This window comes from Microcoleus sp. B9-D4 (genome assembly GCF_036705105.1).
Lineage (GTDB): Bacteria > Cyanobacteriota > Cyanobacteriia > Cyanobacteriales > Microcoleaceae > Microcoleus.
The window spans coordinates 1-57,671 of the sequence record NZ_JAUBTS010000032.1; the positions used below are offsets into that span (position 1 = coordinate 1).

The window sequence follows — 57,671 nt, forward strand, 5'->3', positions numbered from 1 at the left end:
CTTGTTCAACACTCACAACAATAGAATACCATTATTGTTTATAATTGCTTATAAACTCAATGAAGTTTTACAATACCGTGAAGCGAAAGCGATCGGCGATACCGAAAAAATGGAAGAGATAAGGAAATTTATTGAGAGTACCGATGGGCTTCACTTGAGGGGGTTCTTCAAGCAAACTCTTAGCGGGAAATCCCCCACGTCTCAGGCCGTGACAAATCGTCCCCGCATTTTTGAAGTTGGCGACCGGGTAGTGGTTAATAATGTCGGTAGTCTATATCACGGGGCAAGGGGGGTTATCACAGAAATTCGTTCGTGCTCCTATCGCACGGGTCTACTGGTGAAATTTGACAAGGAGGTTTCCTTCTGCCAGCAGATCGAGTTCATTGCCGGGAATTTGATGTATCTCCCCGAAAACTGGTAGTCCCTGGTGTCGACTCCCTACAGCCTGACTTTTTACGGCTTTTCACTTGTGTCACGTGACTAAATACTTTACAGAACTAAAGCAGTCGTGTCAATCTGTTAATAGTAAATCACCTGACACAAGTGAAATGACTAGAAATATTAATGACGCTAGCTTAGCCAACCTCAAGCACTATGAGGGTAAATGGAAACACGGGCAAACCCGCACCATCCGAGTACCGATCGCCCTAGCAGATCGGGTGCTGACTCTAGCTCGACAACTAGATAACGGAGAATCGACTGACACAAGTGAATTACCTGATGCTGCTACCTTGCTCAACCAATTGAAAGCTAAGCGCAAAAAGTCCAAGTGCGACCTAGCGGATGTAGAAGCGATTTTGGATATGTTGGGTGGCTTGTTACCTTGACTCAGGGCGATCGCCCCGGCACGGGAGTTCGATCGTTTCACTCACACTATGCACAGGTTGTGATTCTAACTTTTCGGGTTCTGACCGAAAAGGTATCGGGTTAAGCATTCTAAAGTGTAGCCGCCTATTACGGGCGGCTATTCCTAAAAAAGCAAGGTAGTGCAAACACGGTGTGGTGTCGCTAGAAGATTGATAGAAGAGTTCGCTTGTAAGTGACTATCGGATAAGGGACACTGGGGCAAGTGAACAGGCAGTGACACGGGCTCAAAAACCCCTTAAAATGGCTGCTTTGCTAGAGTGCTGATAGAAATAAGGTAGTTAAAGGCTGAAAGTATTGAAAACAGTAAGGTTGCACAAATCGAATATGGTTTTATGCTAATTTATCAATCAAAGTGATCCGACTTCCCAAAAAAGAATGCAAAAGCAAGCTCTAAACCGATACAGCGTCAGTCATTGCCAATCTAAAATCTAAAATCTAAAATCTAAAATGGTATGATTTACTGCATCAATCCTCAATGCGAACAACGCGAAAATCCTGCTGCTGCTCAAAATTGTCAGGCTTGTGGCACGGATTTGTTAATTGGCGATCGCTATCGTATCCTTAAACCAGTGCGATCGCCCAATCCCGCACGCCCCACAAACATCTTTGAAGTTGAAGATTTGGGAACCGGGGAAAACGAATGGGGCACTGTCAAAATTTTAAAAGTCTTGAAACACGCCCACAACCCCGATTTAGTTCGCTTGTTCAAGCAAGAAGCGCGAGTTTTGATTTGGCTGGCCGGAAAGGGCTCAGTTCCCCAAGTCGAACCAGACGGTTATTTCCAAATTAAACTCCCTCATAACTTCCAGAAATTGTCATGTTTGGTGATGGAAAAAATTAGCGGAGAAAACTTGGCAGAATTATTAACTAAAAAACAGTACGTTTCTCAAAAACTAGCTCTTGATTGGCTGCAACAAATGACCAATATTTTGCAGGAAATCCACAAATATCATGTAGTGCATCGGGATATTAAGCCATCCAACCTGATGGTTGAAGCCAATGGAAAATTGAGATTAATTGACTTCGGCGCCGCCACAGAAGCAGAGATAGAGACCGCACCCATAGGTTCTGCTGGATACGCTGCACCGGAACAAATTCTCGGTAAAGCAGGCGTGCGATCGGACTTTTTTGCCCTAGGGCGTACTTTTGTACATTTATTAACAGGCCTAGAGCCGATCGACTTTCCCGTTAATGAAAAAACTGGTAAAATTAATTGGAGGAACCAGGCTGTAGATATTGACCCGTTACTCCTAGACTCGATAGACGAATTGATGGAACCCCTACCGGAAAACCGACCTGAAAATACCCAAGTTATTTTAGAAAAATTAAAAATTCACGACGCAGACCCCCTGCAAAAGGGGGACGCAACATCGCTTCAATAAATCTGTTCCAACCTGCGAAAATCCCGCTCAACTTCCGCCCACAAAGCCCGATTGTGAGGGTCAGTTTTCACAGCCTTTTTCAAATAAATTCTCGCCTTATCAACCTGCTTTTCTCCGATTAAATGCCGTCCCCAGCGCTGATAGGCGATCGCCTGCCACTGACGCACCTCCAAATCTTCGGGAACCCGTTGGGCCAAACCCTCAATCAAGGCGATCGCCCGCGGGAACCTCTGATATTTCAGCAACTGCTGCAACTCAAAATAAGCATCTTGCTTTAACTTTTGTTCTACCGCCGACAGATCCGCATGAGATTGAACCGCAGCCTCTTTTCGAGTCACCTTAACTGCCTGCGGTTGAGCTTTCACCCCCCGATCCGGCGGTGTCGAACTAGGCGCCACAGTGGTATTGGCAACTTTCGACTCCGCAACATCGGGGGGGGCAATTTTCAGCAGGAACTTATAAGCCTCAGTAATAGCAATAAACTTATTTTTAGCCTGTTCGTTTCCCGGATTCACATCGGGGTGATACTGTCTCGCTAACTGCCGATAAGAGGTCTTAACTTGCGATAAACTCGCACCAGACCTCAGTCCTAACTGTCGGTAATAATCTGCAATATCCATCTAGCATGAATGAGCGTTGATAGTACCATTAAATATGGCAGAATCCTTAAATGTAAAGATTCTGCCAAAATTTACTGCGAACTAGGTTGTAGTGCGAGGGTTGCCCACACTACGGTCGCGCAAAAATAACTTACGGACGATCTTCGATCACTCTGTCAATCAAGCCGTATTCTCTGGCTTCCTCAGCGGACATGAAATAGTCGCGATCCATGTCCTTCTCGATTTTCTCGATCGGCTTGCCAGTATTCTTAGCATAGATATTATTGAGTTCGTGGCGCAGCCGCAGAATCTCTTTCGCCTCAATCTGAATATCCGTTGCTTGTCCCCGCGTGCCCCCAGAAGGCTGGTGAATCATGATGCGCGAGTGAGGCAAAGCTAAGCGTTTCCCCTTCGCACCGGCAGCTAACAGGAAAGAACCCATCGAAGCAGCCAAGCCCACACAAATCGTCACCACGTCCGATTTAATGTGCTGCATGGTATCAAAAATAGCCATGCCTGCCGACACCATTCCGCCTGGGGAATTGATGTACAAAATAATATCCTTACCTGAATCTTCCGAATCAAGATAGAGCATCACAGCGATGATTTGATTGGCAATTTCATCGTCAATGTCCCTGCCCAAGAAAATAATTCGTTCCCGGTACAGGCGATCGTAGATATTAATCCACTGAGTATCATAACCACCCGGCATTTTGTAGGGAACTTTTGGCACACCTATAGGCATAATTCGGAACTCCGTTTAGTTGGTAATTGGTGGGCAATTGGTTATGGTTTATTAGTTATTTGTTACTTGTTATTTCCGGTTTTTTAGTTTGTGGTTATAATGACCAATAAACCATAACCAATAACTAATAACTAATAACTAATACCCCCTAACCGAATTAGATGACTCCTGCAGGCAGCGGTTTCGGCAATTCTTCCGAACTTTCAAGAACGCGATCGATCAAACCGTATTCTTTAGCTTCATGGGGCGTCATGTACAGCAACCGATCCATATCTTTAGTAATCTTTTCGATCGGTTGGCCAGTACAGCTTGCAAAAATCTCAAGCATCGTCGCTTTATTTGCCAGCACTTCCTTAGCCCGAATTTGAATGTCGCTGGCTTGACCCCGCGTGTAAGCCTTGGGTTGGTGCAACACAATCGAAGCGTGGGGCAAACTCGCCCGAAAGCCTTTTGTACCAGCCGCTAACAGCATCGCAGACATCCCCATTGCCGAACCGAGGCAAATAGTGTGCACAGGCGGCTTAATGTACCTGATCGTATCGCAGATAGCGAAGGCTTCTGTTTCAAAGCCGACGGGTTCGCCACTGTAACCAGAAGTGCCGGTCGAGTTGATGTAGATTTTGATCGGCTTATCCGGGTCTTCGTACTGCAAGAACAACAGTTCAGCGATAATCAGTTCTGTTACCGCAGGCACCAGAGGCATCCCCAGATAAACGATCCGCTCCTTCAGCAACAGGGATGGCAAATCGGGAGGTGGCGTCCGAGAGTTCCCTTCCCCGTAGTATGGCGATTGCACAGCTTTAATTGGTGTGTTCATATAACCGAAATGTTGCCTGAACTGATGGAGCTATTCTTAAAGAAATAGTAACGCAATCTTTAGGTATCCCGCATGAAAGTTAGTTTGCTCCCGGTTTTAAACGACCCGAACCTTGACGCTGCAGCGCCCTCGACGCAGCGCCAGCTAGCTATTTCAGTGTCTGCGATGGCAAGCTCGATCGACTCCAGCGTACCCTTAAACCTGTGCCTGATTCTCGACCACAGCGGTTCGATGGGCGGACGCCCCTTGGAAACCGTCAAACAAGCCGCCGGACGGTTGCTAGACAGGTTGAAGCCCGGGGATCGCTTTTGCGCGGTGGCTTTCGACCACAAAGCCAAAGTCCTCGTCCCCAATCAAATTGTGGGAGACCCCAGTAGCATTAAACGGCAAATTGAGCAATTGCGATCGGCCGGTGGCACAGCAATTGATGAGGGCATTAAGTTAGGTATTGAAGAGTTGGGCAAAGGCAAAAAAGAAGCGATATCTCAGGCGTTTCTGCTGACTGACGGCGAAAACGAACACGGCGACGACAGCCGCTGTTTGAAGTTGGCTAAATTGGCTGCCGACTACAACATGACTTTAAATTCTCTGGGATTTGGCGATAACTGGAACCAGGATATTTTGGAAAAGATTGCTGATGCTGGCGGCGGTGCTCTGGCTCACATTCAGCGTCCTGAAGATGCGGTTGACGAGTTTGGTAAACTATTTAGTCGCGTCCAAGGTGTAGGTTTGACTAATGCTTATTTGCTATTTTCCCTAATGCCAAAAGTGCGGTTAGCCGAACTCAAACCGATCGCCCAAGTTGCCCCGGATACGATCGAATTACCGGTACAGCAAGAGGGCGATCGTTTTATGGTGCGCCTGGGAGATTTAATGAAGGATATAGAGCGAGTAGTTTTGGCTAATATTTATATTGGACAGTTGCCCGAAGGTACACAAGCGATCGGGCAATTGCAAATTCGCTACGACGATCCGACTGTCGGTCAAGGTTTGCTTTCCGATCCTGTTGCACTTTCCGCTAATGTCCTGAAAGTTTATCAGCCGGCACTTAACCCGATGGTGCAGCAGCACATTTTAGCTTTGGCTAAATACCGCCAAACTCAACTCGCAGAAACTAGATTGCAACAGGGCGATCGAGCCGGTGCCGCCACCATGCTGCAAACTGCAGCTAAAACTGCTCTACAAATGGGCGATAAAAGTGCCGCAACTGTGCTGCAAACCTCTGCTACTCGTTTGCAGTCTGGTGAACAATTGAGTGAAGCCGATCGCAAGAAAACTCGGATTGCTTCTAAAACTATTTTGAAGTAATCGCGCGATTTGAAATTTTCAATAATTTTAAATTGGGCGATCGGACAATTCGGCGATGCGAAATCGCCTCTACAAAAACGAAACCCGCCTGGACGCGGGTTTCAATATTTTGAATCTCGCCTGCAGAAAGCCAAAGTCAGTGTAGCCCGATTGTTTCAAGCTGTGGATCGTGTAGAAGCTCGATCGTTTAGAATGTTTCTATCACCTATCAAGAGTGCTTGTATGAACCAGACAATATCTGATAAAGTACGCTGGACTACCGCCGATTTAGAACTATTGCCCGATAACGGCGATCGTTACGAAATTATTGATGGAGAGTTATTTGTGACTAGATCACCGCATTGGGGTCATCAAAAGGCTATAGGCAACCTCTACCAAGAACTTAATACTTGGTCGCGAGAGACTAATTTAGGACAAGCAGGAATCAATCCGGGTATCATTTTCACGGATGCTGATAACGTTATTCCCGATCTAGTTTGGGCCAGCAATGAACGCTTGGCTATCTTGCTAGACGAAGCTGGCCATTTAACGGCCGCACCTGAGTTAGTTGTTGAAGTATTGTCCCTCGGTGCAGACAATGAAAGACGGGATAGAGATTTGAAACTCAGACTCTATTCGGTACGAGGAGTACAGGAATACTGGATTGTGAATTGGCGGTTGCAGCAAATAGAAGTTTATCGCAGGGAACAAGCAAGTTTAAGGCTCATTGCTACCCTGTTGAACGCTGATGAATTGACCTCGCCTTTGTTACCTGGTTTTAGTTGCTCTATCGCTCGAATTTTTGCTTAGATTTATGAAACACTTTTACCGGGCGATCGGCATTTTAGGATTTGTTACCGTTTTGGGTGGCATATCCCCTGCCATTCCAGCAGAGTCAGCGCCAATACTCATCGTTCAAAATCCTGCTGAAGACTTATTTAATAGCGCTTTAGCCAAATCAGAAGCAGGAGACATTCAAGGGGCGATCGCCGATTACACCGAAGCCATCCGCCTCAACCCCAACTACGCCAAAGCCTACAACAAACGCGGCATCATCCAGGGCCGCCATCTCAAAGATTATCCAGCAGCTAAAGCAGATTTCGATCGCGCAATTGAAATCAACCCCAACTACGGCGATGCCTACTACAACCGTGCCAGAGTCCGCGAGTTCTTAGAAGACAAACCGGGGGCGATCGCCGATTATCATAAAGCAGCCGAACTCTATCAAAAAGATGGCAATACCAACGATTATCAAGATGCTATCAAGCATCTTCAAATGCTGCAAGAATAAATGGCTTTTGAAAACATAGTATAATACCTGCGATCGGCGTTCATCCGCATTCATCGGCGGTTAAACATTCCAAATTAACTATTCAAAAAATGCCCGAAACTTCCACCGTCACCGTCACCGTACCCGCCACAACCGCCAACCTAGGCCCCGGCTTTGACTGTATCGGCGCCGCTTTAAGCCTCTACAACCGCTTCCAATTCTCCCGACTAGAACCCTCAGCAACCGAGAAACTAAAAATTACTGTTACAGGCAAAGAAGCCGCCAAAGTCAAGACAGATGACAGCAATCTCGCTTATCTAGCCTTTGTCAAGTTATACGATCGCCTCCAACAATCGCCGCCGCCTGTAGCGATACATATAGATATGCAAGTGCCGCTGGCTAGAGGTTTAGGAAGTTCCGCCACAGCTATTATCGGTGGGTTAGTCGGTGCAAATGAATTAGCCGGAAAGCCTTTGAGTCAGGTGGAAGTGATGCAATTGGCGATCGAACTTGAAGGACATCCCGACAACGTTGTCCCCGCTTTATTGGGAGGTTGTCGCCTCGCTGCTAGCAATACACCAAGCGGTTCCTGGGAGATTTGCGATATTCCCTGGCATCCAAATATTGTGCCCGTGGTAGCCATCCCAGATTTTGAACTGTCTACAGCCGAAGCCCGCAAAGTTTTGCCAGCAGATTACAGCAAGGCTGACGCGATTTTTAATGCTGCACACCTCGGTTTGCTAGTGCGGGCTTTGGAAACTGGCAATGAAAACTGGCTGCGCTGCGCCCTCCAAGACAAAATTCACCAACCTTACCGGCAATCTCTGATTCGGGGATATGAAGCGGTGCAACAAGCTGCCCTGAATGCAGGGGCTTGTGGGATGGTAATTAGCGGTGCGGGGCCGACGCTTTTGGCTTTAACGGATGTTACTAATGCTGATGCGGTTGAGAAAGCGATGGCGGCTGCTTGGATGGAATTTGGGGTAAAGGCTGAGGTAAGGGCGATCGCCCTCGATACTCAAGGCGCGCAAGTCTCCCTTTAGTTATTTCACTCCTAGACACACAACATCTACATAACCGTGTTTTGTAGGGGCAACCCCCCGTGGTTGCCCCTCTCGATGGAATTATTCATATTTCTATTCTCTTCCTCTCTCCTTCAAATCTCTGGAATATCAACTCAAGTCTCTTTTCGATAACTTCTGCCATTCCCTCTACAAAATTTTACCTGAAAAAAGTGCAGTCATTGTAGGGGCGGATTCACAAGAATTTCCGGCTAAAACCAACCATTTCAAAAACCCGCCCCCACCAAGGGTAAATAGCATTAATTAGCTGTGACGCAGCGGAATCTCTATCTGAATTTTAGTGCCTTTACCCGGTTCGGAAAAACACTTAAACTCTCCTTTGTGCTGCTCTACAATTATCCGATAGCTGAGAGCAAGTCCCGATGATATGGGTGGTTCCGCAGGTTTTGCTCCCAAAAATGGCTCGGAAATTTGGGCTGTGATATCTTTGCTATGTGCGATGTCGTTATCAGCAATCTCAATCGAAATTCGCTGAGCATCGACCACCTGAGTGGTAATCAAAATCACAGGCTTAAATTTGATGGATTCCAATTCCTCTAAATCTTGAGCCGACTCTTCCAAAGCATTGATCGCGTGATTGATGATATTCAGAAAAGCTTGATTGAGCAGCCCTGCATAACACTCAATCTGTGGCAAATTGCCGAATTGTTTCATCACCTTGATGTCTCGCCTTCCCTCGCGAGCCGGCAAGCGGTGCTGCAACAACAACAGAGTATTTTCTAAACCGTCGGAAACATCAAATAACTGCCAGCCCGATCGATCGCTGCGGGAAAAATCCTGTAGCGACAAAATTATTTGGCGGATGCGATCGCTGCCGGTACGCATGGAACTCACAATTTTTAATAAATCGTCGAGTACGAATTCCACATCCATATCTTGCTGCTTTTGCAGAATTTCCGCTCCGGGATTGACTAGCTCTTTTTGATACAATCGCAGCAGTTCAATTAAATCGGCTGCGTAGCTTTGGACGTGAGTTAGATTGCTGTAAATAAAAGTAATGGGGTTGTTAATTTCGTGGGCTATCCCAGACACCAATTCGCCCAAACTAGACATTTTTTCATTTTGCAGCATTCGATCGCGCGACAGATCCAATTCTTGCTGGGTTAACTCCAACCGCGCCCTCAACTCGTGCGATCGCTTAGACGCGCGCACCCGCGCCAATAATTCCTGCTTAACTATCGGTTTAAACAGAAAATCGTCAAAGGGCGCATCCAATGCTTGAACTTCATCAAATTGCTCCGGTGTTGTCAGCAGAATAAAATAGGCTGCCGCCAATTCTCGCTCGGCTTTCACCAGCCGGCACACCTCCAAAAAGTTGATTTGAGGCGAAGTCCCGTCGCAAATTATCGCATCGGGGGACAATTCCTTCGCCAAGTCTAAACCCTCCTTGTCGTCGGGAACGACTCTCACCTGATGTCCCTCTTGGCTGAGTAACTCTTTCACAACTTGAAAAGTCACAGTATCCGCGACGATCGCCAGAATCTTTGCCATACTTCTATCATCTCCACAAATTACTTTTTAGGATACAACCGCCAGAATTGCGCTGACAGATTTAAAATTCCAAAATAGTTCAATTACATCAAAAAACAGCCCATACCCGCTCCCTCAAAACCAAAAATAGCCCATACCCTTTTAGATTTTATATTTTAGAGTAAAAAATTGGTAATGACCGAAAACATCCAGGATACCCGCCACGTGATTCATCCGTGGAGAAATTAAAAACGTGTATCCGAGAAACTTGCCCCCCGTATTTATCTCGCGCAAGTCAATGCTTCAATTCTTTAATCTAAAATCTAAAATCTAAAATCTAAAATCGATTGACTTACTGTATAATAGGTGGGAGCTTGCCTAAAGTTGCATATTTTTTGGGGACTGGTATCACGAGAAGGTATAATTTTAGACGGGTAATGCAAAAATGCAAATTTTCTCCTTCGTAATTAATGTTACATCAGAGCTTGCGGTCGAAAGACTGCTGAGGGCGATCGCAGATACTTTCTCAAATTGCCCCAGGAAACAATAAAAAACTTTAAAATCAATTAATAGTATCGTTAAATTCACCTTCTCGGTCAGCGCCTGGGAATGCCAATTACCAACACCACCTCAACTTTGATTCAAGCCGAAACACTAGAACTATTAGAATGGCCGCGCCTGTGTCAGCACTTGGCTACCTTCGCTGCCACCAAACTCGGCGTCGCCGCCGCCCTCGACCTCGAAATCCCGCCCACTCAAGCTCAAACAGCAGAACTCCTCGCCCAAACTCAGGAAGCTTATCAGTTAGAGAGCCGCGCTGGCGGTGCTTTGAGTTTTGAAGGAATCCAAGACATTGGCACTTCTCTGCAGCGAGCCGAACTCCAAGGTTTGCTCAGCGGCGAAGAATTGCTGGCAATTGCTACTACCCTCGCCGGAGCAAGGCAATTGCGCCGGATAATTGACTCTCAGCCAGATGTGCCGGCGCTCAAAGAACTGGCAGCCCAATTGCGGACTTATCCCGAACTAGAGCAAGAAATCCATCGCTGTATAGACGATCGCGCTCAAGTAGCAGACAGAGCCACTCCTAAATTAGCAGGAATTAGAGTTCAAATGCGACAGTTGCGCGATCGCATTTATCAAATATTGCAGGGGATTTTGCAGCGCCAATCCAACGCCGTACAAGAACAACTAATTACCCAAAGAAGCGGACGCTTTGTCATTCCCGTTAAAGCTCCCCAAAAAGATGCCATACCGGGCATCGTTCATGACTCCTCGGCCAGTGGCGCGACACTGTACGTTGAACCCCACAGCACAGTCAATCTTAACAACCAAATGCGGCAGTTGCTCAGGCAAGAACAAGCCGAAGAAGAAGCAGTCCGCCGCGCCCTCACAGAGCAAGTCGCAGCAGTAAAACCAGATTTAGACAGATTGGTGGTGGTAGTTACCACTTTAGATTTAGCGGCCGCTAAAGCGCGTTATAGTTTTTGGTTGCAAGCAAATCCGCCGAAATTTATCGAATTGGGAGAGCCAGAATTAGCACCAAAAAATCCCGAAAAAGAAGATGAGGAAAAAGAAGATGAGGAAAACTCAGAAAACAGTCAATTATTAATTCGCAACCTGCGATCGCAAATTACTCTCCGCCAGTTGCGCCATCCTTTATTAGTTTGGCAGCAGCAATACGAGCAAGGCTTTGCAGTCGTGCCGGTGGATTTAACGATCGGGCCGCACATCCGCGTCGTCGCCATCACCGGCCCCAACACTGGCGGCAAAACAGTCACCCTCAAAACGTTGGGATTGGCAGCTTTAATGGCGAAAGCAGGAATGTTTGTTGCCGCCCGCGAACCCGTAGAATTGCCTTGGTTCGACAATATTTTGGCCGATATTGGCGACGAACAATCTTTGCAGCAAAGTTTGTCTACTTTCTCTGGCCATATCCGCCGCATCAGCCGCATTTTAGAAGTTTTAGACGACAATAAATCGCAGGCTGAAGGGAAAGAAAATTCAAAGCTTCCAATTACTAATCCCCAACAGCAAGACGAACAAGTCACAGATACACAGAACACTGTTTCTGCTTCTGCTCTCCCAATCCTCAAACCTAAATTACAAATTTCCCAACCCCAAATCCCAATTCCCGATTCCCAATTACCAATTCCCAAATCTTTAGTTTTGTTAGACGAAGTAGGAGCGGGGACAGACCCCTCAGAAGGCAGTGCATTGGCGATCGCCCTGTTGCAATACCTCGCCCAACATTCCCTATTAACAGTTGCAACTACCCACTTTGGCGAACTCAAAGCCCTCAAATATCAAGACTCCCGCTTTGAAAATGCCTCAGTAGAATTTGACGACAATTCCATGCAGCCAACCTATCGCTTGCTGTGGGGAATTCCCGGACGTTCCAACGCCCTCACCATTGCCAAAAGACTCGGTTTGCTAGCATCCATAGTCGAAGAAGCTCAAACCTATGTCGGGGGAGCCTCTCAAGATGTCAATCAAGTAATTGCTGGACTCGAAGCACAGCGCCGGAAACAGGAAACCAAGGCCAGAGAAGCAACTCAACTGCTACACCAAACCGAAAAACTGCACAGGGAAGTTTCTCAAAAAGCAGCCGCTTTGCAAGAGCGGGAGCGAGAACTAAAAATAGCTCAGGAAGTGGCAGTAAATGAGGCGATAGGGTCGGCAAAATCAGAAATTGCTCAAATCATTCGTCGCTTGCAGTCGGGCAACCAGACGGCTCAAAATGCCCAACAAGCGACAGAAACCTTAAATCAAATTTCTGAAAAACACCTGCCCTCTCGACAACAACCGGCTAAACCCAAACCGAGTTTTATGCCGAAAGTGGGCGATCGCATCCGCATTCCCAGCTTGGGCCAAACCGCCGAAGTGCTCAGCGGCCCCGACGCTAACGAAGAGTTGAGTGTTCGGTTTGGGATTATGAAAATGACTGTCAAACTCGGAGAAATTGAATCCCTCGACGGTCAAAAACCGGAAACTAAAGCTCAATTAGCCAAGGCGGCCGCCCAAGCACAAGCACTCGCTACCGCTAAAGCTAAGCAAGCAGCGGCGGAACCTGCAAAACCCAATCCCGAAATTGCTATTCGCACTGCTAATAATTCGATCGACTTACGGGGTGCGAGAGTCTCCGACGCGGAAATCGAAATAGACAGAGCTCTTTCCAAGGCCGTGGAATACGGAGTGCTGTGGATAATTCACGGCAAAGGTACGGGACAGTTGCGGCGCGGGGTTCACGAGTTCCTCGCGAATCACCCGCAGGTTTCCCGCTTTGAGTTGGCTAGTCAAAAAGAAGGAGGTGCAGGTGTGACGGTGGTTTATTTGAAATAGTTAGGATTTACGCATTTCCGGTTGACTTGTAATTATATAGTTGTCTGCCGCAAAACAAGTCGCAACTAACATATTATACTGATGCAACCGGAATGGATACTATACTGCAAATCTGGCATAATTAAGAGTTGATTTACCACTTTATTAACTGCCTGACTAATGAAAAAAACTCCCTCAAATGAAGTTTTGGTTGGCGACTGTCGTGAAGTGATGAAGACCTTGCCAGAAAATTATATTTCAGCGTGTATCACTGATCCACCTTATAATTATGAATTTATTGGTCATAAATGGGATGACTCAGAAATTCAAAGGCGTCTTGAAAGAGTCAATGGCAAGGGAAATAAAACCCTTGTTAAAAACATTCCCTATGGCAGTGGTTTAGCAGGTGGAGTCAGAAACGAAAAATGGTATCAAAGGAATCGTAACAACACTCTGGATTATGAAAAGTGGTGCTTCGAGTGGGGTGAGCAGCTTTTTCGGATTTGCAAACCGGGTGCGACAGTTTTAGTTTTCAACAGCACACGAACGGTTGCTCACGTACAAGTAGCACTTGAAAGTGCTGGTTTCTATGCGAGAGATATTCTTGTTTATAAAAGAGCGAGTGGTATCCCTAAAGGTGTCAATATCAAACAACAGTTAGAGAAGAAAGGATATGAAAATTCTGAAAAATGGGATGGTTGGCACAGTTGTCTGAGGAATGAATGGGAAGCAATCTGCGTACTTCAAAAACCACTGGTCAATAATTACTTAGAAACTCTACAGGAGTATGGTACTGGTCTATTTTATACTAAAGATCAGTTTGGTGGTTTTCAGTCAAATATTTTAGAAGGTATACAGCGTGAGAAAACCGAGGAGTTTAACGTCCATTGCACCGTTAAACCGATCGCTCTAATGAGAAAGCTGGTCGAAATATTTGTACCGCGTTTGGAAAATTCTATTCTAATCGATCCTTTCGCAGGCTCAGGAACTACATTGCTGGCGGCGCAAGAATTTGGCATTAGGTATGTTGGCATTGAAATAGTACCTGACTACATAGAGATTATTAACAAGCGCCTTGATAGTTTCAGCGGTATACAGGGAATTCTCCCACTTTTTCAATAAGAAATGACTTTAAATCAAACCCGCTTATTGTTTTTATGAACTCAAACGAATCCTCCCCTGTGTAAACTTTCCAAGTCCCTACTTTGCACGCTGTAATAGCTGCGGGTAAATTATCTTTTCTAAGAATCAAAAATACGGGTTCGTAATTATAAGTACGAAGTAGTGGGCCATAAGATTTGAACTTTTTCAGGGTTCCAGAGTCTCCTGAGCCAATACGATATTTTGTATCTATTGCGTACCCATCAACAATCAGATCGCACGGCTCATCGCTTCCAACTTTAAATGCTGACTGAAAGCTACTGCAATATGTTTTACACGTTTCAGTAACTAACAATTGCCAACACATACCTAACTCACGTCCCCAATATTGCCTCTTTTCTTTTTTTATTATTGGAGAAATACCAAACACATCCATTAAAATATCGTGTTCTTCATTCTCTTCGGCATAAATTTTTTCGGTAAATGAGTTTTGGTATCTTGCTAAAATTTGCTCTAGTCTTCTTTCAGTCATCAGCAGTTACCAGTTCAGCTAGACTAACGGATAATGCCTTGGCTATTTTGCTGGCATTAAGTAGCGTTATATTCCTTTCACCTCGTTCAACTGAACCAATATAAGTGCGATGTAATTCAGATAGTTCTGCAAGCTGATCTTGGGAAAGATTTCTGAGCTTTCGGAAATGTCTAACTTTTTTACCAAATTGCTCCGTAATATCCATAGATGGCGCCAGATGAAGCATTGACAACTATAATCTGACAGACTATAAGTAGCGACAGACTATAAGTAGCACTCGCTCTCCCTAGGATCGATATCGATATAAGCCCCGATAGTTTCAAAGCACTGATTTGATTTCGGTCACTCTGCGGCGTAGGATGGTTAGGGGTGAAAATTTCTGGGTTTTGCGGATTGCGATCGATCGAACTTGAAACCGCAACTTTTAACCCGCAACTCCGTCCAGCAGTTAGGATTGCCGGAATCAAAGCAACGAGCTATGGAGACAACTTAACAGATGTGCTGTTGCCCACAAGCCGGAAAGCTTTAATCACTGCATACTGTTTGATATCCTGCCTCAACCAGTCTTAATTTCCCGTGCTGAAGCCATGCGCTCGACCGTAAAGTCCTCCGCTCCCAAAAACGAAACGGGCCCATCTCCCAACTGGGAAGAATTGACCCAAAAAGCGCCAGAACCTACCCAGTTGGACAACATTAAAGCCCAACTGGATTTGGTGCTGTTAGCCCTAGAAGCACTGGCAGAAATTGGCTCAGAGGCGATGCTCAAGGTAGCAGCCGAACTGAATTTAGAGCCAATGGTAGCCGATCGGGTAGCTTTGTGGCGGCTGCGCCAATCTAACCCGCTGCGGAAAGGCCAGGGAGGGCGCAAAAAACTCGATGTGGAGGAAGCTCGATCGCTCGTTTTGATAAGCTGTCATTTGGCAAAACAGCACCAAGCTTTAATCCGCCGCGCTGTTGCTTTGCTGGAACAAATGGCAGAGCAAAACCGCGAACCTCACACAGTCGCTTTGCTGGGAGATTATATTGACAGGTTCAGCAACACTTATGGCTCCCGCATGGAAGATGCAGAAAATTTATCGGCCCGAGAACTGACAGATTTGGCCCTCAAACTCCTGATCGATTTGCTGTTTTACAGCAGTCCCGGCGGCCACCGCCGCCTCTGGCTGGCTCTTCTAGACCGTGCTAAAAATTAAACAACAGTCAACGGTCAACAGTCAACAGTCAACAGTCAACAGTCAACAGACTTTCTGCTATGGTTCTCAAACGGTACACGCCCCCCACTTGCACGCTGGAAATCACAGCCAAAAGTTCGCCTCTATCTCGCTGGGCGGGCCAACCGGTGTTTAAATCTTTGAGTTTCGAGCTGCGGCTCGACGACCCCAGGCTGCCAGATACCCAACACGTTACTCTCAGGGGCGATCGAATTCAACTCGAAACCCTCCACGAAGCTGTCAGCAACTACGTCCAAAACTTGCTCGGCGAATCCCGCGATTGGGAAAGCAACCTCAACTCTCAAACCGGCCGTATCCCTGCGGGTTCAGACTCGCCAGAAGCCGCGCGTAATGACGTTATATTCGATCGAGCCGCCAACACTTCCGAACTAGCAACTTCCAACCCCTACTCTCTCCCAACTTCCTACCTTCCGGTTCCCCCCCGCTTAGAACCCCGCGGCTTGCTCGCCCACAACTTGTTTTTAGGCTCTTTGAGCGCTGCAGAATCCGGGCCGGTAGTTCCCTTGAGCACCCTGCAACTGTTTGACTTGGCCACAGCACTAGATGACTGCACCGCCGAAGTGATGGCGCTTCCCAACCTCAACCGCGAGTCCCGACGGCCGCTGTCCTCACCCTGGCTCAAGGTGGCAGCATTGCTGGTCGCGGGCGCGGGCCTGACGACAGGAACTATCAAAATGCTCGATCGATCCGCCACCTCCCCGCAAACCGCCACAGCCCCCGCCACAGCCCCCGCCAATCCACAATTGAGCACCGCTCCAGCAAACCCCCAGTTAGCTGCCGGCATCTCCCCCAGTCCAGTTCCCGCCCTACCGACACCCCCAGCACCAACACCCGCAGCCACACCCGCTTTACCGCCCCTGCCGCCCCCGCCCATCAACACCGCCGCCTCTCCCAGCCCCAGCTTACCTCCCCTCGCCCTCGCCCCAACTCCAGCCAGCAACAGACCCAGCCCTATCCAGCAGCCACCCCTGCTATTTCCCGCCAACGGCAGCACAGCCAGCGCCCCACAGAGCGCCCCAGCATTCCCTCAAGGGCAAACAATCACAATTCCCGCCCCCGAAGAACCCTCGATTTCCGCCCCCCAAGCACCCGCACCAGTACCCTACGTGCTGCCCCCACTACCGCCCAGACTAGCTCCCGCCGTACCTCCCCCCCTGCCGCCCTCCCTGTCTGCTTCCCGATTTCCCGTTCCCCCGCCCCAAACCTTCCCCAGCCCCATCGAGCCGATTGTCCCTCCCGCCAGTACCGAACTCCCAGCCCTTGAGGACACTCAACCGCCAGCGGAGTCTGAGGATAACAACGAGGTGGCTGCCAGCAAAAAAAACCGCACTTTATTTGATACAGTTCCTCAAGTTTCAGAAGCTAGAACTTACTTTGAGGAACGCTGGAAGCCTCCAGAAGGAATGGAACAAACTTTGGAATACAGCGTGCTGATCGATGAAAATGGGTCTGTTCAAAGTATTATGCCGATGGGAAAAGCAGCAGCAGATTATATCGAGCAAATTAATATGCCATTAGCCGGCGAGCCGTTTGTTTCTGCAGTTTCTCATGGAAAAAACCCAAAAATTAGAGTTGTTTTGCGACCAAATGGTCGAGTACAAACCTTTTTGGAAGAGAGTGATTGAACGCTCTCAAACACATTATCCAGATGGGAAATCTCGGTTAATTGCTAATCTTAAACAAGTTCAAAAAAAATCTATTTTTAACTGCGACAGCAGCAGCCAGCCTATTGACAGTTGCTCCAGTTTGTGCTACCCATATCTCTTGACCCGTGCGGGCAGAGTCACCAGTAAAAAAATTTGCTGACACTCGTCAACCGATGCTCATTGCACACCCTACAAACTGCCTTCTGCCTTCTGCCTTCTGCCTTCTGCCTTCTGCCTTCTGCCTTCTGCCTTCTATATCATCAATGCCCTTTTTTTCTATCCCAAACTTCTCCAATCCAATAAAAAACTGCAATCCCGCAAAAACTATATAAAAAATCTTCAATACTAGCAGTACGATTTGGTAAAAGCGCTTGCAGCATTTCTTCTGCAGCAGTGAACATAGTAAAAATTGCGGGCCCGAAAGGAATTGAATAATTCAACAAATTCATATTTTTTTTTCCAGTTGCTCTATGGCACAAAAAAGATGCTATTCCGTACAAAATAAAGTGGCCGAGTTTGTCATAAGGCGGATGAGCGAGAGGAAAGTTGACTAATTTCCCCGTACCTGCTAAAAGCATAATACTGAGAAGAATTAAAACGTACACAAAACAAGCAACTATCCAGAATTTTTTTGATAAGTTCATCTTTTTTTGTCGATACCGACTAGACACAAACCAAGTCCGCGCAACGCCAAACTCGTCTCAAATCTGCTTAATTACCTATTGTATGTGTAGGCGTCTGCCTAGCAGTACCTGCCGCTCAAATTTAATTGGTTTTCACTGTCAAAACTTGCGGCGGCGACGCATCGGGCGGATAAATAAAATCCACTTCTACAAGCCGCTTTTCTCCCGATTTCATCTCTAATTTTACCAAAGGTTCCCCCTGCTGTCCTCGCCGCTGCACTAAATGCACGTAGCGAGTTTGAGGCACTTTATTGTCATCAGTATACCGCACTCTGACAGTTCCCCTAAAAAAAGTTTGAGGTGCCGGAGGTTCTAAAAAACTCAGTCCTCCTGAAGTTAATTTGTCTGTCTTAATTGGAGTTTGAATGGCGACAGTTACAGTTTGATTGTTGCTGGTAGAATTGTACAGCGGCAAGCTGAGACTGTATTGAATTCCGTAATTGCCGTGGGCGCGGTATGCTGTATCTGGGTAGCGGACTAGCATTCTCGCACTTTGCACTTGATTTGTGCCCAGCATTCCGCGCGGGAGGCTGCTTAATGGGTAGGAAAATGCTGTTCCGGGTTGGGGAATTGCTAGGTTTGATGTGGTGGGGTTGTCTGAGAGAAGTGCTCGCCATTGTGAACCTAATGCTACACCGGCAACTCGGCCGTAAATTAGTTGACCTTCGGTGATTTCTGGTGGTGTGGGAGCTCGATCGCGCGGCCCGGCTATATTACTATTGTCTAATAAGTTTTGCCATTCTGCTAAGTTGGGCGATCGCTCGTTTCCCTGTCCGTTTCCCTCTGCGTCAACTCGGGCAAACATCGCCAGACTGGCAACATACACTATACCATCGCTCCGCAACCGCATCAAGGTCGATCGACCGTTTAGCGGCGGTACCAATTCCCGCACCGGTATCGGATGATTCATCAATAGTTGGCTTTTTCCCGGTGGAATAATTAACTGCGGCTCAAAGTCAGACTGTCTCCTTCCTCTGAGAATATCATTCACAGCGCGACTTCCCGGCCCCGCGTAAATATTACTGTTTGAATTATCGACTTGTGGCGGCAATTCAATAAAAGGTGCATCGGGTTGACTGAGATAACTCGCAGCTTGCAATATATCTAATTTTACTGGTTTATTGCCCGGATTGTAAACAATTACTCCTTGATACAATGTTCGCAAATCTTCCGACGAAGGTGCGCGGGCTATGTGATGGGCAAATATGTCGAAACGTCCTTGAAACGGAAAGTTTAAATGTGCCGCCGGAAATCTTTTCCCATCTGGGGAAAATGTCGAAAGCAAAATTCCTTCTTGCAGCACTAATTCGGGACTGTTGCTGTTAAATACTGGTATGTTGTCTAACTGTCCGGGGAGTGGTCGCACTTCTTGGATTTGGACGATTTCTTGAGGTGCGGGAGGGGTTTGGGCTAAGGGGATGATTGATATAATTGGCAGCATTTTTGAGAGGAGTTTTTTTTACCGCAGAGGGCGCAGAGGGCGCAGAGGAAGAGAAGAGGAGGTAAATATTTGTGTTAGGGGGGTTTTGTACGGAGATTTTGCTCACTTATAGCAGATATTGGGATTTTTACCTCGCCCACTGTTGTAATATGTAGTTGTAAAATTTGGCGGTGTCTACTTGATCCATTGCTTGAATTTTTCGCCCTCCATTTTTAACTTTTGTGCGTCCTTGGCTGAGGCTTTCGGTAATAATTTCTGTTTCCCATTCTCGCAGTTGGTAAAATTCGGGATGCGCTAAATAAGCGGTTGCTAAAATGTCCCAGAAATAGTAATCTTGAGATATTGCTAGGGCATAACACTGTCCTGCTAAGTCGGAAATTGGATATTTGCGCTGTTTTGCTAAGAGATTGGAAAATTCTACAGTCAGCGGTACGTTATTGGTGATGTCTAAAGGACACATGACAACGGGAATTTGGGTTTGCCAAATTCTCTCGATTGCTATCGGGTCCCAGTAAGCATTCCATTCCGCCGACATATCTTGTCCGGGTTCCATATCTTTGCTAACGTTGCCGATAACATTGAGGGCGCCTCCCATCCAGACAATTTCTTGAATTTTGCTTTCAATTTCGGGCGCGATATCTAAAGCTTGTGCTACTGTTGTTAACGGCCCCGTTACCATTAATGTGACTGGTACGGCTGCATCTTGCAAAACTCGCACCATAAAGTTTTGTCCGGGTTCTGATATTAACGGCGTGTTAATGGTTCCTTTTTCATTTAGAATGGGAAGTCGATCGACTGCAAAGGAATCTCGCCTAAATAACACCGGAAATGGATTCAGTCCCCGCACGGTACTCGCCGCCACCGGAACTTCTGAACGCCCCATCAAATCAAGGATTTTGCGCGTTGCACTCACCGCCGGTTGAATGTAGCAGTCCGCAGGAGTTACAATTACTCCCAGAGTTTCGACTTCCTCCATTGTCATCAGCAACACGACTGAGAGATAGTCGTCAACTGCACCGTCGTGATCCATTAGTACGAGTTTTTTGGACATTTTGCTTTCCCGGTGACTGAATTAGTGTAAAGTACAAATATAAATTTATTTGTGTATCAAACACAACAGCCTTAACTATATGAATACAGTATCACCTTACGGCTCTTGGAAATCACCTATTTCTTCCGATTTAATTGTTTCTGGAACTGTCGGGCTCGGACAAATTGCTATAGACGGCGATGATATTTATTGGGTTGAGGGAAGACCTTCGGAAGCGGGAAGAAGCGTCCTCGTGCGGCGCACTCCTGATGGTAAAATCAGCGACGTGACACCGCCTCCTTTTAATGTTCGCACTCGCGTTCACGAATACGGCGGCGCTGCTTTTGCAGTTGCTGACGGTGTTGTCTATTTTTCTCATTTTGCCGACCAACGTATTTATTCTCAAACATTAGATTCTCAAGCAGAACCTCTGACTCCTGCTGCTAATTGTCGCTATGCCGATGTGATAATTGACAAGCAGAGAAATCGCCTGATTTGCGTGCGCGAAGATAATGCAGGTGAGGGCGAACCTGTCAATACTATTGTTAGTATTAATTTAGAAAACGGCGAAGATATTCAAATCTTAACTCAGGGCAATGATTTTTATGCTTCCCCTCGTTTAAGTCCAGACGGTTCTCTACTTTCCTGGATTTGTTGGAACCATCCAAATATGCCGTGGGATGGCACAGAATTGTGGGTAGCAGAAATTAATGCTGACGGTTCTTTAGGTGAAAAATACTTAGTTTCTGGCGGGGTTGAGGAGTCGATTTTTCAACCGGAATGGTCGCCCGATGGAGTTTTGTATTTTGTTTCTGACAAGTCGAACTGGTGGAATTTCTATAAAACCGTCAATCCCCGCTTGCCGAGGGAACAGCAAGAGGTTAAACCTTTGTGCGAAATGGCGGCTGAATTCGGACTTCCTCAGTGGGTTTTTGGAATGTCTACTTATGCTGTTGTCTCGGAAAGCAAAATTATTTGCACCTACACTCAGCAAGGCAAGTGGCATTTAGCGAGTCTGGATTTAACGACAAAGCAGTTGACAACAATTGAAACGCCTTACACTGATATTTCCTCCGTCAAAGCGCGGGGAGAAACTGTGGTTTTTATGGCTGGTTCGCCGACTGAATCTACTGCTATTGTACAATTAAATTTAGCAACAAGTCAACGGTCAATATTACGCAAATCGAGCAATTTAAGCATCAATCCCGCTTATCTTTCACTACCGGAACCTATCGAATTTCCCACCAAAAACAATTTGACTGCTTTTGGTTTCTTCTATCCTCCAAAAAATCAAGATTTCGCAGCGCCTGCGGGTGAAAAACCGCCGTTAGTTGTGAAAAGTCACGGCGGCCCAACTGCTGCTACTTCTAGCAGCATGAATTTGAAAATTCAATATTGGACGAGTCGCGGTTTTGCCGTGCTCGATGTTAATTACGGCGGCAGCACTGGTTACGGCCGAGAATACAGAAAAAGGCTGCAAGATAGTTGGGGAATTGTCGATGTTGACGACTGCGCTAACGGTGCTAAATATTTAGCTCAAAAAGGTTTAGTTGATGGCGAAAGAATGGCGATCGCCGGAGGCAGTGCAGGGGGGTACACTACTCTGTGCGCTCTTACTTTCCGCGATGTGTTTAAGGCCGGTGCGAGCTATTATGGAGTTAGCGATGTGGAAGCTTTGACAACCGAGACTCACAAATTTGAAGCGCACTATCTGGATGGATTAATCGGGCCTTATCCTGAAAGAAAAGATTTGTATGTAGCTCGTTCGCCGATTCATTCCGCCGAACGTTTATCTTGTCCCGTTATCTTTTTTCAAGGATTAGAAGATAAAGTGGTTCCGCCCAATCAAGCGGAAATGATGGTAGAGATATTGAAAGCTAAAGGTTTGCCGGTTGCTTATGTAGCTTATGAAGGGGAACAGCACGGTTTTCGCCGTGCTGAAAATATCAAAAGAACTCTTGACGGCGAATTCTATTTCTATTCGCGGGTGTTTAAGTTTGAGTTAGCTGAACCTGTGGAGGAAGTGGTGATTTTCAATCTTTAGAAAACATTAAGTTTGCAGTTGCTCGGTCTTCCCTCAAACGCACCTGCAAGCTTTATCATAATTCGCAAGTTTTAAATGTGATTTACTTCACAAATTGGGCTGTTTATTGTCACACCTTTAAAGGCAATACAGCTATAAATTTTTATAGTGCGATCGCCTTTTGTTGTTGCAGAAACGCCCGATCGCGCGATGGTCGAGTAAAGAGTCAATTACTATGCAAACTCCTGTCCACCTGATTCCATCTGCTTTGGGCGAGCTGTTTGCCGAAGTGAATCAAAATGGCTACATTACTCTAGCCGATAGGTACGGTTTGATGGCTGCTATTTTTGATGAAACTTTGACTGAGGAAGACAAACGCTCGATCGATCGCCTGCTACGCTCTGTGTGCCGGGGAAAGATAAAATTAGTTAACGAACTGTCTATGATCAGGTAAGTGACAAGAATTTCCCTTAAGAGTAATTTTAAACATCTCAATAATCAAAAAAAGTCCCAATTGTATCGTAATTGGGACTTCGAGCGAGGAAACCATTTTTAATTTTTGAGCGATATAGCAATCCTAAATCATTTGTGTAATTTTTGTAGGGGCAAACCCCCCGTGGTTGCCCCGCCTTGGCTGGGGTAGGCACGGGGGCACTACCCCTACTCCTGTAAGGATTGCTATATAGAACTTAGGCAAAAAAAGGTTGGGCGCGCGAATTATAGTTGTAGGGTGCGCTGCACCTTACATAATTAGATTCTGGCCCAACGAGTGAACAAGTTTAACGTGCAGGTATAGTTGTCGCCAACTGTAACTTGCTCAAACTTTCTTCAGGCTGAACATCCATCTGATAGCTGAGTACCGAAGGAATCCCGAGTACGCAGCAAGGAAAATTATTGCCTAGTTCCCTAACCAGCCGATGGTTGCCAGAACCACAGCCCAAAAATAGTAAATTTGCTGATTCTAATTCAACCACATTTCTCAGTTCTGTAGCAACCCGCCCGATGCGTAAATGAGCTTTGAATAAACCGCGCCATTCCTCAGCCAAACAGCGCGCTTGCCACAGCAACTTATCTGCTACCTCGTACTCATTATTTTGACCAAAAATTGCTTGGAAATAATGCGGATCTAGCCAAGTTTTGGGCTTGGATATCGATGGGATTTCGGTTGGTAAAGCGAGCGCAGGCGCTGCACCATTAAGGGCGAATGTTTCCTCTAAATCAGACATTTTCTGCTGTGCAGCCAAGGCATTTGCTACAGCAAGTTGGCAAGTATCTTCGCGGTAAATGTTGGGCGCTTCGTCGATCACGTAGACAACTTGAACCGTGACTTCTTTAGTTGTTACTAAACGAGTTTGATGCGCCATCCAAAGGGTAATGTCCAGAGCTATTTGACTTTTGGAAGAACTGTTGTAACCGACAATAAAATTGATACTTTTGGCCGATTTTGTAACTTTTGATTTCTTAGAACCTTGCACTTGTGGCTCCGGCAGCAACACCATTTCTTCTGCTAAATTTTGGTATCCCAATGCACTTTCAAAACGCGCTAACATTGTTTTGAGATTCACAGGCTTGACCTCTCTTAAGTGAATTGTTTGGTCTGTCCGTCGGCCGTTATTCGTCTTGGGTAAAGTAGCGATCGAGAAAATTCAAAGCATAGTTGCGGAGTTCGTAATACTCCTGGGATTCCCGCAACTCTTGGCGATCGCGCGGGCGCGCAAACGGCACTGACAAAATTTCACCTATCGTCGCAGCCGGGCCGTTTGTCATCAGCACAATGCGATCGGACATATAGATAGCTTCATCCACATCGTGAGTAATCATCATTGCAGCTTGTCTGTGATTTTCCCAGATGTCCAGCACCTGTTTCTGCAACTTACCGCGAGTCAGAGCATCCAGCGCTCCAAACGGTTCGTCCATTAATAACATTTTCGGTCGAATCGCCAAAGCTCGCGCAATCCCAACCCGCTGTTTCATGCCCCCTGAAATTTCGTCTGGATATTTATCGGCTGCTGCCGTTAAGTTTACCATTGCTAGGTGTTCGTTGACAAGACTAATCTTCTCCGGGCGGCTAAGACTTTGCAAAACTTCATCAACTGCCAGCCGAATATTTTCCCGCACCGTCAGCCAAGGCAGCAAGCCGTAGTGCTGAAATACCATCATGCGATCGGCTCCAGGTTTGCGAATTTCTTTTCCTTCCAGTGTCACCATTCCCCCGCTCTGTTTTTCCAAACCCGCCACTATTTTTAGCAGCGTTGATTTGCCACACCCAGAGTGACCGATTACCGAAATAAATTCGTTTTCTCCAATACTTAAATTGATATTTTCCAAGACGCTAAATTCTGTACCGTCACCATTTTTGTAAGACTTGAACAAATTTTCTATTTCCAGAAATAGACGATCGCTCTTGACCGAACTTTGGGTACTGGTAGAAGTAGAAGTGTATTGGCTCACGGTATTCTCCTAAAAAGTAGTAAAGTGTTAAGTGAATTTTCTTACTATTGCCTAAATCCTCAAATTGGGCAGTCGGTTTCAACCGACTTTAGCTATTAGCCAGGGAATAAATTCCCTGGCGGGACATTAGGAAAAGTGCAAGATCTCAAACATTAAGACTGAAAAAAAGACTGAGGGCGGTTTGCTCGAATTTCAAAACTATTCAAGTAACCCACCGGATCGCTAGGATCAAATGCCTTTTTATCAATAAAAAGTTCCGCAGGTTCCACTTGGTAATCCTCCGGGGGACAGTCGATCCCCATTTCGGCAACAATCTTGCGGTAAATGTCGGTTCTCCAAGCTTTTTTAGCTAATTCCTCAGCATTTTTGGGAACTTCTTTAATCTGTCCCCAGCGAGCGGCTTGAGTCATCAACCAAATACTCTGAGACTGCCACATAAATGTTGAATGATTTCCCGGTATTTGAGGCAAATTCTTAGGAATGTCATAGAAAATAGTTGCATCTTCCGATTGTATGGTGCGGTCTTTTGCGTCAAACCCTCCATAGTTGTAGTCGCCAACAATTGCCGGTCGCGTAAATTTGTCGATCGCCCCTTTTTTCGGTTTCGCCCCCGTAAACGATCGCTCAGTCAGCAGCGCCGCTATTTCACTGCGATTTTCAGGCTTGCTGCAATACTGACAAGCTTCCACCATTGCCTTAACCAGCGAGTAATAAGTCTTCGGATTTTCCTCAATAAACGATTCCATTACTCCCAAAAGGCGATCGGGATGTCCCAGCCAAACTTCCTTGCCTTGCACAAAGGTAAAACCCACTCCCAAATTGCCTTGAATTGCCCGCGTATTCCAAGGTTCGGCCACCATGTAAGCCTGCATGGCGCCAATCCTGATGTTCGTTACCATCTGCGGCGGTGGCACAATAATTACCCGAAATTCTTTGAACGGATCGACACCCGCAGCAGCCGATATGTAGCGGACAAAGTATTCGTAAATCGCAGAACTCAGAACCACTGCCCAAACCCTGTTTTCCGAGGGCTGGCTGTCAAAAAAAGCGCGAAATTGTTTGCCAAATTCTTCCAAATTGCCGTTGTATTCGTTCCACGGGCGTAAACCGAAATCCCACATAGCTTTGTTCATCGTCATGGCGTTGCCGTGGCGGTGAATTGTCATTGCCGCGCACAGGGGTGCGTGGCGCGCTCCTTCGGCGCCAATCCGGGCGTTTGTGACGGCGCCCGATACGACTGGGGAGGCGTCGAGGCGGCCGAAGATTACGCCGTCGCGGGAGGTTGCCCAGCTTGCTTCGCGGTTGAGTTGGACGTTTAAACCGTATTTGCGGAAAAAGCCTTTTTTCCAGGCGATCGCAAATGGTGCACAATCGTTAACCGGCACGTATCCTACGGTTAAATTTGGTTTTTCTAAGGTTCGGGAATCGACAACCGGCTTTACGGCTGAGGCTTCTTCTGTGAGTCCTTTTGCCGATCGATCCGCGCTAATTCCACAACCAGATAAAGCCATTCCCGCCGCCACCGAGCCCATTCCTTGCAAAAACTCTCGGCGCTTCCATTCATTGGAAAACTTGTCACTCATATTTAATTTGACTAATGACTGTTAACTGTTGACTGTTAATTGTTGACTGTTGACTGTTGACTGTTGACTGTTGACTGTTAACTGTTAACTGTTGACTGTTGACTGTTGACTGTTGACTGTTAACTGTTGACAACTGACAACTGACAACTGACAACTGACAACTGACAACTGACAACTGACAACTGACAACTGACTAATGATTAATGACGGATCGATGCGTTACCAATTCCTGAACTTTGTCAACAGCAGCGTCGAGCAACAATCCAGTTAAGCCAATTACAAACACCGCTAAAAATACCGAACTCAGATTCAAACGGCTCCACTCATCCCACACAAAAAAGCCAATTCCCACACCGCCTGTCAGCATTTCCACCGCCACAATCACCAGCCAAGCAATCCCCAAACTAATCCGCAAACCTGTAAAAATGTATGGCAAACTCGCCGGCCAAATTATCTTGGTAATCCGCCTCCAGCGCGGCATTTCCAACACTTGCGCCACATCCAGATAATCTTTGGAAACGCTAGAAACTCCCAAAGCTGTGTTGATAATTGTCGGCCACAAAGACGTGATGAATATGACAAAAATTGCCGACGGCTCTGCTAAATTAAAAATCGATAAAGCTATCGGCAGCCAAGCTAGCGGCGACACCGGTTTGAAGATTTGAATCAGCGGATTGAGCGCCATCATTGCCGGTTTCGACATCCCGATCAGAAATCCCACGGGAATCGCCACTGCTGCACCCAGCAAAAATCCCACTAACACCCGCCGCAAACTCGCTAGCAGCAGCCAGCCAATGCCTAAATCTCCAGGCCCGCGCTGGTAAAATGGATGCAATATGTAATCTAAATTAGCGATTAACGCCTGATAGGGAGTGGGAATCAAATCGCTGTTGAAGCTGGCAACAATCCACCACAAGCCAAGAATTCCCAAAAAACCGGCAGCAGGTAACAAAACAGCATCTCGGATGACAACGGGTTTTACACGCTTCCACGTTGCAACTCCTGCAAGTGCGATCGCAGATAAATTAAGCTGTATGAACATTTCAATCTCCTTCAGAGTCAGGGCAGGTACAAGAATCTTGAACAATACCAACCTGAGACACTGACGAAGCCAAACTATCTTGTTCAGAAATTTGGCTTTTCAGTCTCTTCTCAATGCCTGCGAAGTTAGCTGACGGGCTAGGACTGAGAGATGTCCTTCTCCTGAGATTTCAAAATCAAAAACTACACTCAAATTTGGCAATTTTTAACTTTGCTTTTTAATTCTGTAGAGATTCGCCCCGAAAATTGGTTCCTCCGCTCCAGCCACACGCTTGGTTCGATCGCGCGGTGCTCGATTAGGCTTGACTTTTTAAGCCAATTTCAATAAAGGTAGCACGAGCATTTCATTTTGTCAATATGTCTTGAGGAGTAGCTATTTGCGATTTTAGATACTTTGGTATTACCAATCAATTTTTCTTCCTTCTTCCTTCTTCCCTCTTCTTTCTTCCTTCAAATCAGAAACCGAATAGTTACATAAACAGCCGCCGCCACCAATTGCAGCGCCATCACAGGAAGCCCGTAACGCAGAAAAGTTTGAAAAGAAATCCGGCGCCCGTGCTGCTCGGAAATTCCCGCCGCCACTATATTAGAAGAAGCTCCTACCAAAGTGCCATTTCCACCTAAAGTTGCTCCATACATCATCGCATAAAACAGGGGCAGCACAGCAGGTGGAAACTGCCCTGCAAAATCCGGCGCCAGCACTTCTGCCGGTGCAAGCCCGACATTGACAACATACTGTTTTAGCAGCGGCACCATTGCCACTACCAACGGAATATTTGGCACCACGCTCGACATCAAACCCACAAAAAATAACAAAACTAAAGAACCCAGAAAAATATTTTTACCTAAAATCACTGCTAATATTCCAGATATACTGCCGATAACTCCGGTTTTTTCCAAACCGCCAATCAGCACAAAGATAGACATAAAAAATAGCAGCGTACTCCAATCTAAATCACGCAAAATATTATTAACAGAATCAATTTGGGAATGGTGAGCTAAAAGCATTGCCAAAGCAGCCCCCAACAAAGCAACGGCTGCCGGTGAAATAGGCACTGGCAGAGACTCTCCTATTACAAAAAATGTCAGCACGAAAGCTATAATTAAGCCGCCTACTACTAAAACTCGCGGGTGATTGATTTTCGGGTGCGGCAAATGTTCCAAATCGTCTAAGTTCTTGTGCCAAATTTCGCGGAACAGCCAAGGCAACATAACTACTATCACTCCTACTGCGATCGCCCCGCCCAAACTTAACTTTAGCAGGTAATCTGCAAAGCTCATGTTAATAGCATCGCCGACAATGAATGTCGCCGGGTCGCCCACGATTGTCAGCAGTCCCGAACTGTTAGCCACAAATACCATTAAAATCAGTAACGGCACAAAATCTACACCGACTTCTTCTGCCATTGGTGGAATTAATGGTGCTAGCAGCATGACTGTCGTGGCATTGGGCAAAACTGCACAAATTGGCGTAGTAATCGCAACAATACCCAGCAAGAGATTTTTGCCTTTGCCTTTAGCCAAAAGCACCATTTGAGTTGCCAAGTATTCAAATACTTTGGTAGGCTCAAAGGCTCTCACCATTACCATGACTCCGAAGAATAAGCCCAGCGTGGCGTGACTGCGACCGATATATTCGATCGCGTTGTTTAACGTCATCACGTGGGTAAAAACCAGAATCACCGCTCCCAGAAATGCCGCAACTGTGAGGTGTATCCATTCTGTAATTATTAAGAAAATTACACATATAAATGTTGTTGCAGCAATCACAGCTTGTACGTTTTCCATTTATTCCCCTGAAAAATTTAAAACTTAAAATTAAAAACTATTAGTGTGAGGCAATCTACTACTTTATGGCTCTTCTGTCAATAGGTTGAAGGGCTGATTATTGTAGCAACAAGCTGGGATCGACCCCTAGAGAGAGATCCGGCACTGGGAAAAAAATCACCTCAAAACTACTTCTTTTGGCAGGGTCGCGATCGCCACAAGTTTGGTATGGCGATCGGGCGATCACTCAACTACAATGAAGCATGGGCAATCTCTGCCAAACTCAACCCCCACGCAGACATCATGGACTACAGCCAAGTGCTCGCCGACAAAACCGATATTATCGTCAAAAACTGGATTGAAGCAGTTCGTCAGGATCGGAAAATTGAAACCGCTGAGGCATTACCGCACTCAGCAATCGAAAATCACATACCTCACCTGCTGGCGGCGATGGCAACAGTGCTTTCCCAATATCAAAACAGCGACATAAAACTAATAATAGAAGCCAGTTTAGATCACGGATTTCTCAGAGCCGAACAAGGCTACGATGCCGCAGAAGTAGCCCGCGAATACCACTTATTGCGTCAAGTAATATTCTCGCATTTAGAATCAGAATTGCTAGCAGGAACCCCCGCCGACGTATTCAGAGCTTTTCGGCTGATAGATGCCGTAGTAGACGAAGCAATTGCCCAGTGTTTCAACAGCTACGTCGCTCAGAGGCTGCGGGAACTTCAACAAATCCAAACTCAGTTAAAACTCACCAATCAAGAACTCGCTCGCCTCGTCAGCGTCAATCAAGAACACGTCTACCATTTAGCTCACGAACTCAAAACTCCTCTCAACTCCATTATTGGTTATTCCGAACTGTTTTTGCGCCAAGAAAAATGGCAATCTGAAATCAAAGATACCCTCCCCGGCATCGAACACATCGAGCGAGTATTACGCAACGGCAGACAGTTGCTTCGCATGATTAATGACACACTAGAACTTTCTCGTGCCAATGCCGGAAAAATTAAACTTAACCTGCAGCGAACTAATGTACAATCTGTAATTAACACCGTAGTAGAAATGATGCAGCCAATTGCTGATGCTAAAGGACTCAAGCTCGCTGTTACCAGCGACGGCGCCCCAACACAAGTAATCTCCGACTCTGGGCGGCTGCAACAAATTCTGATCAACCTGCTGAGCAATGCCATTCGCTATACAGAATCTGGTAGCATTGAATTAAGTTGCTACCCTGCTGGACAAGCAAATTGGGCGATCGCAATTAGAGATACCGGCGTTGGCATCGCCCCTGAAGATACAAACCGCATCTTTGACCCCTTCTTTCAAGCAGGAGAAGCAGGCAAACAGCTCTTTCCCGCCGAAGGCACTGGCCTGGGATTAGCAATAGTATCGCGGCTCGTCTCGCTGCTGCAAGGCAAAATCGAGTTAGTATCAGAAATAGGAGTCGGCTCAACTTTTACCGTGATTCTGCCCCAAGAAGTTAAAATACTCCAAGAAGTAAGCTAAACATTAAGTTCAAATTTTTACATCCGAAAATCCTATGCCCGCAGCCAACCTTAGCCCTTCCACCACAGCCTTTCCCCTCACCGCCGTAGTCGGGCAAGAAGCAATCAAATTAGCCCTGCTGTTAGCAGCAGTCGATCCCGGATTGGGAGGAGTTGCGATCGCAGGCCGCCGCGGCACAGCAAAATCAGTAATGGCCCGCGCCTTGCACTCCTTACTGCCACCCATTGAAATTGTTAAAGATTCTTTTTGCAACGCCGAACCTAATGAAATTATTGCAGAACAGGCATCAGGCTTGTTACCAGAAAATGGCGGGCAAGATGCCCATACCACCGATACTAATTCCTTAAATACTGAAATAATTCCCACACCATTCATTCAAATTCCTTTGGGTGTCACCGAAGACAGACTCTTAGGTTCCGTCGATGTCGAACAATCAGTAAAATTCGGCCAAACCGTATTTCAACCCGGACTATTAGCCCAAGCAAATCGAGGCGTACTTTATGTAGACGAAATTAACCTCCTCGACGACAACATTTCCAACCAATTGCTAACAGTATTAACCGAAGGGCGCAACCAAATAGAACGCGAAGGGATTAGCTTCCAACACCCCTGCAAACCTCTATTTATAGCCACCTACAACCCCGAAGAAGGGCCGCTGAGAGAACATTTGCTCGATCGCATCGCGATCGTACTTTCAGCCGACGCAGCACTAGAAATAGAAGAAAGAGTCTATGCAGTAGAACAAGCTTTATCCTACTCCAGCTCTCCCCAAGACTTTCTCAATCAATACAGCGAAGACACCGACAACCTCAAAACCCAAATTATCCTAGCCAGAGAATGGCTCAAAGATGTCAGCATTAAACGCGAACAAATTGCCTACCTAGTAGAAGAAGCCATCCGGGGTGGCGTTCAAGGACACCGCGCCGAAATATTCGCAGTCCGCGTCGCCAAAGCCGCCGCCGCCATCGAGGGACGCACAGAAGTTAACGCCGAAGACCTGCGCCGCGCCGTAGAATTAGTCATCGTACCCCGCGCCACCATCATCCAAACTCCCCCCGACGAAAACTCTCCTCCTCCTCCCCCCCCACCGCCTCCTCAAAAGCAGTCAGAACAAGAACAAGACGAACCAGAAAACGAGCAAGAAGACGAAGAAGACCAAGACGATGAAGACAACCCGGAACCTGAAGAAGAACCAGAAAAAGATACCATTCCCGAAGAATTTCTTTTCGACCCTGAAGGAGTAATTCTCGACCCCAGCGTGCTTTTCTTCGCCCAAGCCGCCAACCGCCAAGGCAAATCGGGCAGTAGAAGCACCATTTTCTCTGAAGATAGAGGCCGTTACGTCAAGCCAGTCTTGCCCAAAGGCCCCGTCCGCCGCATCGCCGTTGACGCCACCCTCAGAGCCGCCGCACCCTACCAAAAAGCCCGCCGCGACAGGAATTCTAACCCCCCCCAACCCCCCCTTGCAAAGGGGGGGCAACAGGCAAGTCAACCCCCCTTTGCTAAGGGGGGGCAACAGGCGAGTCAACCCCCCAGCAAGGGGGGGCAAGGAGGGGTTGAGCGGCGTGTATTTGTGGAACAGGGAGACATTCGGGCGAAGCGCTTGGCCAGAAAAGCTGGAGCTTTAGTCGTCTTTGTCGTCGATGCCTCCGGTTCGATGGCCCTCAACCGAATGCAGTCAGCCAAAGGTGCAGTCATGCAGCTACTCACAGAAGCTTATCAAAGCCGCGACCAAGTTGCTCTCATTCCCTTTCGCGGAGAACAAGCAGAAGTGCTGCTACCGCCGACTCGCTCCATAGCCTTGGCCCGCAAGCGTTTGGAACGTTTGCCCTGCGGTGGCGGTTCCCCCCTGGCCCACGGTTTGACTCAAGCAGTGCGGGTGGGAGTCAACGCGCGGCAGTCTGGAGATATCGGTCAAGTTGCGATTGTCGCCATTACTGACGGACGCGGTAATATTCCTTTGGCTCGTTCTTTGGGCGAACCGATTGTAGATGGAGAAAAGCCTGATATTAAAAAGGAATTGTTAGAAATTGCTGCCAAAATTCGTGGGTTGGGAATGCAGTTGCTGGTAATTGATACCGAGAGCAAGTTTATTTCGACTGGCTTTGCGAAGGAATTGGCCAAGACTTCTGGAGGGAAATACTATCACTTGCCCAAAGCTACCGAACAGTCGATCGCAGCTATGACTAAAAATGCTCTACGCGACGCGATCGGCTAAAATCCTGATATCCCGATTTATCTGCGATTATCCGCCTGTATCTGCGGTTAAAAATCCAAAAATTAGACTTTTGGCTAAAAGTCTAATTTTTAACTCTCACTTTCCGGCGAGTCAGCGCCAGCGAACCCGCAACTAAACCCAACCCTACCACCGCCGAAGGCTCAGGAATTCTTGCCGGGAGAGGCTCCGGCTTTCCCGGCCCCCGGGTCGGGGTTCCAGAATTTCCGTGGGTGAATTGCTCGGTATTCTTAGCCAGCAGCAAATTTTCTGAACCCTGCCCTGAAGTAGCGGTATAAACGGCTCGGAAATTAGCTGCAACGGCAGCTTGACCGCCGGAAATAACGGCGACAGCCAATAAAATTCCGGCTGTAGATGGCAATAATTTGGGCTCAAAAAATGTGGGCATGGGACATTACCTATTTAGCAGTTTGTCGATAGAACTCGATTTATTCATTAATTTTCCCGGCATCCTCTGTCTGAGCTACCTTCTGAGCTACCTTAGCAATTAACGGAACCGATTTTAGATTTTAGATTTTAGATTTTAGATTTTAGATTTTAGATTTTTGAAGTTTCTGGCCCCTAGTTTCAACTAAGTCGCAAATCAAAAACCTAAAATCAACTGTGGCCCCTGTCTCTAGCATATACTCCTTAATCCCCAATCGTAAATCCCCAATCCCAAATTGATTTACATCCGCTATCTGCGATTTGATAGACTTTAAGCTGGCCCCTGGCCACAGATAGCGCCTGCCCTTTAACCTCAATTATAGCTTTGCCGCGACGCGCAACGGTGCGAGACAGCGACACGGCACATACCTGTACGCAGTCGATTATAAACAATCGATCCCTGCTTTGGACTGATTTCACCCCCGTTCTTTATCAAATCTTTAAACTCTTTGAGGTTTTGCAAACAAACTGTAAAGCTGTCAAAATGATATAGCAATCCTTGCAGGAGTCGTAAATTATTGACCAGGAATTTCAAAGGTGGTACCCGCCACGTGATTTATCCGTGGAATCCATCCCAAATCTCAAATCGAAAATCCTCAAGAAAGAGCATTTATCCGTGGGGTCGCCTCTAAAATCGAAAATCGAAAATCGCGCAATCGATTGACCCCACCCCAACCCTCCCCTTATCAAGGGGAGGGGGTAAGAAATTCACAAATGATTTAGGATGGCTATAGATAGCAATTCTCAGCCAACATTAGGTAAATCCTCGTGAGTAACACTAGCAATTTCCGCGAAGCCGTGCGCGAGGCCAAAAACCACGCGCTAGTAGGCCCCAACGTCATCTCCAACGCTCTCCCCTTCGTGGGCGGCGGACTTGTCTTAACTGCTGTCGGCACCTACGGCGGCCTCGGAGTGATCCGCAACTATCCCGGGATCTTCTTTCCCACATTCATTGCCGCGATCGCCGTAGAATTAATTCTATTCTTCGTCGCTCGCGCCGCCGCCGAACAAGGCAACAAAAACACCGCTTTGCCCCTGCTGGCAACCTACAGCCTGCTTTCGGGCTACACCCTCAGCGGATTGGTATTTACAGCCCTCAGAACCCAAGGCGTCGGCATCTCCGGCATCGCTTTTGCAGCCCTCGGATGCGGCATTACCTTTATCGCCGCCCGCCAAATTGGCTCCAACCTTTCTGAACAAGACGGCATGGCTCTCACCAAAACTATCAGTTTAGGTGTGATTGCTTTGTTAGTCGTCGTTGGCGGCCAGTTTCTGCTCGCTCTATTTGGCGTCTACACCCCAACCTGGTTGGAAATTGGGATTTCTGGCGTCGGCGTGTTTATATTTGCCGGCGCTGCGATCGTCGATTTTTACATATTACCCCGCACCTACCGCGACGACCAGTATTTGCCCGCCGCTCTGTCGATGTACTTGACCTACATCAACTTGTTCATTTTCATTCTGCGCCTGCTGATTGCTCTCAACGGCCGGGATTAATTGAAACTTTAGCTTAAAAAAAAACCGCGGCCGGATGTCGATCGAGCCGCGGTTTTTGATTAAGATTTACCACCAAGATAGTCCTCATCGCGTCCTCTGTCCGTCATAAACAAAACTTATATCATGTCCGGTGCAGGCATGAGGTATAATTTTACTTTTTAATCACTCAATCAAAACTCTTGTTATCTAATTCTGTCGATCGCGATTTCAATATTAATCACAAATTAATTGGGGAAAACTCATGTACTTAAAATATGAAGATATCAGGAGAGTCAGCGTAGAAATTACCTCCAGGTGCAATGCAGCTTGTCCGCAGTGTCCCCGCACCGACAACCCGATTTTGCCGGGGGCGGAATTAAAGATGGAGGATATTGAGAGAATTTTCCCACAAGAGTTTTGCTCTCAGTTGGATTTGGTTTATATGTGCGGCAACTACGGCGATGCTATGACTAGCAATACCACAATTCCCGCGATCGAATATTGGCATCGCATGGGAGTTCCTCAAATCGGGCTTTATACTAATGGTAGCGGACGCAATCCCGACTGGTGGCGAGCCCTGGCAAAGGCGATGACAGGAGAAAACGACAGCGTAACCTTTAGTATCGACGGCTTGGCAGATACTAACAGCATTTACCGCAAAAATACCAACTGGGATAGAATAATGCAGTCGGTTAATGCCTTCATCCAAGCTGGCGGAAAAGCTGTATGGCACTACTTGATATTTGAACACAACCAGCACCAAGTAGAAGCAGCGCGGGATTTAGCCCAACAACTAGGATTTGTTGAGTTTGTACCGAAAGCTACCTCTCGTTTTGTGGCGAAAGAGATATATGAGAAAGAGTCCGCAAATCAACAGCCTCAGAAGGCAGAAAACTCTCAGGTAGATGCCAAGAGCGATCGCCCCCACCAACCAGCAACAGCTAATGTGTCAGCCCCTCAGCATCAAGAACAGGCTGCGCTTCAGTTCCACCGACAAGCTGAGGAATGCTTGAAACAAGGAAAGCTATCAGATGCGATCGCCGCCAGCCAACAAGCCCTAAAAATTCAACCTAATTTTGCAGCAGCGTGGAAAACTTTAGGCAATGCTGTTCAAGGTTTGGGGAAGATGCAAGCAGCAGCAGATTGTTACGCAAAAGCCCTCAAAATTCAGCCTAATTTTCCAGAAGTTTATGCTAATGTCGGCAGTCTTTATGCCCAACAGCAACAGTGGCAGCCAGCTAGTGCTTATTACCAAAAGGCGATCGAGCTTAAACCCAATTTTGCCGGAGCTTATCGCAATTTAGCTAAAGTGTTGACGCAGTTGGGGCAACCAGAAAAAGCCAATTATGCTTGGTATCAAGCTATAGCTATCGAAACCTCTCAAGCACCAGATCAAACTCAGCCCGTCCCATCAAAGCCAGCCAGCGAAGAACTCCAACCCCCATCGTTGGAACAATATAAAAATCCACAGGGAGACCAATTTATCCAAGCTGTTGAAAAATTTGGTAGCCTAAACAATTACTACCGAAATGTAGAAATTAGCTGCCAAACTCAAGCTAGCAAAGACATTTTTATCAGTTTTGAAGCGGAACTCTGGCCTTGTTGTTGGGTAAGTCATACTAAATACGCTATTTATAACCACACTTACAGACCGCAAATGCTGGCTTTAATTGAAAAATACGGAGAGGGCTTTAATTCTCTCAGAACTCAATCGGTGAAAGATGCCCTGGAAAGTGATTGGTTTCGCGAAGACCTCACAAAAAGTTTTTCCTGTTCTAAAAGGTTGGACGTATGCGCTCACGAATGCGGTAAAACTTTCAATTCAACAGGTTCACAGTATATATAAGAAGGAAGCCACGACACGGATTTGGACACGGATACACGGATTAGTTGCTGAAAGGTTAAAATTTCAGCTAAACTCAAAAATACACCCCACAACGCCGGAGAGCTCACAGTGGAAATTCTACACATCAAACACAACATCGAAACATTGTCCGATCGCCTAACCGGCCTACAAGACTGTCTTTAACTCAGCATTAACCGCCGAGAACCAAAAGTTACAACAGCTAGCAGCACAGCCGGAATCTGGCAAAAGCATCAAGACAGTTGAACTGATACTCCAAGAACTAGACGCACTCCAATCCTACCAGGCAAAACTCAACCAGTGCCAAACAATTTTGGCAGATGCTACAGCAGCACTGGAGTTACTCGAATTTCAAGCAGACGAGGAATTAGAGCAAGAACTTCAAACTAATTTAGCTCAACTCAACTGCTCTCTCGAAGAGTGTGAATTAGAGCAATCCTTGAGCGGGCCTTGCGACAAAAATGGAGCCTACCTGATAATTAATGCAGCAATAGATGACCTAGATGCTCCAGACTGGGCACTAATGTTGCTGAAAATGTACGGTCGTTGGGGACAAAACAGAGGCTATAGAGTTAAGTTAGTTGAAGATTCGCCATCGACAGATAGAGGAATTAATTCTGCAACTGTGGCAATAGACGGACGTTACGCTTACGGCTATCTAAAGTCAGAAACCGGAGTGCATCTACTGAAACGTACATCGCCTTTTAATATTACCAGAAAGCAGGCGAGTTCAGCGACGGTGGAAGTTGTGCCAATGTATGTGGAACTGGAGATTCCACAGCAGGATTTAGAAATAATCTTGCCTCCTCGCAACCTGAATTGTAACGGAGTCGAAAGTTGGGTGAGGATTGTGCATATTCCTACTGGTATTTCTGCAATATCTAATCAGGAGCGGAGTCTATGGCAAAATAGAGAAAGGGCTTTGGCGGTTCTCACCAGCAAACTGTTTGCTATTATGCAAAGACAAGGAGTTCAACAGCTTGCAGATATTCAGGGCGAGATCCTAAAAACAGTCCTTAACCAACCAATTCGGGAATATCAATTGGCCAGCGACAGCGCGAACCAGGGCAAAGTTTTGGATCTCCGTACAGGAATCGAAACAACAGCCGTCGCCGAGGTGCTCGACGGCAAAATAGACTCATTTATCAAAGCTGGTGTGCTGCTGAAAAATTGATTTGCACATTTAGAGCAACATTTCAGCTAAACTCAAAAATACACCCCACAACTAGGAGAACTCACAGTGGAAGTTCTAGACATCAAACACAATATCGAAACTTTGTCCGATCGACTGGGTACAACCCAGGACTATCTTTGACATCCCCGCACTCACAGCAAAAATTCAAGACTTAGAGCAAATCTGCGCCCAACCAGCATTTTGGGACGACCAAGACCAAGCTCAAGAAACCCTCCAAGAACTTAATGACTTAAAATCTCACTTAGACCAATATCGCGGCTGGCAAACGAGCTTGGAAGATGCTAAAGCTATTTTAGAACTGCTGGAGTTAGAAGCCGACGAGTCCCTGTTCCAAGAAGCCTCATCGAGTCTTTCTCAGTTAACCCGCGAACTCGACCAGTGGGAACTGCAACAATTACTATCCGGGCCCTACGATGAAGGCGGCGCCGTTTTGACGATTAACGCCGGGGCCGGCGGCACAGATGCTCAAGATTGGGCCGAAATGCTGCTGCGGATGTACACCCGCTGGGGAGAAAGTCAAGGTTACAAAGTACATTTAATGGAAATTTCCGAGGGAGAGGAAGCAGGTGTTAAATCTGCTTCTTTGGAAATTGTCGGCCGCTACGCTTACGGTTATATGCGATCGGAAAAAGGCACTCACCGCTTGGTCAGAATTTCGCCTTTTAATGCTAACGACAAGCGTCAAACCAGTTTTGCAGGGGTCGAAGTGATGCCAATTCTCGATCGATCCGTCAAGTTGGACATTCCAGAAAAAGATTTGGAAATCACGACTTCCCGCGCGGGCGGCAAGGGCGGGCAAAATGTTAACAAGGTAGAAACCGCAGTCCGCATCGTTCACATTCCTACCGGCTTGGCTGTCCGCTGTACTGAAGAACGCAGTCAGTTGCAAAATAAGGAAAAAGCTTTGGCATTACTCAAGGCTAGGCTGTTGGTGGTTGCTAAGGAACAGCGGGCTTCGGAAATTGCCGAGATTCGCGGCGACATGGTGGAGGCGGCTTGGGGCAACCAAATTCGCAATTATGTTTTTCACCCATACCAAATGGTCAAGGATTTGCGTACTGGAGTGGAAACAACCGCGATCGAAGATGTGATGAACGGCGAATTAGACCCGTTTATTCAAGCTTACCTGCGGCAGGAAAATCAGTTGATAGCCCAACCCTCTTAAACCAGTACCCGCAATCAAAGGGGTTCGTAGTTTCGAGTTGACTGTTGACGGTTGACTGTTAACTGTTCACTGTCAACAGTCAACCGTCAACAGTCAACATCATTCCGGTGTAACCGGAAATGATATCAAGTCCTCACTACAAACCAATTTTATGGTATAATTTTGAGGTTTTGGGCGATCGGCCGACCTCCAACAGGTTGCGCGGTCAAAAAGCTTGATATGATAAAACTTGATCTAACAAACACTAAGGAGAAAGAATGACCCAAGTTGTAATAGGCGAAAATGAAGGGATTGAGTCAGCCCTACGACGGTTTAAGCGGCAAGTTTCCAAAGCGGGTATTTTCCCCGACATGAGAAAGCACCGCCACTTTGAAACCCCCTTGGAAAAGCAGAAGCGCAAAGCTATTGCCAGAAGGACTAAGAGACGCTTTCACCGCAACAACAAACCCTAGAATTAGGGGTCAATTGATCCGGCAGATACAAGGCCTTGCGATTCAAGTACCGCAGCGACTCGGAGAATCACCGCTTCGCTGTAGGGAGCACCAATAATTTGTACCCCCAAGGGCAAAGCGCCGGGCCGCTGTACGGGCACGCAAAGAACGGGCAAGCCAATAAATGATAGGGGTTGGGTGAACAGTCCGAGATTGGGACGTACTAAGATTTCTTGTCCGGCTATTACCATTTTCTCGACGCCAATTTCAGGGGCAGCTATCGGGGTTGCGGGTGCGAGGATAATGTCTGTGTGTTGGAATATTTCGCGAATTCGATCGCGGTACCACTGTCTGAATCTCTGGGCTTGCAAGTACCAAGTCGCAGGGATCAGGGTTCCCGCTAAAAAGCGATCGCGCGTGGCAGGATCGAAGTCTTGAGGGCGCGATCGTAAATTGTCCAAATGCAAATTTCCCCCCTCGCAAGCGGTAATGATAAATGCCGCAGCCCGGGCGCGATCGGATTCCGGTATAGTGACAGTTGCAAGCCCCCCTATTTTTGGGGGGTTTGTTGTTTTTTCTGTGTTTATACCACAATCCAAGAGATTTGTCAAGGCCTTAGCAACTATTTCTACAGCATCCATTGCTTCCGGTGCGGCCCCTGTGGCGAAATACCCGTCAGCAACAGCAATTCGCAATCCTTCGATGCCTTGATTTAACTGCGGCGAACAAAGTTGTGGCGGGCGTTGAGTGCAAACCGGGTCACGAGAATCAGGGCCTTGCAGGATATCGTACAGCAGCGCCATATCTCTGATCGATCGGCCAAACGGTCCCACACAATCCAAACTACTGGAAAATAAAAAAGCGCCAGCCCTGGACAAACGGCCGTAAGTAGGCTTAAACCCAAAGACACCGCACAAAGCAGCAGGTACGCGGATGGAACCGTTAGTATCAGAACCGAGAGTGAAGGGTACAAAACCGGCGGCGACTGCTGCTGCGGAACCGCCGCTGGAACCGCCAGCGATGCGCGCAGTATCGCGGGGATTGCGAGTCGGCCCGTAGTGGCTGTTTTCCGTCACAAAACCGTAGGCGTACTCATCCATGTTGAGCGTACCCACAAGGACAGCCCCGGCTTGTTTGAGTCTGGCGACCACCGCCGCGTCCTGGGTAGCCGGAGGATTGCCAGCGTTGATTTTTGACCCAGCTAGAGTAGTAATTCCGGCGACATCGAACAGGTTTTTGACAGCGAAAGGAACGCCTGCTAAAGGGCCTGGGTCTTGGTTATTGGCGATCGAACTATCTATATTTTCGGCTGCTGCGAGTGCGCTGGATGCAGTGATAGCAGTAAAACAATTAAAAGCCTTATCCTTAACAGCAATCCGTTCCAAAGCAGCAGTTACCGCCCCTGTAGCCGTAACCTTACCCGATTTAACAGCCGCTGCCGTAGCAACCGCATCAGCCCTCTCCAAAAAACATCTGCGTTCATCCGCGTACATCTGCCCTCATCTGCGGTTAAAAATCTAAGGTTCAAACACCGGCGCGACTTCTACTTCTGGGGGTAAAGGAAACTCAGTAACCAGTCGGGCGATCGCAGCTATCCTCTCGAAGTTTACCACAACACCCGGCCGATGTTCCGGGTCTAACGGTAAGTTTATCAGTTCGGCCGTGCGATCGACATATTCTTCTACATTTACCATAAGTCCCTCCCAAAAAAACATCAGCGTACATCCGCGTACATCCGCCCTCATCTGCGGTTAAAAATATAAGATTCAGATATAAGTGCGATCGATTATTGTATTGTAAGCGCGATCGGGCAGTCAGTTATTATTGCTCAGTTTTTTGTATTCCTCAGATTGCCTGATATCATCTAAAGGTGATTTTGGCTCTAGTGGTTCATCAGGACAAAACTTTATAGATGTCTGCGTTTCTCCAGACTGGAAATTTTTATTAATTTCAATTTTAAGCTTTCCTTTTTGCCAACCTTTTGCACCAATCTTGAGAATTTGACCATCGATTCCTTCTGGAGGGGAACTCCAGTTTATCTCCCCTACCTGAATAGTTGTTTCTTCGTTAATCGACAGAGATTGCATCCAATAATATATCGATTTCTTGCGAGATTCCTTGTCTGCTGCCTCGATAGAAAATAGTATATAATCAAACTTCCTAGCGACTAGCTCTTTAAACCTCCCCACCGTAAAAGTAGCTTTCCCCAATAACAAAACATCATCATCGCCATCTAGTATCTCATAGCTTCTATTGATTTCATTTTTTTCGTTCATTTTATTTCACAAAATTCTGCTGATTCCTATTTGATACCATTTGAAGGTATTTGAGTCAAGGTGGTAAAGAAACAATTTGCGATCGCACTTTTCTACTCAAACACTGACAGTTTCCCGCAACTTCTCAACGGCAACATCCAGCGGAGGCAAAGTAAAATCCTCAGCATCCATCAATGCCTTAACCTTCTCAAAAATCTCAACCTCCGCCTCTTCCTGGTCGGTTAGCTTATCATAAAAACAAGGGTCAGTAAACCACTGCTCAAAAGCAAACCTTAACACCCCATTCGGGTCAAGCATAAACTGCCAATACTTAGAAACTCGGTTATCAACTACTTCAAACAGCGGTGCCGGAGTCTGTATGGGATAATAGCTGTAATTATCATCACAAATATAGTACCAAACTATTCCCTGCCACGATCGGATTGCATAAACAACATATTCCTTGCCAACAGTCAACGGCAATTCAACCTTTTTAGTATAACCTCTTGCCGGATCGATATAATTTTCCGGTAGAACTTTCCCAGTCTTAGCAATACAGCGAACAATCATAACTTGTCTACCTATAAATTCTTAGGTGCTATTTTAGGATATTGTCGTTTAAACTTTAATTCAACTTGTTGGAAAATTTTTGCATTTTCAAACCAGTGCACTTGTACGGAAGCCCCATTAATTACAAAAGCCTGAATGCTAGTTATTTTGTACCAGTCTTCGGGATTACCTCCATAGAGGGCAACCAGTCTGGAAACATCCCCTAGTATATCGTCAGGTCCGCCCTGAATTGCTCTAAAATTACCAGCCTTAGCATCTTGCAGTAGCAGTTGCTCCTGCAAATTTCTCGGACTCTCATCCGGAATAGCACCTTGATTCACAATTTAACAGCGTAAAATATTGTTTGTCAAATACCATAAAAACTAATTTTAGCAGGTGCAGTTTCCGCCAACAACTTACCCTGCGAAATCACATACCGAACCGCAGCGCGCCTCCTAATAGCATCATAACAATCCTCAGCATCCAACACAATCAAATTTGCAGGTTTCCCCGCATCTATCCCATAATTATCATCTCCCAGATAGAGAGTTTTAGCACCGTTGACAGTGACCATATCAAAACAAGCTGCAATCTCAGCCATTCCCGTCATCTGACAAACATGAACCGCCATATGAGCGACATCCAACATATTTGCCGTACCTAAACTATACCAAGGATCTTGCACGCAGTCGTGGCCAAAGCTCACATTCAAACCCTGCTGCCACAACTCCTTAACCCGCGTCACCCCACGGCGTTTGGGATAAGTATCAGCGCGGCCTTGCAGAGTGATATTAATTAAAGGATTGGCGATGAAATTAATTCCCGACTTTGCCAAACTTCCCATCAGCTTAAAAGCATAAGCATTGTTATAAGAACCGAAAGCCGTCGTGTGGCTAGCCGTCACCCGCGAACCGGCCCCGCTTCTAATCGCACAAGCCGCTACCACCTCCAAAAATCTCGACTGTTCATCATCGATTTCATCGCAGTGAACATCTATTAACCTATTGTATTTTTCAGCAAGTTCAAAAATTCGCTCAACCGACTTCACCCCATCTTCCCGCGTCAACTCATAATGCGGAATCCCGCCCACAGCATCCGCACCCATATCCAGAGATTTCTCTAAAAGCTTGTCATTTTCTGGACTTCCGTAAATCCCGTCTTGGGGAAAAGCCACAACTTGCAGAGTCATCCAATCTTTGACTTGTTCACGAACCTCCAAAAGTCCTTGCAAAGCAGTCAGCGTCGGTTCGCTAACATCAGCGTGACTCCTGACAAACAAAATCCCTTGAGACGCTTGCAGCCTTAAAGTTTCAACAGCCCGTTTTTTGACATCATCCAGAGTTAAACATTGCTTGCGTTCCCCCCAGATTTGAATACCCTCGAACAAAGTGCCGCTTTCATTCCATCGCGGTTCCCCCGCAGTCAAAGCCGAATCGAGATGAATGTGCGAATCCACAAAAGGAGGACTAACTAAATTGCCTTGAATATCGATTTCGCGTTCGCCAAGTTCTGATATCCGAGGCGAAACAGCGACTATTCGGTCATCCTCAATAGCAATATCAACCCTTGGGCGATCGTCGCCCGCACCTAACAAACGACATTCGCGCAGAACAATGCTATACTTTTGCTCAGACATAACAATTGCACTTAATTTAACACCTGTAAACTTTATCCTTCAAGCGCGGTCATTCAGCCTAGTGAGGCCAAAAGAATTCCCCAATAACTTGCCAACCCCCTCCTTCTCCCTCTCTGCGTCCTCTGCGCCCTCTGCGGTTAAAAAATCTTACTCAAAAATCACCAAAAAGAAAGCGCAACGACCAATCGCCAACATCAAACAATCTCAAACTCCAGATGGTGATGTTTCACAAAATCAAAAGTAAAATGGTCAACCACATTAGTATCGCTCAATTCCAGATTGTAAAAATCAACAAAATCCGCATCAAAATACGGCCCAGCGTGCCAAGTCCCCACATCTAACTTAATAAAACAATTGCCCGGAATCCGAAAAGCAACAACATCATCCAAACTCGGTTTATCGCTATCCCCAGGAGGCGCAACCGCCATCAACCAATCCTTCCCCTCCAAAGAACCCAAACACTGAGTACATTCAACGTGCCGCGTAATTTTGCGAAACTTGCGACCTTCCTTATGGAGCCGCATAATGTAAAATCTAGGAACACCATTTTGCAAACTTAACTGAGCGTCCTCAGCATCGAAAGACTTGCCATCAACAGCCGTAAAGATAACTTGACCGTAACGCCGGAAATTCTCCCGTGTCACCCATTGCGCAAACAACTGCTTAGTCGAAATTGATTCGCTCATAAATCCCAACATCCCTAGGTTTCTCCTTCACAAATATTCTAATATAAATAGTAAGACCACTTTATTTCAACTCTGGGCGCAGCTAAAAACCAACCTTTCGACTCATCCCACAAGAAAATAAACAACATTGCTTTCATTCGATCGCCCTTCTTGAAATTAATCTGCGTTAATCTGTGTTTATCTGCCTGACATCTGCGGTTTCTGTATCAACCTTACAATCGCGCATCAGCACACCGCTGCAAAAAACGAGCCGGAATATCAGGACGAGCACCCCAGTGCAAATGCAAATAAGAAGCGTGTACCTGACAAACTCCCCAACCTTCAGCAACCGCCTCAACCTCCCCCCGCTTGCCATACCTCCAACTGTGATAAACTGGATTACTCGGTTCCACAGTTAAATGCGATCGATGAAACTCATGTCCCCAAACCTCATCAAGAGCAGTTAACACCGAACTATCCCTCAGCGCCACAGCTTCTCGGTATCCCAGCGTCAAACGCTTACCCATCGCAGCAGAAGTTTGCAACACCCCCACCCCTTGCCAAGAATTGCCATCGAAGTCTACAATAGAATCGCACAAGTACATCAAACCGCCGCACTCCGCATAAGTCGGCATTCCCGAAAAAATCGCCTTTCTTACCGCATCCCGAATTAAAACATTACCGCTCAATTTTTGAGCAAACACCTCGGGAAAACCACCACCAAAATATAACCCTTGCACGTTGTCAGGAAAAACCGAATCATCAAGGGGACTCCAAAATACCAACTCGGCACCCAACTCTTCCAACAAATCAAGATTGTCCTGATAGTAAAAATTAAAAGCCCGATCGCGCGCAACTGCAATCCTCACTCCCAATTGTTTTCCCAAAGAGTTGACAACATCATCTTTTTGAGTTACAATAACCGAAGGGAGACTGTGCCTACCCAAAAGTTGCTCAGACCCCTCACCCCCCCCATTTCGAGTTGCAGCCAACAAAGGCAAAAGTTGCTCCCAGTCAAAACTAACAGCAGCCAAATCAGCCAGTTTATCGATCGCAGCATGAAGATTCGGCAACTCCTCAGCAGGAATCAGCCCCAAATGTCGATCGGGAATAGTAACAGCCTCATCCCTACGCAAAACGCCCAAAATAGGTAAATTGAGCGGTTTGAGAGCATCTTGAAGCAACTCCAAATGTCGATCGCTCGCCACCCGATTGAGCACCAAACCAGCGAATTTAAGGTCAGGGTTAAAAGAACGAAAACCGTGGGCGATCGCAGCCACAGAACCAGAGAGCCTGCTGCAATCGATCGCAAACAATACCGGCAAATTCAGCAAATAAGCAACATGAGCCGTAGAAGCAAAGGAAAAATCATAATTGCCTTCTTCTTTTCGATAATTAATCCGTGTATCCGTGTCAAAATCCGTGTCGTGCCTTCCTGATTCCTGATTTTTTCGACTCACTCCATCAAAGAGTCCCATCACCCCTTCAACTAGGGCATAATCGACATCTTGAATGTGACGAGAAAAACACTTTTTTACATAAGATTCAGACGTTAATACCGGGTCTAAATTCCGACAGGGGCGACCAGTAACAAAAGCATGAAACATCGGGTCAATGTAATCCGGGCCTACCTTAAAAGATTGAACATTCAAGCCGCGACGGATTAAATAAGCTAAAAGGGCGATCGTCACAGTAGTCTTTCCCGCCCCGCTGCGTTCGCCAGCAATTACTAAAGCCATAGTTCTAGAATATTTACAAAAAATACATATTTAACGAACCGCGAAGACGCGAATACCGCGAAGGAAGAATGAGAAAAAGAGAGGTAATTTAGTTGCTTTTTGGAAGTAATTTAAAGTTGAGAATCAAAGAACATGATTAATTCAAACTCATAACTTCTAACTCACAACTTCTAAAAAAGTAGGGCAGACATTGCCTGCCCCACTGAATATTAACTCAATCCTTATTCCTTCTTCCGACGGACATCGGACTGACATCCGTTACATCCGTCGAGCGAATCCGTTGCCGAACTCCCTTCTTTTTACTGTTTAGCCAACTTCAGCATTTGAGCCGTCACTGCCAAACTTTCTTCGTAAAGCACATCTCGGCCCCAACTCTGCAAGTGCTGGCCCAGCAACTGTTCCGTCACCTGATCGAACAGAGGACTCACCTGGTTAAACCGATCGGTTTGAGCGCCGCCCTTCGTTTCCATCCGCATACAGCCGCCCGCTTCCGAACACAGAACTGTACCGCAGTCAGCCTTTTCGTTTGTAGAATTCAAACGCACAGCAATCAAATCGCCCGCGACATCGCCCGTATCAGCAGTAGGAATAGCAGCCAACTCGGCTTCGACAACCCGTTCGTCGGGCCCGGCGAATTTAATTCGCTTGATGTGGTAATCGCCCTCTTCCTGTTTGAAAGCAACCGGACGCCACTGAAGTCGGCTCGCCAGCCAGCCCAAATACATCAGCGCTTGAGTAGAATTGTCCTGTTCGTAATCGATCGTCACCCGATCGATTTCCCGAATCGCAGCGCGACGTTCCGGCGCGTCAAAAGCCTCAGCAGCCAACTCCTGCCACGCGGCCAGCCGGCGCCAATTCAGATCCGCGATCGGAATTCCCTCCTCGATCAGACTTTGCATCAACAGCAATTCCGCTTCACACTCAGCAAAGCTGCTAGAGTCAACAATCACAGAACTGCTAACTGCCGCCAGCCGCTGGAACAAACCTCGATCGGCATCAGGATTCGCCTTCCACCACAGCAGCGTCGGCAAATCAGCGATAGTCAACGCCGTCACGATGCCGCTCACCCGTTCCAAAGCAGCTTCCGTACCCCGCAGCGTAATGTACTCGCAGCAGATCAGATTGCCGCTGGTGCGCTTGTGAACCGGACAATAAGCAGCGACTTGAGCCTGCACGCCCGTATCTTCCCCCGCCGTCGGGCACAGAGCAATAATCCGGCAGGGATTGGCAGCCACAATCGCGTCAGCCACGCCCGAACCCCCGGAACCCAAGCCGCTAGATCCCATCTCCTCGCCTTTGGAGTTTTTGCGAGCCACTTCTTCCCGCAAAGTCGCCAGCAATTCAGCGTTAGGTTTGCCTGTTCTCGGCAGCCCGTAAGCTTTTTGAGCCGCCCTGATGCTAGATGCCGTCATCGGCCCGGTAATACCGTCCACCGGCCCGTCGTAAAACCCCAGATCCGCTAATAACCGCTGAGTTTCTTCGGGTTCGTAGACTACAAAAGTAAAAGTTGTTGCCCTAGTAGCGATCGGAAAATCCCCTTTCGACCCCGATTCTCTGTAACTTTCCCAAATTTGACTCAATTCGGCCTCTATTTGGTCGATCGACACATCTTTAGGACTTTGTAGTGAAACCAGAGGCGGAGCTTTCATCGGTGTCATCGTCATCGGTTTTTTCTCCTTTGTCAGTTTTTAGTCATCAGTGATTGGTCATTAGTTCAGTAGTCCTGGAGATCTGAAAATTTTAGACCCTAGTTTAAGCTCTCAGATTCATCTGTCCAGTAAATCTAAAATCTAAAATCTAAAATCTAAAATCGACTGACTCTTAAAGTCTTCGCCACTTGCGGCCATCTCTGTTAATTAGCAGTTCTGCTTCCGCAGGTTCCCAAGTACCCGCTTCGTATTTAGGAACCAAATCCTGGTCGTTGGAGGATTCCCAAGCCATCAACGCCGGCGTTACCACCCGCCAAGCTTCTTCCACTTCATCAGAACGGGTAAATAAAGTTTGGTCGCCCAGCATACAGTCAATTAACAGGCGATCGTAAGCATCCGAAGATGTCACCCCAAAAGAAGAACCGTAACTGAAATCCATATCCACCGTCCGCGTCCGCAAATCCGGCCCCGGCATTTTCGCCTCAAACCTCAGCGAAATCCCCTCGTTCGGATGCACGCGCATAGTCAAAACGTTAGGAGTAGTTTGTTGGGCCGCAGACTGAAAGATTAGCAGCGGAACTTCGCGGAACTGAATTGCAATTTCGCTAACTTTTTTCGGCAACCGTTTGCCGGTTCGCAAGTAGAAAGGCACTCCCTGCCAGCGCCAGTTGTCAATCATAAACTTCATCGCCACAAAAGTCGGCGTTGTCGAATTGGGAGCAACCCCCGGTTCATCGTGATACCCAGGCACCTGTTTGCCCTTCATCCAACCTGCGGAATATTGACCCCGAATCGCTGAGAACTCCAAGTTATTCAAATCTGCCAAGCGAGTTGCTTGCAGAACTTTCATCTTTTCGGTGCGGATGCTGTCAGCGTCCAAGGAATTCGGCGGTTCCATCGCCGTCAGGCAGAAAATCTGCATCAAGTGGTTTTGCAGCATATCCCGCAACGCCCCAGAGGATTCGTAGTAACCCGCCCGGTCTTCTACGCCTACTGTTTCTGCAACTGTAATTTGTACGTGATCGACAAATTGCCGATTCCATAGCGGTTCAAAAATCGCGTTAGCAAACCGGAATACCATTAAATTCTGAACAGTTTCTTTACCCAAATAGTGGTCGATCCGGTAAACTTGCTGTTCTTGGCAAACCTTCTGCACGACTCGGTTGAGCGCTTTTGCCGAACTCAAGTCGCGCCCGAAGGGTTTTTCAATTACTAAGCGGTGTTTTACTGGATCAACCAGCATTTGAGCAGCGCCCAGTTGCCTAATTGCTTCTGGGAAAAAGTTCGGGGAAACTGATAGATAAAATATGTGATTGCCGCGAGTTCTCCTTTCTTCGTCAAGTTCCGCTAAGAAAGCTTTGAGTTTTTCATAGCTTTCCGGGTTGTCAATGTCGCCCGGACAATAGTACAAACCTTTAGCGAAATCTTGCCAAAATTCTTCATTGCCAATGCCGCCACCAAATTCTTCAATGCCTTCGCGCATTTGCTCTCGGAAGTAATCGTGACTCCAAGGGCGGCGGGCTACTCCCACGACGGTAGTTTCCGGTGGCAAGCGTCGATCGCGCTTCATCTGATAAATTGCAGGTACCAGTTTGCGCTGGGTGAGATCCCCAGAAGCTCCGAAGATTACCAGAATTTGTGGTTCCGGCACCCGTTCTTTTCGCAAACCGACGCGCAGTGGATTTTCAAGTAGCGTTACCATTATTTATTTTCCTTGTTCTAGTGCTGTTAACCCTGCCAAGACACCATGATAGTTTGCGGTCATTTCTGCTAGTTTTTCGGTGAGAGAGCTAATCTGTTCTTCATACCGCTAGAGGAGGGAGATGATTTGGCTCTCTAGGAACTCTCAGAGGCATTAATCTCAAAATTCCTAGAGAAAATTTAAAACTCAGCATTTAAGAACCCAGATAATTATCTATTCCGACTCCTAAATGCTTCTGCCTTCAAGGATACAGATATCTGCCTAAGCGACGGGTGACAACTTCTGGACTTTCTCTTCCAAGGAATCCATCAGGGATTGGAACGGGGTGACGAATTTATCAATCCCGTCGAGTAGCAAGTCTGCCATCACTTTGTCCAAGTTGATGTCGATGTCGGGATCTTTGAGACTTTCGATCAGGGTGTAAGCTTCTGCAACGTTGTTCTCAATCCGGGGTGCGACATCGCAGTGATCGAAACAAGCTTCAACAGTGTTCGGCGGCAAAGTGTTCACGGTGTCGGGGCCGATTAGTTCATCGACGTACATGACATCGCTGTAGTTGGGGTTTTTGGTGCTGGTGGAAGCCCACAGCAAGCGCTGTACTTTCGCTCCCTTTGCTGCTAATGCTTGCCACCGATCGCTCGCTACGATCTCTTTATACTTCTGGTAAGCTACCTTCGCATTGGCGATCGCAACTTTCCCCTTCACCGCTTCCAGTTTAGCTTTTGTGGAAATATCTGTGACATTTTTGAGTTTCTCGTCAATCTTGCCATCGATATTGATGTCGATCCGGCTCAAGAAGAAACTGGCAACAGAAGCAATATTGCTCACATCCAAACCTTTAGCCACCCGCGCTTCCAAACCACGAATGTAAGCCCAGAAGGTTTCGACGTAGCTGTCAACGGAGAACAGCAAAGTCACGTTAACGTTAATCCCTTCGCTGATGACTCGCTCGACTGCGGGCAAACCTTGAGCGGTTCCCGGAATCTTAATCATCACGTTTTCTTTGCCGAGGGCTTTGTAATAGCGCAAGGCTTCGTTAATCGTGCTTTCTGTATCGTTGGCGATCGTCGGTGGCACTTCGATACTAATGTAACCGTCCAAACCATTCGACTCTGCGTAAACTGGGGCGAAGATGTCGCAAGCGTTGCGGATATCTTCAAATACCAGAGATTCGTAAATCTCCATTACAGATTTACCCGCCCGGATGCCCGCTTCGATATCCGCATCGTAAATCACATTACCCGCGATCGCTTTCTCGAAAATAGCCGGATTAGATGTAATCCCGCGCAGTCCACGACTTTCAATCATCTGTTTGAGTTCGCCCGACTCGATCAGATCGCGAGTCAAATTGTCCATCCAGATACTTTGGCCAATTTCTTTGATTTCTAACAGGTGATTCGTTGGTGTTGCTGTCATTACTGTAACTCCTACAATTTGATAGCTGTTAATTGGGAATTTAGGATCGGGTCTAAAAGCATTGGGCATTGCTTAGTTGTTAGTTGTTATTTTTTGCTTCTAATCACCAATAACTAATGACCAATAACTAATGACTAATGACCAATGACTAATGACTAATGACTTCACTCTTGGACTGTTCTAGGATTGCGCGATCGATCTTGAATAAAAGACTCGACCATCGCTACATTTTCTTTACTGCCGATTATCAAGGGCGATCGCTCGTGCAGTTTGGTCGGCACAACGTCTAAGATGTCTTGAGTCCCCGTACTGGCGCGCCCGCCGGCTTGCTCCATCAAAAACGCCAAAGGAGCCGATTCGTAGAGCAAACGCAATTTTCCCTCGGGTTTTTTCACCGTTCCCGGGTACAAAAACACGCCTCCCTGAAATAAAATCCGGTGGAAATCCCCCACCAAAGCCCCGCCGTACCGGGCGGTGTAGCCTTCGCTGCGGTGTACGTAGCGAATGTAGTCCCTCAAAGATTCCTCCCACTGCCAGAAGTTGCCTTCATTAACGCTGTAAATCGGGCCGCGATCGGGAACCTTAATGTTTTCGTTAGCTAGAATAAACTCGCCCAAACTGGGGTCGAGGGTAAAGGAATGAACACCCTGACCGATCGAATAAACCAGCATCGTACTGGGGCCGTATAGTACATAGCCAGCGGCAATTTGTTTGTGTCCGTGTTGCAGCAAGTCAGAAGCAGAACCATCTGCATCGTCCCCCTCTTGCTTGCGGATGCTGAATATGGAGCCGACATTGAGATTGATGTCAAGATTGGAAGAACCGTCTATGGGGTCGTAGAGCAGACTGTAACGCCCGATCGGACAGTTTTCGGGAATGTAGTAGGGTTTTTCCATTTCCTCCGAAGCCAAGCGGCAGACAAGTCCGCTTTGCTGGAATACCGAGATAAACACTTCATTGGCATAGATATCCATCTTTTTGACGGATTCTCCCTGCACGTTCGTAGCCCCTGTAAACCCCAAGGCATCTGCCATTAATCCGGCTCTGCTGAGTCGCCTTGCGATCAGCTTGGCAGCTAGTCCGATGCGATTCATCAGGGCGCTGAGATCCTGAGCATCTGCTGAAAAGCTGTGAAGTTGCTGGAGTACGTGACGAGATAGGGTTGTGCAATCGCGGTCTAAGGCTTGCACCTGATCGATCGGGCCCAGGCGGGTTTCCCCTGTCGGCGCGTTTACCATGATTTTGATGTCCTCCCTGTCTTGCTGCTCTGGATTTGGGTTCGATGGAGTCCTTGACACTTGCCCCTGAATCGGCTACTAGACCGATCGTCCCCTAACTTCTATCTTAGGGAGGGTTTTGCGAAAGGGCGTCGAACTTTAGGTGAATTTTAGATCCCCACCGAAAATTGAGGAGTTCGATCGACTGTTTGGTGGGGAATTGTATCCAAAATCACTAAATTTTTTTTGATTAACCGCAGAGGACCCAGAGGGCGCTGAGAGAGAAAGTGGCGATAGAGAAGCCTACGAACGTTGGCTAGCATCTCAAAAAGACCGACAACTTCCTTTGCGGGAAGAAGATGTAGAACCTATTGTTAATTTGCCGGAATTGCTTGCAGGCATTTACGATCGCGCCGGCTATGATTATCGGCTCGATTACGATCAATATCCCGTACGTAAATTTTCGCCAAAGGTGATATGACACTCCAAAATTCTGGGTAAGCTATCCATAGAAATACGGTAATTGAAATTTAAGCAAATATACAGAGTCAGTCATTGACTTTTCTATTGACTTGTTTGAAATATACTCAAACACTCAACTTACATTGCCTAAATTTTTCAAAATTTGGGTTGCAAAAACCCAAATAGAAAATGTTTCTTGGTACTCATCAACCCAGGATAATGCTATGGATATTATTTCACAAATTCCCCATAACTTAGTCAACCACTATCAGATTAAAAATCTGCTTGGAGAAGGCGGTAGTAGCACAACTTACGAAGCCATTGACCTCAAAACAAACCAGCGAGTCGCACTCAAAGCTTTGTCTTTACAAAAGATGAATGACTGGAAAGTCCTGGAACTATTTGAACGAGAAGCCAATGTTTTATCAAAATTGAATCATCCGGGAATTCCGCGTTATTTGGATTATTTTTATGTCGATACTCCCGATAACCGTTGTTTTTATATAGTACAAGAACTGGCAGAAGGGCAATCTCTAGCCAGTTTAGTCGAAAGTGGCTGGCACGCTAGTGAGTCCGAAATTCAACGCATTGCCACACAAATTTTGAATATTTTGGTTTATCTCCATTCACAGACACCACCTGTTATTCACCGGGATATTAAACCAGAGAATATTGTTTTCAAATCGCCCATAAATTCCCAAAAACAAAAAGACTGGGCAGTCTGCTTAGTAGATTTTGGAGCAGTGCAAAACACTTATTACAATACCTTAATGCGAGGAAGTACCGTAGTTGGAACCTATGGTTATATGGCTCCAGAACAATTTCTTGGACAAGCCGTACCTGCAACAGATTTATATGGTTTAGGATCGACGTTGTTGTATTTACTAACCCACCGTTCCCCCGCCGAATTACCAACAAATATACTAGAGGGAGATTTTCGCTCTCAAATTCAGATTTCTTCAGCATTTGCCGATTGGTTAGAAAAAGCGAGCGCGCCTGATTTAGAAAACCGCTTTCGATCGGCAAAAGAAGCGCTTGAATCTCTTCGCCATCCTCGAATAGTTAACGTTAAATCCAATCCGACTCAATGGAAAAAACGCCTCAAAATAGGAATTGCTGCTCTTGCTACTGTTGCTGTTTTTAATCACTTTAAATATCCTATCCTCAACCGGATTGGATTTACACCCCATGCAGTTGTCGAGGCTGTTGGACAGGGAGATACTAACACTGTTAGGCATTATCTGGATCTTGGCATTAATGCTAATAGCAGGATATATAATAATTATAATTTACTACACTACGCTGGCTCAAAAGAGGTGGTAGAATTGTTAATTGCCAAGGGTGTAGATGTCAACGATAAGGGTACAGATGGCAATACACCATTACACTTTGCTGCTAGATTCTATCGCAGAAAAGTGGAAGTGGCACAGACGCTAATTGCTAAAGGTGCAAACGTCAATGTCAAAAACAATAAAGGTTTGACTCCTCTACATATGGCGCGATCGAAGGCGCTCGCAAAAATACTACTCGCTGCGGGCGCAAAAATTAACATCAAAGAAGAAAATGCCCGAAATGGCAAGGGTACAACTTTATTACATAACGCAGCCAAAATAGGTTTTAAGGAGTTGGTACAACAGCTAATTAAAGACGGTGCAAATATTGTTATCAAAGATAGTATAAACAGAACTCCTCTGCACTATGCAGCCACAAAAGAAGTTGCCACTTTGCTAATGCTGGATATCAATGCTAGGGACCAATATGGAGATACTCCGTTACACCTAGCTGTTCAAAATAATCGCCCAGAAATTGTCTCGCTTTTAATTGCTAATGGCGCGAAAGTCAATGTCGAAAATGCAAGTGGAAATACTCCGTTACACCTAGCTGTTCAAAATAATCGCCCAGAAATCGTCTCTTTTTTAATTGCTAATGGCGCGAAAGTCAATGTTGAAAATGCAAGTGGAAATACTCCGTTACACCTAGCTGTTCAAAATAATCGCCCAGAAATCGTCTCTTTTTTAATTGCTAATGGCGCGAAAGTCAATGTAAAAAATAATGATGGATGGATTCCTCTAGATATTGCTTTTTTCAAGAATAGACAGGATATCAATCAACTGCCGCCGTTGCCGTTAGAGGATGGTGCAAAAATTAATATCCAGCATAATCACAGAAAAATTCCACTGGATATCGCCGTAGACCTGAAACTTCAGGATACAGTAGCGCTGCTAATTAGTAAAAACCCAGATGTTAATAGTGAAGATGAATATGGCAGAACTTTACTGCATATCGCTGTCGATTTCAAACTTGAGGATGTAGCCAAACAACTCATTGCCAAAGGTGCATTCGTTAATGCCAAAAATAACTTGCTTCAAACTCCCCTGCATCTTGCTGTTGCTCAAGGATCTCAAGATATCGCTGAACTGCTAATTGCTAATGGCGCAAGGGTTAACGCTAGAAATGCGAACGGTCAAACTCCATTGTATCAAGCGATCGCGATCGGACACAATGATATTGCTGCCCTGCTAATTAACAACGGTGCAGATGTTAATAACAGAGATATATGTGGCACAACTCCACTGCACAAAGCCGCACATTATGGCACTGTAGAAATCTTAAATTTGCTGATTGCTAAAGGTGCAACAATCGACGCTAAAAACTGCGATGGTTACACGCCGCTAATGATAGCAGAAACCAACTGGAACCCCGACCGAGAAGCAGCAGCCAAAATACTCATATCTCACGGCGCAACAGACTAATTATCCAAAACAAACCCAGGCAGAAAAATATGAAAACACTACAACAATCGGAAAAAATTATTGCTGAAAGATATCGCATTCTCGGCAAATTAGGACAGGGTGGATTTGGAATTACCTATGCTGCTGTAGATTTACACAGCAATCAAAAAGTTGCACTCAAAGCTTTATCCCTGCGCCTGACAACTGAATGGAAGAAAATCGAGTTATTTGAACGAGAAGCCAAAACTTTATCGGGATTGAATCATCCGGGAATTCCTCGCTATATTGACTACTTTCAAGTGGATACTTCCCAAGATCGTTGTTTTTATATCGCCCAACAACTCGCACCGGGAAAATCTCTCGCACAGTTGATAGAAAATGGCTGGAAACCCAATGAAGCGCAAGTTCGTCATATCGCCTCTAAAGTGCTAGAAATTATAGTTTATCTGCAATCGCTGTTACCTGCTACTATCCACCGAGATATCAAACCTCAAAATATAATTCTGCAAAAAAATGGGCGAGTCTTCCTAGTTGATTTTGGTGCAGTTCAAAATACTTACCATCATACCGTTACAGGAGGCAGTACCGTTGTCGGAACCTACGGTTACATGGCACCAGAACAATTCAGAGGAAAAGCTGTATTATCAACAGATTTGTATGGATTAGGAACAACGCTGCTTTTCCTGTTAACCCAGAAATTTCCATCCGATTTACCCAGACAAAAGCTGAAGGTAAAATTCCGCGAGCTCGTCTCTATTTCTACAGAGTTTGCCGACTGGTTAGAGAAGATAATTGAACCCGCAATTGAAGATCGATTTCACTCAGCAAAAGATGCTTTATCAGCGCTGCGAGGGGAACAGCCAAGCGGGATTAATCCCGACAAAATGTTTAAGCGCTCTCCCCAATCCCGAATTACTTTAATTGACGCTAAACGGTGGTTATTCATCAAGATACACCCCGATCGTTCACCTAGCAAACTCAAGTGGTTTTTCCAGTTCATTCATCTGAGTTATAAATTTTTACTTCCCTGCTCTTTGATTTTGGGATTTTTTCTACTATTTACCTTTGGTGAATACGCTACAACCTACTGGCCAAGTAGATTATCTGACGGTTTTTTCGTTATATCATTCCTGGCTATAACAATATTTACCGTATTTTATGCTTTGATGTGGTTGTGTAGGTGCTTGTATAGGATTGCTTCTCCTTTATTCACTAGACCAATTCAGATCGGCCCTCAAGATATCCAGCGGGTAAAGTTGAGCGGAATTCATCTGCCATTGCTCAAAATATCGATAACTTTTTGCCGGATTCGCACCAAGTCGCGTAACTATTGTTTTGGCTTATTTTTACCGCAAGCTGATAAAGAATGGTTGGTAGGGGAATTGAACGATTTTTTAAGTAAACTAAAATAAATCATTTTTGATATCCACAGAGTCGATAAAAAACCCGTTTTTTTCGGAGTGCTTGGATTAAATAAATGCGAAAGTATAGAAGATTTTATGTACTAATTAAGGCAATAATAATCATCAAAAAATCCTGGATCTGGCATGAGAATAAAACTATAAAGAATCTCGATATTTATGAAATAGGACTGCAAAAGGGGAAGCCGATCGCACTTCTGGAATAGGTTGCTCAAATGATTACTTGAGAGTAGCGATCGCCTTTTCGATTGGTTATGCTTGACTCAGGGTGCTGCTTTCTGCCAATTGACTGACCCACAAAAATAAAGATGTTTGTGCTTAAATACCGTCAAGGCAAGAAATATCTCGCCCTGAGTGGGGTAGTGTCCTTAAGCTCCAGTATCTCCTAAGCGTGAAGGTTCGATTGATGAGTATTTCTACTCGAAATAAAAAAACTATCCTGTTTTTGGCAGCCAACCCCAAAAATACCACCCCTGTGGACTTACAGAAAGAGGCGAAGGAAATTGCAGAGGGGTTGCAACGCTCTAAAAAGGGCGACAAGTTTCAACTTGAGCAA

At 46.4% G+C, this 57,671-nt stretch carries 53 protein-coding genes, 1 pseudogene and 1 riboswitch (1 of these 55 running past the window's edge); of the genes and pseudogenes, 26 read left to right on the top strand and 28 right to left on the bottom strand.

The features are described 5' to 3' along the window. The 3 genes from QUB24_RS19055 to QUB24_RS19065 all read left to right on the top strand — a co-directional run. A partial coding sequence (locus tag QUB24_RS19055; RefSeq protein WP_333154736.1) for a hypothetical protein occupies window positions 1-421 on the top strand: 421 nt, incomplete at its 5' end. A gap of 127 nt (window positions 422-548) precedes the next feature. Further along, window positions 549-827, top strand: a complete 279-nt coding sequence (locus QUB24_RS19060) for a hypothetical protein (protein ID WP_333154737.1) — start codon at window positions 549-551, stop codon at window positions 825-827. Between the two features lie 492 nt (window positions 828-1,319). Continuing rightward, window positions 1,320-2,249: a serine/threonine-protein kinase gene (locus QUB24_RS19065; RefSeq protein WP_333154738.1), complete on the top strand. Its 930-nt coding sequence runs from the start codon at window positions 1,320-1,322 to the stop codon at window positions 2,247-2,249. Here QUB24_RS19065 and QUB24_RS19070 read toward each other — a convergent pair. From QUB24_RS19070 to QUB24_RS19080, 3 genes are all read right to left on the bottom strand, one after another. Continuing rightward, on the bottom strand, window positions 2,243-2,869 hold the full coding sequence (locus QUB24_RS19070) for a DnaJ domain-containing protein (RefSeq protein ID WP_333154739.1): 627 nt from the start codon (window positions 2,867-2,869) through the stop codon (window positions 2,243-2,245). The two genes, QUB24_RS19065 and QUB24_RS19070, sit on opposite strands and share 7 nt — an antisense overlap. A gap of 130 nt (window positions 2,870-2,999) precedes the next feature. After that, on the bottom strand, window positions 3,000-3,593 hold the full coding sequence (locus QUB24_RS19075) for an ATP-dependent Clp protease proteolytic subunit (protein WP_332983122.1): 594 nt from the start codon (window positions 3,591-3,593) through the stop codon (window positions 3,000-3,002). 157 nt (window positions 3,594-3,750) lie between these two features. Further along, a complete protein-coding gene (locus QUB24_RS19080) occupies window positions 3,751-4,410 on the bottom strand; it encodes an ATP-dependent Clp protease proteolytic subunit (RefSeq protein ID WP_242715759.1) in 660 nt (219 codons plus the stop codon). A 72-nt stretch (window positions 4,411-4,482) separates the two neighbouring features. On the opposite strand from QUB24_RS19080, the gene QUB24_RS19085 reads away from it, so the two are divergent. The 4 genes from QUB24_RS19085 (at window position 4,483) to thrB (ending at window position 8,010) form a co-directional block, all read left to right on the top strand. After that, window positions 4,483-5,718: a VWA domain-containing protein gene (locus tag QUB24_RS19085; protein WP_333154740.1), complete on the top strand. Its 1,236-nt coding sequence runs from the start codon at window positions 4,483-4,485 to the stop codon at window positions 5,716-5,718. Window positions 5,719-5,940: 222 nt separating this feature from the next. Further along, a complete protein-coding gene (locus tag QUB24_RS19090; protein WP_333154788.1) occupies window positions 5,941-6,507 on the top strand; it encodes a Uma2 family endonuclease in 567 nt (188 codons plus the stop codon). Window positions 6,508-6,511: 4 nt separating this feature from the next. Next, window positions 6,512-6,988: a tetratricopeptide repeat protein gene (locus QUB24_RS19095; RefSeq protein WP_333154741.1), complete on the top strand. Its 477-nt coding sequence runs from the start codon at window positions 6,512-6,514 to the stop codon at window positions 6,986-6,988. Window positions 6,989-7,077: 89 nt separating this feature from the next. Continuing rightward, on the top strand, window positions 7,078-8,010 hold the full coding sequence (gene thrB / locus QUB24_RS19100; protein WP_333154742.1) for a homoserine kinase: 933 nt from the start codon (window positions 7,078-7,080) through the stop codon (window positions 8,008-8,010). 282 nt (window positions 8,011-8,292) lie between these two features. On the opposite strand, the gene QUB24_RS19105 is transcribed toward thrB, so the two are convergent. Continuing rightward, window positions 8,293-9,540 carry a response regulator gene (locus QUB24_RS19105; RefSeq protein WP_333154743.1) on the bottom strand — a complete coding sequence of 416 codons (1,248 nt, stop codon included), beginning with the start codon at window positions 9,538-9,540 and terminating at the stop codon, window positions 8,293-8,295. Between the two features lie 615 nt (window positions 9,541-10,155). Here QUB24_RS19105 and QUB24_RS19110 point away from each other — a divergent pair. Further along, the gene (locus QUB24_RS19110) at window positions 10,156-12,858 is read left to right on the top strand and encodes an endonuclease MutS2 (RefSeq protein ID WP_333154789.1); all 2,703 of its coding nucleotides are present in this window, start codon (window positions 10,156-10,158) and stop codon (window positions 12,856-12,858) included. A 159-nt stretch (window positions 12,859-13,017) separates the two neighbouring features. Beyond that, window positions 13,018-13,959, top strand: a complete 942-nt coding sequence (locus QUB24_RS19115) for a site-specific DNA-methyltransferase (protein ID WP_333154744.1) — start codon at window positions 13,018-13,020, stop codon at window positions 13,957-13,959. On the opposite strand, the gene QUB24_RS19120 is transcribed toward QUB24_RS19115, so the two are convergent. Then, window positions 13,922-14,470: a hypothetical protein gene (locus QUB24_RS19120; protein ID WP_333154745.1), complete on the bottom strand. Its 549-nt coding sequence runs from the start codon at window positions 14,468-14,470 to the stop codon at window positions 13,922-13,924. The genes QUB24_RS19115 and QUB24_RS19120 overlap by 38 nt on opposite strands. Further along, entirely contained in the window at window positions 14,463-14,675 is a 213-nt protein-coding gene (locus QUB24_RS19125; protein WP_333044298.1) for a helix-turn-helix transcriptional regulator, read from the bottom strand. Before QUB24_RS19125 ends, QUB24_RS19120 begins: the two co-directional genes overlap by 8 nt. Before the next feature lie 164 nt (window positions 14,676-14,839). Here QUB24_RS19125 and QUB24_RS19130 point away from each other — a divergent pair, with 164 nt between their 5' ends. The 3 genes from QUB24_RS19130 to QUB24_RS19140 are packed head-to-tail and all read left to right on the top strand — an operon-like array spanning window position 14,840 to window position 17,327. Next, window positions 14,840-15,040, top strand: coding sequence for a hypothetical protein (locus QUB24_RS19130; protein ID WP_333154746.1), 201 nt, complete (start codon window positions 14,840-14,842; stop codon window positions 15,038-15,040). A gap of 17 nt (window positions 15,041-15,057) precedes the next feature. Continuing rightward, window positions 15,058-15,663, top strand: a complete 606-nt coding sequence (locus tag QUB24_RS19135; RefSeq protein WP_333154747.1) for a DUF3038 domain-containing protein — start codon at window positions 15,058-15,060, stop codon at window positions 15,661-15,663. A gap of 59 nt (window positions 15,664-15,722) precedes the next feature. Beyond that, window positions 15,723-17,327 carry a DUF4335 domain-containing protein gene (locus QUB24_RS19140; RefSeq protein ID WP_333154748.1) on the top strand — a complete coding sequence of 535 codons (1,605 nt, stop codon included), beginning with the start codon at window positions 15,723-15,725 and terminating at the stop codon, window positions 17,325-17,327. Between the two features lie 281 nt (window positions 17,328-17,608). Here the strand turns inward: QUB24_RS19140 and QUB24_RS19145 are convergent, their stop codons facing one another. From QUB24_RS19145 to QUB24_RS19155, 3 genes are all read right to left on the bottom strand, one after another. Further along, window positions 17,609-17,992 carry a VanZ family protein gene (locus QUB24_RS19145; RefSeq protein ID WP_333154749.1) on the bottom strand — a complete coding sequence of 128 codons (384 nt, stop codon included), beginning with the start codon at window positions 17,990-17,992 and terminating at the stop codon, window positions 17,609-17,611. A 121-nt stretch (window positions 17,993-18,113) separates the two neighbouring features. Then, window positions 18,114-19,472, bottom strand: a complete 1,359-nt coding sequence (locus tag QUB24_RS19150) for a DUF3370 domain-containing protein (protein WP_333154750.1) — start codon at window positions 19,470-19,472, stop codon at window positions 18,114-18,116. A 127-nt stretch (window positions 19,473-19,599) separates the two neighbouring features. Further along, on the bottom strand, window positions 19,600-20,523 hold the full coding sequence (locus tag QUB24_RS19155; protein WP_333154751.1) for a nucleoside hydrolase: 924 nt from the start codon (window positions 20,521-20,523) through the stop codon (window positions 19,600-19,602). Window positions 20,524-20,602: 79 nt separating this feature from the next. Here QUB24_RS19155 and QUB24_RS19160 point away from each other — a divergent pair, with 79 nt between their 5' ends. Then, the gene (locus tag QUB24_RS19160; RefSeq protein WP_333154752.1) at window positions 20,603-22,546 is read left to right on the top strand and encodes a S9 family peptidase; all 1,944 of its coding nucleotides are present in this window, start codon (window positions 20,603-20,605) and stop codon (window positions 22,544-22,546) included. Window positions 22,547-22,760: 214 nt separating this feature from the next. Beyond that, on the top strand, window positions 22,761-22,979 hold the full coding sequence (locus tag QUB24_RS19165) for a hypothetical protein (protein ID WP_333154753.1): 219 nt from the start codon (window positions 22,761-22,763) through the stop codon (window positions 22,977-22,979). 325 nt (window positions 22,980-23,304) lie between these two features. On the opposite strand, the gene QUB24_RS19170 is transcribed toward QUB24_RS19165, so the two are convergent. The 6 genes from QUB24_RS19170 to QUB24_RS19195 form a co-directional block, all read right to left on the bottom strand. Continuing rightward, a complete protein-coding gene (locus QUB24_RS19170) occupies window positions 23,305-24,090 on the bottom strand; it encodes a universal stress protein (RefSeq protein ID WP_333154754.1) in 786 nt (261 codons plus the stop codon). A gap of 46 nt (window positions 24,091-24,136) precedes the next feature. Then, window positions 24,137-24,976: a nitrate ABC transporter ATP-binding protein gene (locus QUB24_RS19175; protein WP_333154755.1), complete on the bottom strand. Its 840-nt coding sequence runs from the start codon at window positions 24,974-24,976 to the stop codon at window positions 24,137-24,139. Between the two features lie 152 nt (window positions 24,977-25,128). Further along, the gene (locus tag QUB24_RS19180) at window positions 25,129-26,559 is read right to left on the bottom strand and encodes an ABC transporter substrate-binding protein (RefSeq protein ID WP_333154756.1); all 1,431 of its coding nucleotides are present in this window, start codon (window positions 26,557-26,559) and stop codon (window positions 25,129-25,131) included. Further along, on the bottom strand, window positions 26,552-26,734 hold the full coding sequence (locus QUB24_RS19185; protein WP_333154757.1) for a hypothetical protein: 183 nt from the start codon (window positions 26,732-26,734) through the stop codon (window positions 26,552-26,554). Before QUB24_RS19185 ends, QUB24_RS19180 begins: the two co-directional genes overlap by 8 nt. A gap of 18 nt (window positions 26,735-26,752) precedes the next feature. Then, window positions 26,753-27,601 carry a nitrate ABC transporter permease gene (gene ntrB / locus QUB24_RS19190; protein ID WP_333154758.1) on the bottom strand — a complete coding sequence of 283 codons (849 nt, stop codon included), beginning with the start codon at window positions 27,599-27,601 and terminating at the stop codon, window positions 26,753-26,755. Window positions 27,602-27,700: 99 nt separating this feature from the next. Beyond that, window positions 27,701-27,913: riboswitch (cyclic di-AMP (ydaO/yuaA leader) on the bottom strand. A gap of 137 nt (window positions 27,914-28,050) precedes the next feature. Next, on the bottom strand, window positions 28,051-29,388 hold the full coding sequence (locus tag QUB24_RS19195; protein WP_333154759.1) for an ArsB/NhaD family transporter: 1,338 nt from the start codon (window positions 29,386-29,388) through the stop codon (window positions 28,051-28,053). Window positions 29,389-29,595: 207 nt separating this feature from the next. Here QUB24_RS19195 and QUB24_RS19200 point away from each other — a divergent pair, with 207 nt between their 5' ends. Next, window positions 29,596-30,879, top strand: a complete 1,284-nt coding sequence (locus QUB24_RS19200) for a HAMP domain-containing sensor histidine kinase (RefSeq protein ID WP_333154760.1) — start codon at window positions 29,596-29,598, stop codon at window positions 30,877-30,879. Window positions 30,880-30,913: 34 nt separating this feature from the next. Continuing rightward, on the top strand, window positions 30,914-33,097 hold the full coding sequence (locus tag QUB24_RS19205; protein WP_333154761.1) for a VWA domain-containing protein: 2,184 nt from the start codon (window positions 30,914-30,916) through the stop codon (window positions 33,095-33,097). Window positions 33,098-33,179: 82 nt separating this feature from the next. Here QUB24_RS19205 and QUB24_RS19210 read toward each other — a convergent pair whose 3' ends face one another. Beyond that, window positions 33,180-33,503 carry a PEP-CTERM sorting domain-containing protein gene (locus QUB24_RS19210; protein ID WP_333154762.1) on the bottom strand — a complete coding sequence of 108 codons (324 nt, stop codon included), beginning with the start codon at window positions 33,501-33,503 and terminating at the stop codon, window positions 33,180-33,182. Between the two features lie 806 nt (window positions 33,504-34,309). On the opposite strand from QUB24_RS19210, the gene QUB24_RS19215 reads away from it, so the two are divergent. The 6 genes and pseudogenes from QUB24_RS19215 (at window position 34,310) to rpsU (ending at window position 39,693) form a co-directional block, all read left to right on the top strand. After that, window positions 34,310-35,038: a Bax inhibitor-1 family protein gene (locus QUB24_RS19215; protein ID WP_333154763.1), complete on the top strand. Its 729-nt coding sequence runs from the start codon at window positions 34,310-34,312 to the stop codon at window positions 35,036-35,038. Between the two features lie 241 nt (window positions 35,039-35,279). Further along, the gene (locus tag QUB24_RS19220; protein ID WP_333154764.1) at window positions 35,280-36,863 is read left to right on the top strand and encodes a tetratricopeptide repeat protein; all 1,584 of its coding nucleotides are present in this window, start codon (window positions 35,280-35,282) and stop codon (window positions 36,861-36,863) included. A 205-nt stretch (window positions 36,864-37,068) separates the two neighbouring features. Next, window positions 37,069-37,611 (top strand): annotated as a pseudogene (locus QUB24_RS19225) (PCRF domain-containing protein); the annotation flags it as partial. 24 nt (window positions 37,612-37,635) lie between these two features. Continuing rightward, a complete protein-coding gene (locus QUB24_RS19230; RefSeq protein ID WP_333154790.1) occupies window positions 37,636-38,055 on the top strand; it encodes a peptide chain release factor-like protein in 420 nt (139 codons plus the stop codon). Window positions 38,056-38,121: 66 nt separating this feature from the next. Further along, a protein-coding gene (gene prfB, locus QUB24_RS19235) for a peptide chain release factor 2 (protein ID WP_333154765.1) occupies window positions 38,122-39,241 on the top strand; the annotation gives its coding sequence in 2 pieces (ribosomal slippage) (window positions 38,122-38,193 and window positions 38,195-39,241; 1,119 coding nt in all). Window positions 39,242-39,498: 257 nt separating this feature from the next. Continuing rightward, on the top strand, window positions 39,499-39,693 hold the full coding sequence (gene rpsU, locus QUB24_RS19240; protein WP_006632476.1) for a 30S ribosomal protein S21: 195 nt from the start codon (window positions 39,499-39,501) through the stop codon (window positions 39,691-39,693). A 2-nt stretch (window positions 39,694-39,695) separates the two neighbouring features. Here the strand turns inward: rpsU and QUB24_RS19245 are convergent, their stop codons facing one another. From QUB24_RS19245 to fbp, 12 genes are all read right to left on the bottom strand, one after another. Beyond that, on the bottom strand, window positions 39,696-41,165 hold the full coding sequence (locus tag QUB24_RS19245; RefSeq protein ID WP_333154766.1) for an AtzE family amidohydrolase: 1,470 nt from the start codon (window positions 41,163-41,165) through the stop codon (window positions 39,696-39,698). Between the two features lie 24 nt (window positions 41,166-41,189). After that, window positions 41,190-41,366, bottom strand: coding sequence for a DUF4089 domain-containing protein (locus tag QUB24_RS19250; protein WP_015176516.1), 177 nt, complete (start codon window positions 41,364-41,366; stop codon window positions 41,190-41,192). 120 nt (window positions 41,367-41,486) lie between these two features. Then, on the bottom strand, window positions 41,487-41,948 hold the full coding sequence (locus QUB24_RS19255) for a KGK domain-containing protein (protein WP_333154767.1): 462 nt from the start codon (window positions 41,946-41,948) through the stop codon (window positions 41,487-41,489). A gap of 96 nt (window positions 41,949-42,044) precedes the next feature. Beyond that, the gene (locus QUB24_RS19260; RefSeq protein ID WP_333154768.1) at window positions 42,045-42,497 is read right to left on the bottom strand and encodes a hypothetical protein; all 453 of its coding nucleotides are present in this window, start codon (window positions 42,495-42,497) and stop codon (window positions 42,045-42,047) included. A gap of 11 nt (window positions 42,498-42,508) precedes the next feature. Beyond that, window positions 42,509-42,817, bottom strand: a complete 309-nt coding sequence (locus tag QUB24_RS19265) for a hypothetical protein (RefSeq protein WP_333154769.1) — start codon at window positions 42,815-42,817, stop codon at window positions 42,509-42,511. A gap of 26 nt (window positions 42,818-42,843) precedes the next feature. Further along, on the bottom strand, window positions 42,844-44,112 hold the full coding sequence (gene codA, locus QUB24_RS19270; protein ID WP_333154770.1) for a cytosine deaminase: 1,269 nt from the start codon (window positions 44,110-44,112) through the stop codon (window positions 42,844-42,846). A 194-nt stretch (window positions 44,113-44,306) separates the two neighbouring features. Next, entirely contained in the window at window positions 44,307-44,798 is a 492-nt protein-coding gene (locus tag QUB24_RS19275; protein ID WP_333154771.1) for an ureidoglycolate lyase, read from the bottom strand. A gap of 212 nt (window positions 44,799-45,010) precedes the next feature. Continuing rightward, window positions 45,011-46,516, bottom strand: coding sequence for a cobyrinate a,c-diamide synthase (locus QUB24_RS19280; protein ID WP_333154772.1), 1,506 nt, complete (start codon window positions 46,514-46,516; stop codon window positions 45,011-45,013). Between the two features lie 299 nt (window positions 46,517-46,815). Beyond that, window positions 46,816-48,180 (bottom strand): glucose-6-phosphate dehydrogenase assembly protein OpcA, encoded by a 1,365-nt coding sequence (gene opcA, locus QUB24_RS19285; RefSeq protein WP_333154773.1) that lies wholly within the window; start codon window positions 48,178-48,180, stop codon window positions 46,816-46,818. Between the two features lie 157 nt (window positions 48,181-48,337). Further along, window positions 48,338-49,867, bottom strand: coding sequence for a glucose-6-phosphate dehydrogenase (gene zwf, locus QUB24_RS19290; RefSeq protein WP_333154774.1), 1,530 nt, complete (start codon window positions 49,865-49,867; stop codon window positions 48,338-48,340). A gap of 261 nt (window positions 49,868-50,128) precedes the next feature. Next, the gene (gene tal / locus QUB24_RS19295) at window positions 50,129-51,283 is read right to left on the bottom strand and encodes a transaldolase (RefSeq protein WP_333154791.1); all 1,155 of its coding nucleotides are present in this window, start codon (window positions 51,281-51,283) and stop codon (window positions 50,129-50,131) included. 164 nt (window positions 51,284-51,447) lie between these two features. Then, complete coding sequence (gene fbp, locus QUB24_RS19300) at window positions 51,448-52,521, bottom strand: class 1 fructose-bisphosphatase (protein ID WP_333154775.1); 1,074 nt, start codon at window positions 52,519-52,521, stop codon at window positions 51,448-51,450. A 325-nt stretch (window positions 52,522-52,846) separates the two neighbouring features. Between fbp and QUB24_RS19305 the strand changes: the two genes are divergently transcribed. The 4 genes from QUB24_RS19305 to QUB24_RS19320 form a co-directional block, all read left to right on the top strand. Further along, complete coding sequence (locus tag QUB24_RS19305) at window positions 52,847-52,981, top strand: DUF4058 family protein (RefSeq protein WP_445242330.1); 135 nt, start codon at window positions 52,847-52,849, stop codon at window positions 52,979-52,981. A 205-nt stretch (window positions 52,982-53,186) separates the two neighbouring features. Beyond that, window positions 53,187-55,715 (top strand): ankyrin repeat domain-containing protein, encoded by a 2,529-nt coding sequence (locus QUB24_RS19310; RefSeq protein ID WP_333154776.1) that lies wholly within the window; start codon window positions 53,187-53,189, stop codon window positions 55,713-55,715. A 29-nt stretch (window positions 55,716-55,744) separates the two neighbouring features. Further along, complete coding sequence (locus tag QUB24_RS19315) at window positions 55,745-57,106, top strand: serine/threonine-protein kinase (RefSeq protein ID WP_333154777.1); 1,362 nt, start codon at window positions 55,745-55,747, stop codon at window positions 57,104-57,106. A 415-nt stretch (window positions 57,107-57,521) separates the two neighbouring features. Continuing rightward, window positions 57,522-57,671, top strand: partial view of an AAA-like domain-containing protein gene (locus tag QUB24_RS19320; RefSeq protein WP_333154778.1) — the start only. It continues 2,127 nt past the right edge of the window; only the first 150 of its 2,277 coding nucleotides appear in the window; the start codon lies at window positions 57,522-57,524; its stop codon lies off the right edge, out of view.

Coding starts and splice junctions, on each gene's coding strand:
- QUB24_RS19135 (WP_333154747.1), top strand. CDS start 15,058: ATGCGCTCGACCGTAAAGTCCTCCGCTCCCAAAAACGAAACGGGCCCA.
- fbp (WP_333154775.1), bottom strand. CDS start 52,521: ATGGTAAACGCGCCGACAGGGGAAACCCGCCTGGGCCCGATCGATCAG.
- QUB24_RS19120 (WP_333154745.1), bottom strand. CDS start 14,470: ATGACTGAAAGAAGACTAGAGCAAATTTTAGCAAGATACCAAAACTCA.
- QUB24_RS19150 (WP_333154750.1), bottom strand. CDS start 19,472: ATGCTGCCAATTATATCAATCATCCCCTTAGCCCAAACCCCTCCCGCA.
- QUB24_RS19260 (WP_333154768.1), bottom strand. CDS start 42,497: ATGATTGTTCGCTGTATTGCTAAGACTGGGAAAGTTCTACCGGAAAAT.
- zwf (WP_333154774.1), bottom strand. CDS start 49,867: ATGGTAACGCTACTTGAAAATCCACTGCGCGTCGGTTTGCGAAAAGAA.
- QUB24_RS19275 (WP_333154771.1), bottom strand. CDS start 44,798: ATGAGCGAATCAATTTCGACTAAGCAGTTGTTTGCGCAATGGGTGACA.
- QUB24_RS19280 (WP_333154772.1), bottom strand. CDS start 46,516: ATGGCTTTAGTAATTGCTGGCGAACGCAGCGGGGCGGGAAAGACTACT.
- QUB24_RS19180 (WP_333154756.1), bottom strand. CDS start 26,559: ATGAGTGACAAGTTTTCCAATGAATGGAAGCGCCGAGAGTTTTTGCAA.
- QUB24_RS19125 (WP_333044298.1), bottom strand. CDS start 14,675: ATGGATATTACGGAGCAATTTGGTAAAAAAGTTAGACATTTCCGAAAG.
- QUB24_RS19230 (WP_333154790.1), top strand. CDS start 37,636: ATGTATGTGGAACTGGAGATTCCACAGCAGGATTTAGAAATAATCTTG.
- QUB24_RS19060 (WP_333154737.1), top strand. CDS start 549: ATGACTAGAAATATTAATGACGCTAGCTTAGCCAACCTCAAGCACTAT.
- QUB24_RS19255 (WP_333154767.1), bottom strand. CDS start 41,948: ATGAACGAAAAAAATGAAATCAATAGAAGCTATGAGATACTAGATGGC.
- ntrB (WP_333154758.1), bottom strand. CDS start 27,601: ATGTTCATACAGCTTAATTTATCTGCGATCGCACTTGCAGGAGTTGCA.
- QUB24_RS19160 (WP_333154752.1), top strand. CDS start 20,603: ATGAATACAGTATCACCTTACGGCTCTTGGAAATCACCTATTTCTTCC.
- QUB24_RS19095 (WP_333154741.1), top strand. CDS start 6,512: ATGAAACACTTTTACCGGGCGATCGGCATTTTAGGATTTGTTACCGTT.
- QUB24_RS19200 (WP_333154760.1), top strand. CDS start 29,596: ATGGCGATCGGGCGATCACTCAACTACAATGAAGCATGGGCAATCTCT.
- QUB24_RS19145 (WP_333154749.1), bottom strand. CDS start 17,992: ATGAACTTATCAAAAAAATTCTGGATAGTTGCTTGTTTTGTGTACGTT.
- QUB24_RS19075 (WP_332983122.1), bottom strand. CDS start 3,593: ATGCCTATAGGTGTGCCAAAAGTTCCCTACAAAATGCCGGGTGGTTAT.
- QUB24_RS19085 (WP_333154740.1), top strand. CDS start 4,483: ATGAAAGTTAGTTTGCTCCCGGTTTTAAACGACCCGAACCTTGACGCT.
- QUB24_RS19155 (WP_333154751.1), bottom strand. CDS start 20,523: ATGTCCAAAAAACTCGTACTAATGGATCACGACGGTGCAGTTGACGAC.
- QUB24_RS19080 (WP_242715759.1), bottom strand. CDS start 4,410: ATGAACACACCAATTAAAGCTGTGCAATCGCCATACTACGGGGAAGGG.
- QUB24_RS19065 (WP_333154738.1), top strand. CDS start 1,320: ATGATTTACTGCATCAATCCTCAATGCGAACAACGCGAAAATCCTGCT.
- rpsU (WP_006632476.1), top strand. CDS start 39,499: ATGACCCAAGTTGTAATAGGCGAAAATGAAGGGATTGAGTCAGCCCTA.
- tal (WP_333154791.1), bottom strand. CDS start 51,283: ATGACAGCAACACCAACGAATCACCTGTTAGAAATCAAAGAAATTGGC.
- thrB (WP_333154742.1), top strand. CDS start 7,078: ATGCCCGAAACTTCCACCGTCACCGTCACCGTACCCGCCACAACCGCC.
- QUB24_RS19115 (WP_333154744.1), top strand. CDS start 13,018: ATGAAAAAAACTCCCTCAAATGAAGTTTTGGTTGGCGACTGTCGTGAA.
- QUB24_RS19315 (WP_333154777.1), top strand. CDS start 55,745: ATGAAAACACTACAACAATCGGAAAAAATTATTGCTGAAAGATATCGC.
- QUB24_RS19245 (WP_333154766.1), bottom strand. CDS start 41,165: ATGTACGCGGATGAACGCAGATGTTTTTTGGAGAGGGCTGATGCGGTT.
- QUB24_RS19105 (WP_333154743.1), bottom strand. CDS start 9,540: ATGGCAAAGATTCTGGCGATCGTCGCGGATACTGTGACTTTTCAAGTT.
- codA (WP_333154770.1), bottom strand. CDS start 44,112: ATGTCTGAGCAAAAGTATAGCATTGTTCTGCGCGAATGTCGTTTGTTA.
- QUB24_RS19195 (WP_333154759.1), bottom strand. CDS start 29,388: ATGGAAAACGTACAAGCTGTGATTGCTGCAACAACATTTATATGTGTA.
- QUB24_RS19165 (WP_333154753.1), top strand. CDS start 22,761: ATGCAAACTCCTGTCCACCTGATTCCATCTGCTTTGGGCGAGCTGTTT.
- QUB24_RS19250 (WP_015176516.1), bottom strand. CDS start 41,366: ATGGTAAATGTAGAAGAATATGTCGATCGCACGGCCGAACTGATAAAC.
- QUB24_RS19070 (WP_333154739.1), bottom strand. CDS start 2,869: ATGGATATTGCAGATTATTACCGACAGTTAGGACTGAGGTCTGGTGCG.
- opcA (WP_333154773.1), bottom strand. CDS start 48,180: ATGACGATGACACCGATGAAAGCTCCGCCTCTGGTTTCACTACAAAGT.
- QUB24_RS19210 (WP_333154762.1), bottom strand. CDS start 33,503: ATGCCCACATTTTTTGAGCCCAAATTATTGCCATCTACAGCCGGAATT.
- QUB24_RS19090 (WP_333154788.1), top strand. CDS start 5,941: ATGAACCAGACAATATCTGATAAAGTACGCTGGACTACCGCCGATTTA.
- QUB24_RS19310 (WP_333154776.1), top strand. CDS start 53,187: ATGGATATTATTTCACAAATTCCCCATAACTTAGTCAACCACTATCAG.
- QUB24_RS19220 (WP_333154764.1), top strand. CDS start 35,280: ATGTACTTAAAATATGAAGATATCAGGAGAGTCAGCGTAGAAATTACC.
- QUB24_RS19140 (WP_333154748.1), top strand. CDS start 15,723: ATGGTTCTCAAACGGTACACGCCCCCCACTTGCACGCTGGAAATCACA.
- QUB24_RS19205 (WP_333154761.1), top strand. CDS start 30,914: ATGCCCGCAGCCAACCTTAGCCCTTCCACCACAGCCTTTCCCCTCACC.